Annotated in this window: 57 protein-coding genes (2 of these 57 cut by a window edge); 24 read left to right on the top strand and 33 right to left on the bottom strand. The window is 70.7% G+C overall.

Annotation, left to right across the window (positions count from 1 at the left end):
* A protein-coding gene (locus tag ASG52_RS19930; RefSeq protein WP_056247023.1) for a PQQ-dependent sugar dehydrogenase crosses the window boundary here: on the bottom strand, positions 1–1118 show its 5' portion. It extends 229 nt beyond the left edge of the window; 1118 of the gene's 1347 nt are visible here — the first part of the coding sequence; the start codon lies at positions 1116–1118; its stop codon lies off the left edge, out of view.
* Positions 1119–1126: 8 nt separating this feature from the next.
* The gene (locus ASG52_RS19925; RefSeq protein WP_056247022.1) at positions 1127–1345 is read right to left on the bottom strand and encodes a hypothetical protein; all 219 of its coding nucleotides are present in this window, start codon (positions 1343–1345) and stop codon (positions 1127–1129) included.
* Between the two features lie 215 nt (positions 1346–1560).
* Between ASG52_RS19925 and ASG52_RS19920 the strand changes: the two genes are divergently transcribed.
* The 4 genes from ASG52_RS19920 to putA all read left to right on the top strand — a co-directional run bounded on the left by ASG52_RS19920 (position 1561) and on the right by putA (position 7081).
* Positions 1561–2280, top strand: coding sequence for a cell wall hydrolase (locus ASG52_RS19920; protein WP_056247020.1), 720 nt, complete (start codon positions 1561–1563; stop codon positions 2278–2280).
* A 120-nt stretch (positions 2281–2400) separates the two neighbouring features.
* A complete protein-coding gene (gene lipA, locus ASG52_RS19915) occupies positions 2401–3399 on the top strand; it encodes a lipoyl synthase (protein ID WP_056247019.1) in 999 nt (332 codons plus the stop codon).
* A gap of 6 nt (positions 3400–3405) precedes the next feature.
* Complete coding sequence (locus ASG52_RS19910; RefSeq protein WP_056247017.1) at positions 3406–3864, top strand: type II toxin-antitoxin system RatA family toxin; 459 nt, start codon at positions 3406–3408, stop codon at positions 3862–3864.
* A gap of 139 nt (positions 3865–4003) precedes the next feature.
* Entirely contained in the window at positions 4004–7081 is a 3078-nt protein-coding gene (gene putA / locus ASG52_RS19905; protein WP_056247015.1) for a bifunctional proline dehydrogenase/L-glutamate gamma-semialdehyde dehydrogenase PutA, read from the top strand.
* 133 nt (positions 7082–7214) lie between these two features.
* Here the strand turns inward: putA and ASG52_RS19900 are convergent, their stop codons facing one another.
* Both ASG52_RS19900 and ASG52_RS19895 read right to left on the bottom strand, forming a co-directional pair.
* Positions 7215–7457 (bottom strand): DUF2188 domain-containing protein, encoded by a 243-nt coding sequence (locus ASG52_RS19900; protein WP_056247013.1) that lies wholly within the window; start codon positions 7455–7457, stop codon positions 7215–7217.
* Between the two features lie 100 nt (positions 7458–7557).
* Positions 7558–7785, bottom strand: a complete 228-nt coding sequence (locus ASG52_RS19895) for a hypothetical protein (RefSeq protein ID WP_056247012.1) — start codon at positions 7783–7785, stop codon at positions 7558–7560.
* 100 nt (positions 7786–7885) lie between these two features.
* On the opposite strand from ASG52_RS19895, the gene ASG52_RS28475 reads away from it, so the two are divergent.
* Positions 7886–8011, top strand: a complete 126-nt coding sequence (locus tag ASG52_RS28475; RefSeq protein ID WP_286159114.1) for a hypothetical protein — start codon at positions 7886–7888, stop codon at positions 8009–8011.
* A 93-nt stretch (positions 8012–8104) separates the two neighbouring features.
* Here ASG52_RS28475 and ASG52_RS19885 read toward each other — a convergent pair whose 3' ends face one another.
* Together ASG52_RS19885 and ASG52_RS19880 are read right to left on the bottom strand one after the other, a co-directional pair.
* Positions 8105–8656: a glutathione peroxidase gene (locus tag ASG52_RS19885; protein WP_056247010.1), complete on the bottom strand. Its 552-nt coding sequence runs from the start codon at positions 8654–8656 to the stop codon at positions 8105–8107.
* 106 nt (positions 8657–8762) lie between these two features.
* A complete protein-coding gene (locus ASG52_RS19880) occupies positions 8763–9230 on the bottom strand; it encodes a response regulator (RefSeq protein WP_502691093.1) in 468 nt (155 codons plus the stop codon).
* A gap of 243 nt (positions 9231–9473) precedes the next feature.
* Between ASG52_RS19880 and argJ the strand changes: the two genes are divergently transcribed.
* The 4 genes from argJ to ASG52_RS19860 are packed head-to-tail and all read left to right on the top strand — an operon-like array spanning position 9474 to position 13405.
* The gene (gene argJ, locus ASG52_RS19875; protein ID WP_056247007.1) at positions 9474–10718 is read left to right on the top strand and encodes a bifunctional glutamate N-acetyltransferase/amino-acid acetyltransferase ArgJ; all 1245 of its coding nucleotides are present in this window, start codon (positions 9474–9476) and stop codon (positions 10716–10718) included.
* Complete coding sequence (locus tag ASG52_RS19870; protein WP_056247003.1) at positions 10715–11425, top strand: SIMPL domain-containing protein; 711 nt, start codon at positions 10715–10717, stop codon at positions 11423–11425. The genes argJ and ASG52_RS19870 overlap by 4 nt, the downstream gene beginning before the upstream one ends.
* Positions 11422–11841: a (deoxy)nucleoside triphosphate pyrophosphohydrolase gene (locus tag ASG52_RS19865; protein WP_056247001.1), complete on the top strand. Its 420-nt coding sequence runs from the start codon at positions 11422–11424 to the stop codon at positions 11839–11841. Before ASG52_RS19870 ends, ASG52_RS19865 begins: the two co-directional genes overlap by 4 nt.
* A gap of 22 nt (positions 11842–11863) precedes the next feature.
* Positions 11864–13405 carry a DUF6880 family protein gene (locus ASG52_RS19860; protein ID WP_056246999.1) on the top strand — a complete coding sequence of 514 codons (1542 nt, stop codon included), beginning with the start codon at positions 11864–11866 and terminating at the stop codon, positions 13403–13405.
* A gap of 207 nt (positions 13406–13612) precedes the next feature.
* Here the strand turns inward: ASG52_RS19860 and ASG52_RS19855 are convergent, their stop codons facing one another.
* Positions 13613–13957, bottom strand: a complete 345-nt coding sequence (locus tag ASG52_RS19855; RefSeq protein ID WP_056246997.1) for a DUF427 domain-containing protein — start codon at positions 13955–13957, stop codon at positions 13613–13615.
* Positions 13954–14850: a methyltransferase domain-containing protein gene (locus ASG52_RS19850; RefSeq protein WP_056246995.1), complete on the bottom strand. Its 897-nt coding sequence runs from the start codon at positions 14848–14850 to the stop codon at positions 13954–13956. Before ASG52_RS19850 ends, ASG52_RS19855 begins: the two co-directional genes overlap by 4 nt.
* Positions 14851–14993: 143 nt before the next feature.
* Between ASG52_RS19850 and ASG52_RS27970 the strand changes: the two genes are divergently transcribed.
* Together ASG52_RS27970 and ASG52_RS19840 are read left to right on the top strand one after the other, a co-directional pair.
* Positions 14994–15224 carry a hypothetical protein gene (locus ASG52_RS27970; protein ID WP_056247096.1) on the top strand — a complete coding sequence of 77 codons (231 nt, stop codon included), beginning with the start codon at positions 14994–14996 and terminating at the stop codon, positions 15222–15224.
* A complete protein-coding gene (locus ASG52_RS19840) occupies positions 15221–15991 on the top strand; it encodes a ComF family protein (RefSeq protein WP_056247094.1) in 771 nt (256 codons plus the stop codon). The genes ASG52_RS27970 and ASG52_RS19840 overlap by 4 nt, the downstream gene beginning before the upstream one ends.
* A gap of 55 nt (positions 15992–16046) precedes the next feature.
* Here the strand turns inward: ASG52_RS19840 and ASG52_RS19835 are convergent, their stop codons facing one another.
* The 4 genes from ASG52_RS19835 to ASG52_RS19820 all read right to left on the bottom strand — a co-directional run bounded on the left by ASG52_RS19835 (position 16047) and on the right by ASG52_RS19820 (position 23337).
* Positions 16047–17303 (bottom strand): MFS transporter, encoded by a 1257-nt coding sequence (locus ASG52_RS19835; protein ID WP_056246992.1) that lies wholly within the window; start codon positions 17301–17303, stop codon positions 16047–16049.
* A gap of 439 nt (positions 17304–17742) precedes the next feature.
* Positions 17743–21489 (bottom strand): AAA family ATPase, encoded by a 3747-nt coding sequence (locus tag ASG52_RS19830; protein WP_056246989.1) that lies wholly within the window; start codon positions 21487–21489, stop codon positions 17743–17745.
* A 9-nt stretch (positions 21490–21498) separates the two neighbouring features.
* Complete coding sequence (locus tag ASG52_RS19825) at positions 21499–22743, bottom strand: exonuclease SbcCD subunit D (RefSeq protein WP_056246988.1); 1245 nt, start codon at positions 22741–22743, stop codon at positions 21499–21501.
* Positions 22744–23040: 297 nt separating this feature from the next.
* A complete protein-coding gene (locus ASG52_RS19820) occupies positions 23041–23337 on the bottom strand; it encodes a hypothetical protein (RefSeq protein ID WP_286159113.1) in 297 nt (98 codons plus the stop codon).
* Positions 23338–23648: 311 nt separating this feature from the next.
* On the opposite strand from ASG52_RS19820, the gene ASG52_RS19815 reads away from it, so the two are divergent.
* A complete protein-coding gene (locus ASG52_RS19815; RefSeq protein WP_056246986.1) occupies positions 23649–24611 on the top strand; it encodes a L,D-transpeptidase in 963 nt (320 codons plus the stop codon).
* Between the two features lie 55 nt (positions 24612–24666).
* Positions 24667–26547 (top strand): S9 family peptidase, encoded by a 1881-nt coding sequence (locus tag ASG52_RS19810; RefSeq protein WP_056246983.1) that lies wholly within the window; start codon positions 24667–24669, stop codon positions 26545–26547.
* Here ASG52_RS19810 and moaD read toward each other — a convergent pair.
* From moaD to ASG52_RS19790, 4 genes are all read right to left on the bottom strand, one after another.
* Entirely contained in the window at positions 26544–26795 is a 252-nt protein-coding gene (gene moaD, locus ASG52_RS19805) for a molybdopterin converting factor subunit 1 (protein WP_056246980.1), read from the bottom strand. The genes ASG52_RS19810 and moaD overlap by 4 nt on opposite strands.
* 59 nt (positions 26796–26854) lie before the next feature.
* Positions 26855–27454: a CDP-diacylglycerol--glycerol-3-phosphate 3-phosphatidyltransferase gene (gene pgsA, locus ASG52_RS19800; RefSeq protein WP_082552659.1), complete on the bottom strand. Its 600-nt coding sequence runs from the start codon at positions 27452–27454 to the stop codon at positions 26855–26857.
* A gap of 82 nt (positions 27455–27536) precedes the next feature.
* Positions 27537–29615, bottom strand: a complete 2079-nt coding sequence (gene uvrC, locus ASG52_RS19795; protein ID WP_056247090.1) for an excinuclease ABC subunit UvrC — start codon at positions 29613–29615, stop codon at positions 27537–27539.
* 191 nt (positions 29616–29806) lie between these two features.
* A complete protein-coding gene (locus ASG52_RS19790) occupies positions 29807–30529 on the bottom strand; it encodes a protein phosphatase CheZ (protein WP_056246978.1) in 723 nt (240 codons plus the stop codon).
* A gap of 229 nt (positions 30530–30758) precedes the next feature.
* Between ASG52_RS19790 and ASG52_RS19785 the strand changes: the two genes are divergently transcribed.
* Complete coding sequence (locus ASG52_RS19785) at positions 30759–31490, top strand: L,D-transpeptidase (protein WP_156384052.1); 732 nt, start codon at positions 30759–30761, stop codon at positions 31488–31490.
* Between the two features lie 102 nt (positions 31491–31592).
* Here the strand turns inward: ASG52_RS19785 and ASG52_RS19780 are convergent, their stop codons facing one another.
* The gene (locus ASG52_RS19780) at positions 31593–32333 is read right to left on the bottom strand and encodes a DUF2076 domain-containing protein (RefSeq protein ID WP_056246973.1); all 741 of its coding nucleotides are present in this window, start codon (positions 32331–32333) and stop codon (positions 31593–31595) included.
* A 290-nt stretch (positions 32334–32623) separates the two neighbouring features.
* The gene (locus tag ASG52_RS19775; protein ID WP_056246971.1) at positions 32624–33511 is read right to left on the bottom strand and encodes an outer membrane protein; all 888 of its coding nucleotides are present in this window, start codon (positions 33509–33511) and stop codon (positions 32624–32626) included.
* An 89-nt stretch (positions 33512–33600) separates the two neighbouring features.
* Here ASG52_RS19775 and ASG52_RS27445 point away from each other — a divergent pair, with 89 nt between their 5' ends.
* A complete protein-coding gene (locus ASG52_RS27445; protein ID WP_156384047.1) occupies positions 33601–33780 on the top strand; it encodes a hypothetical protein in 180 nt (59 codons plus the stop codon).
* Positions 33781–33960: 180 nt separating this feature from the next.
* Here ASG52_RS27445 and pgeF read toward each other — a convergent pair whose 3' ends face one another.
* From pgeF to lgt, 3 genes are read right to left on the bottom strand one after another with little or no spacing between them, the layout of a single operon-like run.
* Positions 33961–34719: a peptidoglycan editing factor PgeF gene (gene pgeF, locus ASG52_RS19770; protein ID WP_056246970.1), complete on the bottom strand. Its 759-nt coding sequence runs from the start codon at positions 34717–34719 to the stop codon at positions 33961–33963.
* 14 nt (positions 34720–34733) lie between these two features.
* Positions 34734–35798: a class I SAM-dependent methyltransferase gene (locus ASG52_RS19765; protein ID WP_056246968.1), complete on the bottom strand. Its 1065-nt coding sequence runs from the start codon at positions 35796–35798 to the stop codon at positions 34734–34736.
* A gap of 2 nt (positions 35799–35800) precedes the next feature.
* Positions 35801–36691 (bottom strand): prolipoprotein diacylglyceryl transferase, encoded by an 891-nt coding sequence (gene lgt, locus ASG52_RS19760; protein ID WP_056247088.1) that lies wholly within the window; start codon positions 36689–36691, stop codon positions 35801–35803.
* A gap of 137 nt (positions 36692–36828) precedes the next feature.
* On the opposite strand from lgt, the gene ASG52_RS19755 reads away from it, so the two are divergent.
* Positions 36829–37509 (top strand): MgtC/SapB family protein, encoded by a 681-nt coding sequence (locus tag ASG52_RS19755; RefSeq protein WP_056246963.1) that lies wholly within the window; start codon positions 36829–36831, stop codon positions 37507–37509.
* A gap of 92 nt (positions 37510–37601) precedes the next feature.
* Entirely contained in the window at positions 37602–39233 is a 1632-nt protein-coding gene (locus ASG52_RS19750) for an alpha-D-glucose phosphate-specific phosphoglucomutase (RefSeq protein WP_056246961.1), read from the top strand.
* Between the two features lie 11 nt (positions 39234–39244).
* Here the strand turns inward: ASG52_RS19750 and ASG52_RS19745 are convergent, their stop codons facing one another.
* From ASG52_RS19745 to ASG52_RS19730, 5 genes are all read right to left on the bottom strand, one after another.
* Positions 39245–40150: a cell wall hydrolase gene (locus ASG52_RS19745; RefSeq protein ID WP_056246960.1), complete on the bottom strand. Its 906-nt coding sequence runs from the start codon at positions 40148–40150 to the stop codon at positions 39245–39247.
* Between the two features lie 125 nt (positions 40151–40275).
* Positions 40276–40533 (bottom strand): hypothetical protein, encoded by a 258-nt coding sequence (locus tag ASG52_RS19740; RefSeq protein WP_056246958.1) that lies wholly within the window; start codon positions 40531–40533, stop codon positions 40276–40278.
* A gap of 219 nt (positions 40534–40752) precedes the next feature.
* Entirely contained in the window at positions 40753–43419 is a 2667-nt protein-coding gene (ppdK, locus tag ASG52_RS19735; RefSeq protein WP_056246956.1) for a pyruvate, phosphate dikinase, read from the bottom strand.
* Between the two features lie 240 nt (positions 43420–43659).
* On the bottom strand, positions 43660–43812 hold the full coding sequence (locus tag ASG52_RS26635) for a DUF3096 domain-containing protein (RefSeq protein ID WP_082552658.1): 153 nt from the start codon (positions 43810–43812) through the stop codon (positions 43660–43662).
* A 125-nt stretch (positions 43813–43937) separates the two neighbouring features.
* Positions 43938–44594 (bottom strand): L,D-transpeptidase, encoded by a 657-nt coding sequence (locus ASG52_RS19730; protein WP_056246954.1) that lies wholly within the window; start codon positions 44592–44594, stop codon positions 43938–43940.
* Positions 44595–44773: 179 nt separating this feature from the next.
* On the opposite strand from ASG52_RS19730, the gene ASG52_RS19725 reads away from it, so the two are divergent.
* Positions 44774–45217 carry a VOC family protein gene (locus ASG52_RS19725; RefSeq protein WP_056246952.1) on the top strand — a complete coding sequence of 148 codons (444 nt, stop codon included), beginning with the start codon at positions 44774–44776 and terminating at the stop codon, positions 45215–45217.
* A gap of 22 nt (positions 45218–45239) precedes the next feature.
* On the opposite strand, the gene ASG52_RS19720 is transcribed toward ASG52_RS19725, so the two are convergent.
* Together ASG52_RS19720 and ASG52_RS19715 are read right to left on the bottom strand one after the other, a co-directional pair.
* Positions 45240–45686 carry a Crp/Fnr family transcriptional regulator gene (locus tag ASG52_RS19720; RefSeq protein WP_056246950.1) on the bottom strand — a complete coding sequence of 149 codons (447 nt, stop codon included), beginning with the start codon at positions 45684–45686 and terminating at the stop codon, positions 45240–45242.
* Between the two features lie 82 nt (positions 45687–45768).
* Positions 45769–45978, bottom strand: a complete 210-nt coding sequence (locus ASG52_RS19715; RefSeq protein ID WP_056246948.1) for a hypothetical protein — start codon at positions 45976–45978, stop codon at positions 45769–45771.
* Between the two features lie 235 nt (positions 45979–46213).
* Here ASG52_RS19715 and ASG52_RS19710 point away from each other — a divergent pair, with 235 nt between their 5' ends.
* Positions 46214–46360, top strand: coding sequence for a con-10 family general stress protein (locus ASG52_RS19710; RefSeq protein ID WP_003599456.1), 147 nt, complete (start codon positions 46214–46216; stop codon positions 46358–46360).
* A gap of 67 nt (positions 46361–46427) precedes the next feature.
* Here ASG52_RS19710 and ASG52_RS19705 read toward each other — a convergent pair whose 3' ends face one another.
* The gene (locus tag ASG52_RS19705; RefSeq protein WP_056246943.1) at positions 46428–46940 is read right to left on the bottom strand and encodes a MarR family winged helix-turn-helix transcriptional regulator; all 513 of its coding nucleotides are present in this window, start codon (positions 46938–46940) and stop codon (positions 46428–46430) included.
* A 104-nt stretch (positions 46941–47044) separates the two neighbouring features.
* Here ASG52_RS19705 and ASG52_RS19700 point away from each other — a divergent pair, with 104 nt between their 5' ends.
* The gene (locus ASG52_RS19700) at positions 47045–47824 is read left to right on the top strand and encodes a DUF1499 domain-containing protein (RefSeq protein ID WP_056246941.1); all 780 of its coding nucleotides are present in this window, start codon (positions 47045–47047) and stop codon (positions 47822–47824) included.
* Position 47825: 1 nt separating this feature from the next.
* Here ASG52_RS19700 and ASG52_RS19695 read toward each other — a convergent pair whose 3' ends face one another.
* From ASG52_RS19695 to ASG52_RS27440, 3 genes are all read right to left on the bottom strand, one after another.
* The gene (locus ASG52_RS19695; protein ID WP_056246939.1) at positions 47826–48767 is read right to left on the bottom strand and encodes an MBL fold metallo-hydrolase; all 942 of its coding nucleotides are present in this window, start codon (positions 48765–48767) and stop codon (positions 47826–47828) included.
* Between the two features lie 78 nt (positions 48768–48845).
* Complete coding sequence (locus tag ASG52_RS19690) at positions 48846–49853, bottom strand: DUF2865 domain-containing protein (protein WP_286159112.1); 1008 nt, start codon at positions 49851–49853, stop codon at positions 48846–48848.
* 344 nt (positions 49854–50197) lie between these two features.
* Positions 50198–50410 carry a hypothetical protein gene (locus tag ASG52_RS27440; protein ID WP_156384046.1) on the bottom strand — a complete coding sequence of 71 codons (213 nt, stop codon included), beginning with the start codon at positions 50408–50410 and terminating at the stop codon, positions 50198–50200.
* Between the two features lie 176 nt (positions 50411–50586).
* On the opposite strand from ASG52_RS27440, the gene ASG52_RS26630 reads away from it, so the two are divergent.
* Complete coding sequence (locus tag ASG52_RS26630; protein WP_003599466.1) at positions 50587–50763, top strand: DUF1328 domain-containing protein; 177 nt, start codon at positions 50587–50589, stop codon at positions 50761–50763.
* Between the two features lie 109 nt (positions 50764–50872).
* Here the strand turns inward: ASG52_RS26630 and ASG52_RS19685 are convergent, their stop codons facing one another.
* Positions 50873–51310, bottom strand: a complete 438-nt coding sequence (locus ASG52_RS19685) for a DUF3429 domain-containing protein (protein WP_056246935.1) — start codon at positions 51308–51310, stop codon at positions 50873–50875.
* A 253-nt stretch (positions 51311–51563) separates the two neighbouring features.
* Here ASG52_RS19685 and ASG52_RS19680 point away from each other — a divergent pair, with 253 nt between their 5' ends.
* The 3 genes from ASG52_RS19680 to ASG52_RS19670 form a co-directional block, all read left to right on the top strand.
* On the top strand, positions 51564–52886 hold the full coding sequence (locus ASG52_RS19680) for a chloride channel protein (protein ID WP_056246933.1): 1323 nt from the start codon (positions 51564–51566) through the stop codon (positions 52884–52886).
* Between the two features lie 70 nt (positions 52887–52956).
* Positions 52957–53136 carry a DUF1328 domain-containing protein gene (locus tag ASG52_RS19675; RefSeq protein WP_056246931.1) on the top strand — a complete coding sequence of 60 codons (180 nt, stop codon included), beginning with the start codon at positions 52957–52959 and terminating at the stop codon, positions 53134–53136.
* A 15-nt stretch (positions 53137–53151) separates the two neighbouring features.
* Positions 53152–53704, top strand: the 5' portion of a protein-coding gene (locus tag ASG52_RS19670; protein ID WP_056247086.1) for an SDR family oxidoreductase. 287 nt of this gene lie beyond the right edge of the window; only the first 553 of its 840 coding nucleotides appear in the window; the start codon lies at positions 53152–53154; its stop codon lies off the right edge, out of view.

Genomic DNA, 53704 nt, shown 5'->3' with positions numbered 1-53704 from the left:
CCGTGCTGGGCCACGAACAGGCCGCTCTTCCACGCCTCCGGCAGATTCGAGCCCGCCGAGAAGGCGATGCCGAGCGAGGCCGTGTGGGTGCCGACGGCGTAGTCCGGCGCGATCGCTTTCGCCACCCTATCCGGCCGCGGCGGCTGCACCCGCGCGTCGGGGTGCCGGCCCCAGTAGCTCCAGGGCCAGCCGTAGAAGCCGCCCTCCTGCACGTGGGTGACGTAATCGGGCACGAGGTCGCTGCCGATCTCGTCGCGCTCGTTCACCGCGGTCCACAGCGCGCCGCCCGTCGGCTCGAAGGCGAGGCCGTTGGGGTTGCGCAAGCCCGTCGCGTACTCGCGCATGGCCTTGGTGGCGATGGTGAATTCCCAGATCGCCGCGCGGCCCTTCTCGATGTCGAGGCCGTTCTCGCCGACATTGCTGTTCGAGCCCACCGAGACGAACAGCTTTTGCCCGTCGGGGCTGGCGATGACGTTCTTGGTCCAGTGGTGGTTGATGCCCGAGGGAAGCTCGGCGACTTTCTCCGGGCTCGCGGTGATCTCGGTCTGCCCTTCCGTGTAGGGTACGCGCACGAGCGAATCGGCGTTGGCGACGTAGAGATCGGAGCCCACCAGTGCCATGCCGAAGGGCGACGTCAGCCCCTTAAGGAGGACGTGGCGCTCCTCCGCCAAACCATCGCCGTCCTTGTCGCGAAGCAGCACGATGCGGTTGGGGCTGTCGACGCCGGCGCCGGCAAAACTCTTCACCTTGTCGGCGACCCAGTCGGTGAGGCCGGTGCTCCTGTCGCCGGATTTCGGGGCGTTGCTCTCGGCCACCAGCACGTCGCCGTTCGGCAGCCGGTAGGGCCAGCGCGGATGGTTCAAGCCGGTGGCGAAGGCCGCGACGTTCAGCCCGTGTGCCGCCTTCGGGGTCGCGCCGTCCGCCCAGGGGGCGATGCGGGCGATGTTGACGGTCGGCATCAGCGTCGGGTTCGGCGCCGGCAGGGTCGGGTTGGGGCCGGTGCCGGCGGCGAAGTCGAGCGTTGCGCTCTCTGGATACATGACGAGCCGCGTGAAAGCGGCCCCGCTTGCCAGCGCGAGGACGAGGGCGGCGAGGCCGACCTTGGCGGCTGTACGCATGTCGGGCCTCAGAGGGCGGGCGCGGCGGCGGCCTCGTTCGCGCCGGGATGGCGGCGGGTCGAGTAGTAGAGGCCGATCGCGTTCCAGAAGGCGTCGCGCTGCTCGGCGGTGAAGCGCTGGAGTGCGGTGTCGAGGGCGGCGCGGCCGGCGCTGGCCGCCTCCTCGCGCAAGCGATCGTCGAACGCCTCGGGCGGGGGAGAGGCCGTGGTCGAAGTGGCCGTATCCATGGCTGATCCCTCTGCCAAGCGGAGCACAAGCTTGTTCAACGTCCAAGCGGGCGAAGCGTTCAATGTCCCACGCGCCCGGACCCGTGTGCGAAAAGACACACCGCCCCTGATTCGACGCCGAGGCTTAACCATACCTTTGCACCCGGCGGGCATTGGGTTCAGCTTGAGCGTACGAGCCGTCCTTGCCTGCACTCTGCCCAGCCCGGGGAGCCTGAATGCGAAACGACCGTCACCTTCGCCTCGCCTGCCTCGCGACCCTCGCGGTCGCCGGTTCGAGCCTCGGAGGGTGCGGGTTGTTCCGGCCGCAGCAGGAGCTGACGACCGGCTCGATCGCGGCGAATGCCAAGGTCGTTCAGACCCCGACCGCCGCCGACAAGGAGTGCCTCGCCCGCGCGATGTACTTTGAATCGAACCGCTCCGACGAGGACGGCCTGCTCGCCGTCGGCACCGTGGTGATGAACCGCCTCGACGCGCCGGCCTATCCGGGTCGCATCTGCGAGGTGGTCGGCCAGAAGCGGCAGTTCGCCAACGGCGTGCTGTCCAAGCCCGTGCGCGATCAGGATCGGCCGCGACTCGAGAAGGTCGCCGACCTGCTGCTGTCGGGGCGTCGCCACGACGGCGTCGGCCAGGCGCTGCACTTCCACACCGCCGGCTACAGCTTCCCCTACAACAACATGCACTACGTCGTCGCCGCGGGCGGCAACGTGTTCTACGAGAAGAGCGACCGCGAGGGGTACCTGCCGGCGCTCCGCCCCCGCGCCGTGGTGCAGGTGGCCTCCGGCCGGGTGATGCCGCTCCAGATCGCCGCCGCGCAGTCCGGCATGATCGGCCTGCCGCTCACCGGCCGCGTCCAGCCGACGCTGACCGCCGACTACACCGTGCCCGAGCTGCGCCTCGCCGGCCCGGCCCGCTACGCCTCAGTTCCCGGCCGCTGAGAGGCGGGGTTACGCTCGCGGCAGGTTGTCGCCCCGCCCCTTTGCGGCCGGCCCCCCGAGGGCTTAGATCGAGGCGGCGCCCGGGCCGTCCGCCGGGATCACGAGCGCTCGCCCCCCATCATGGCCGTCGTCCTCGATCTCCTCTCCAACGACACGCGCCCGAAGCAGGACGTGCGTCCGCGCCATCCCGAGAAGGCGCACCGGCCCGACACGGCGATCCAGCGCAAGCCGGACTGGATTCGCGTGAAGGCGCCGGGCTCGAAGCTCTGGGCCGAGACCAAGGACATCGTCCGCGCCAACGGCCTCGTCACGGTCTGCGAGGAGGCAGGCTGCCCCAACATCGGCGAGTGCTGGGAGAAGCGCCACGCCACCTTCATGATCATGGGCGACACCTGCACCCGCGCGTGTTCGTTCTGCAACGTGCGCACGGGCCTGCCGGAGGGGCTCGATGCGGCCGAGCCGCAGAAGGTGGCCGATGCCGTGGCCAAGCTCGGCTTGCACCACGTCGTCGTCACCTCGGTCGATCGAGACGACCTGAAGGACGGCGGCGCCGAGCATTTCGCCCAGACCATTGCGGCGATCCGGCAGGCGAGCCCCGGCACCACCATCGAGATCCTGACGCCGGATTTTCTGAGGAAGCCCGGTGCGTTGGAGGTCGTCGTCGCGGCCCGGCCCGACGTGTTCAACCACAATATGGAAACCGTGCCCGGCAAGTACGTCACCGTGCGGCCCGGCGCTCGCTACTTCCACTCGGTCCGCCTGCTGCAGCGGGTGAAGGAACTCGACCCGACCATTTTCACCAAGTCCGGCATCATGGTGGGACTCGGGGAGGAGCGGAACGAGGTGGTGCAACTGATGGACGACCTGCGCTCGGCCGACGTCGATTTCCTCACCATCGGCCAGTACCTCCAGCCGACGCGCAAGCATCACGAAGTCGTGCGCTTCGTGCCGCCGGACGAGTTCAAGGCCTATGAAACCACGGCCTATGCCAAGGGTTTCCTGCTCGTCTCGGCCACTCCGCTGACGCGCTCCTCCCACCATGCGGGCGAGGACTTCGCCCGTTTGAAGGCAGCCCGCCTCGCCAAGCTCGGGCCGGTCCCGCACACCGCCACCGCCTGAGCCGCCATGCCCTCCTTCCGCATCACGAGGAACGTGCGCCACACGGCGACGCAGATGTACGACCTCGTGGCCGATATCGAGCGTTATCCCGAGTTCCTGCCGCTGTGCGAATCGCTGCGCGTGCTGCGGGACGCGGAGGGGCCGAACGGGACCGTGGTGCGGGTCTCGGAGATGGGGGTCGGCTACAAGGCGATCCGCGAGCGCTTCACCACCCGCGTTACCCTCGATCCGGCGAACCGGAAGATCACCGCCGAGTATATCGACGGCCCGTTCCGCCACCTTGAGAACCGCTGGAATTTCCGCGACGACGGGAAGGGCGGCTGCGAGGTCGACTTCTTCATCACCTACGAGTTCAAGAGCCGCACGCTCGGCCTGCTGATGGGCTCGATGTTCGACCGGGCGTTTCGCAAGTTCACCGACGCCTTCGAGACCCGGGCGCGGGCGATCTACGGCGCCCCGGCCTGATTTTTTCGGACTGATGCACAGCGCTCTCCTCCCCTCTTTCGGGAACGAGACATTCCCTCTCGGCGCGGCGGCGCATCTCCTACCTGTGCGGTTTCGATTGCGATAGGATTCTCCGGTCGCCCGTAACGAGGCTCCGCCCATGGATTCCGCGTCCGCCCCGCGCTTCCAGGCTCCCTACGCCCCGGACGACGCCGCGCTCGCGCAAGTGCTGCTGCGTGAGGCGGTGCTGCCGCCGGAGGCCGAACCGGGCGTGGATGCGCTCGCCGCCGACCTGATCGCGGCGATCCGCAGCGAGGCCGGGCACGGCGCGGTCGAGACGTTGTTGCAGGAATACGCGCTCACCACCCGCGAGGGGCTGGCGCTGATGAGCCTCGCCGAGGCGCTGCTGCGGGTGCCCGACGCGGCCACCGCCGACCGGCTCATCGCCGACAAGCTGCGCGAGGGTGATTTCGCCCATCACGCGGTCCGCAGCGAGGCTGGGCTCGCTCAGGCCGCCGCCTGGGCGCTCGGGCTCGGCGCCCGTCTCGTCTCCGCCGGAGACACGCCGGAGGCGACGCTCGCCGGCCTAGTCGGCCGCCTCGGGCGCCCGGCGGTGCGGGCGGCGGCGCACCGGGCGATGCGGATCATGGGCGGCCAGTTCGTGCTGGCCGAGGATATCGGCGCGGCTTTGCGCCGGGCGAAGGCCGGGCCGGCGGGGCTTCGCTATTCCTACGACATGCTGGGGGAGGGGGCCCGCACGGTAGACGACGCCGAGGCCTACCGCCTGTCCTACGCGCGGGCGATCGAGCGGATCGGCCGTGCGGCCGGGGACGCCGCGCTGCCGGCCCGTCCGGGGATTTCCGTCAAACTCTCGGCGCTCCATCCGCGCTACGCGCCGACGCAGAGCGTGCGGGTGAGGGCCGAACTGGTGCCGGTGGTGCTGGATCTCGCCCGCGCGGCCCGCGCGCACGACCTCAACTTCACCGTGGACGCCGAGGAAGCCGAGCGGCTCGAACTCTCGCTCGACGTGTTCGCCGCCGTGATGGCCGATCCGTCGCTCGCCGGCTGGGACGGGTTCGGGCTGGCGGTGCAGGCCTACTCGAAGCGCTGCCTGCCCGTGATCGACCATGTCGCGGATTTGGCTCGGCATCACGACCGGCGCCTGATGGTGCGCCTCGTCAAAGGCGCCTACTGGGACGGCGAGGTGAAGGCGGCCCAAGTCCAGGGCCTGCCCGACTTCCCCGTCTTCACCCGCAAGGCGATGACGGACCTGAGCTATTGCGCCGCCGCCCGGCGGCTGCTGGCGTACCGACCGCGCCTTTTCCCGCAATTCGCCACCCACAACGCCCTGACCGTGGCGAGCGTGCTGGCGCTCGCGGGTGACGAGGCGGGCTTCGAATTCCAGCGCCTGCACGGCATGGGCGAGGCGCTGTACGCGCGCCTCGCCGAGTCGAGGCCTGGCATCGGCTGCCGCGTCTACGCCCCGGTCGGCGGCCACCGCGCATTGCTGGCCTACCTCGTACGGCGCCTGCTGGAGAACGGCGCCAACGCCTCTTTCGTCGCCCGCGCCGCCGATCCGGCGGTGCCGGTCGCGCGCCTGCTCGTACGGCCGCAGGCGCTGATCGAGACCGCGGCGCTCGCCCGCCATCCTGGGATCGCGCGGCCGCGCGACCTGTTCGGGCCGGAGCGGCGCAACAGCGAGGGCCTCGCCTTCGGCGACCGGGCCGCCGTCGCGGACCTGTGCGTCGGCATCGCCCGGGCGACCGGGCCGTTCACCGCGGCGCCGATCCTCGACGGTCGCGCCTGCGAGGGCCGGACGCGCCCGGTGGCGAGCCCCATCGACGGCGCGTCCCTCGGCACCGTGGTGGAGGCCGACGCCGCCACGGTCGCGCGTGCGATGGACGCCGCCGCTCGCGGTTTTTCGGATTGGGCCGCCACACCCGCCGAGACCCGCGCCGCGTGCCTCGAGCGCGCGGCGGATGCGTTCGTTTCCAACCGCAACACACTCCTGCACCTGCTTCAGACGGAAGCCGGCAAGACCCTCGACGACGCGCTCGCCGAGTGGCGCGAGGCGATCGACTTCCTGCGCTACTATGCGGCGGAAGGCCGAAAGCTGTTCGCCGGGCCGCTCGCCCTGCCGGGGCCGGCCGGCGAGGCGAACACGCTGGCCCTGCACGGACGCGGGGTGTTCGCGGCGATCTCACCGTGGAATTTCCCGCTGGCGATCTTCTGCGGGCAGGTTGCCGCCGCGCTGATGGCCGGCAACGCCGTCGTGGCGAAACCGGCACCGCAGACGCCGCTGGTGGCCGCCCTCGCGGTGCGCCTGATGCATGGGGCGGGCCTTCCGGCGGACGCGCTGCACCTCGTCCCCGGCGGACCCGAGGTCGGGGCGACTCTGATCGGGCATCCGGCTCTGGCCGGCGTGGTCTTCACCGGCTCGACGGCGAGCGCGCGGGCGATCAACCGGGCGCTCGCGGCGCGCGACGGCGCGATCCTGCCGCTGATCGCCGAGACCGGCGGCCTCAACACCATGATCGTCGACGCCACGGCGCTCCCCGAGCAGGTCGCCGACGATGTGGTCGCCTCCGCCTTCCGCTCCGCCGGCCAGCGCTGCTCGGCGCTCCGCCTGCTCCTCGTGCAGGAGGACGTGGCCGACGGCATGATCGCCACCATCGTCGGCGCCGCCCGCGAACTGCGCGTCGGCGACCCACGGGAACTTTCCACCGATCTCGGCCCCGTCATCGATGCCGAGGCCAAGGCCCGGCTCGACGCCCACATCGCCCGGATGAGGAGTGAGGCTCGCACGCATCTCACAGGGACCGCGCCGCCCGGCCTCTCCATGGCGCCGCACGTTTTCGAACTCGACCGTGTCACCGACCTGCGCGAGGAGGTGTTCGGGCCGATCCTTCACGTCGTCCGCTACCCCGCAGACGGGTTGGACCGTGTCATCGAAGACATCCGAGCAGGCGGCTACGGGCTGACGCTCGGCATCCATTCGCGGATCGAGAGCACTTGGACCCGCATCGCGGCGGCGCTGCCGCACGGCAACGTCTACGTGAACCGCAACATGATCGGCGCGGTGGTCGGCAGCCAGCCCTTCGGCGGCACCGGCCTCTCGGGCACCGGTCCGAAGGCCGGCGGTCCGCACTATCTCACCCGCTTCGCCACCGAACGGACGCTCACGGTCAACAATGCGGCGGCGGGTGGAAGCGTCGGATTGATCACGATGGAGGGATAGTCGCCATTTCCGATCCAGAGCGCGCGTCATCCGCAGATGGCGAGGCCGTGCCGACGAAACGGTGACGGGTGCGCCTCTTCTGAACAGTTCGCGGTGGGACGGCACCTTTCGGGGCCTCGCGATGGCGCGCGCCTCAGTCCTCCACCACCTTGGCGACCGGGCGGTCGCTGCCGTCGGCGGTTTCGTCGTGCCATTGGCCGCCGCCGTCCTGGTAGCGGATGCCCTCGGTCGAGCCCGGCACCTGCTGCTCGGCTGCCGCGGCCTGGGCGGCTTCCAGGGCCTCCTGGCGGCTTGGGAAGGTTTCGGAGAAGACGTCGCCGACCTTGTAGGCGAAGCCGCCGTCGTGCTCGACGATGTGATAGGTGACCTCGGTCATCGGAAAAACTCGCTCGATCCGCCAAAAGTGTTCGATCGCGAACCGATGACCGTGCCGGTGGTTCCGCTGCGGCGCGCTCGGGCGCCCGGATGGTGAACGCTCAGTGCCGGGTCGGCGGGCGGTGCGGCAGGCGCTCCACCGCGGCCCGGCAGCCGGCGATGAGCGAGCCGCGCACGTCCTCCGGGTCGAAGCCGGGGCCCTCGGGAAAGGCCACGAGATGGGCCTCGGCCGCCCCTTCCGGACGGATGCGGGCGAGCCAGCCCTCGGGGATACGCTCGAAGCGGACCTCGTAGAGGATTCCGTCGTGCTCGAAGCTATGCGGGTCCATGCGTCGCGCCTTTACGCCGGGCGGATACGCCGGCTGTCGGCATGTAGGAAGCCGCCCTATCCTGGCGCGAGAGCTTGGCCGTCACGAGAAGCGAAATTTCATGCGCCCGACCGTTCTCCTCCTCGTGGTGAGTGCCGGCCTGTCCGCCTCGCCCTGCCACGGCCAGGGCGCACCGCCCAACCCGTTCGCCTCGAACTACCCGTCGGCGCCGCCCACCCTGGAATAGGCGGAGCGCGCCCGCGCGCGGCAGGCGCGGCCCCGCGCGCCGCGCAACGGTGAGCGTGGCCTCATCCCTCCGGGGCGCATTCCGAACCACTGATCAGGCCGAGCCGAGTTCGGCCACGATGGCGCTGACGATGCGCGGGTCGCTCGGATCGACCTGCGTGGCGAAGGCGGCGCGCACGTCGCCGTCGCGGCCGATCAGGTACTTGTGGAAGTTCCATTGCGGGCTCTGCCCCGGCTTCCGCTCCGCTGCCCACCGGTAGAACGGATGGGCCGAGGGGCCACGCACGTGGGTCTTGTCCACCACCGGGAAGGTGACGCCGTGGTTCTTCTTGGCCGCCTCGGCGATGGCGAGACCGTCGAGCGGCTCCTGATTGCCGAAATCCGGCGACGGCACCGCGATCACGGCGAGCCCGCGCCCGCCGAAGCGGGTCCACAGGCCCTCCAGCCCAGAAAATTGCGGGGCGTAGCCGCAGGCGGTGGCGGTGTTGACCACGAGGATCGGCTTGCCGGCATAATCGGCGAGTGGAAGGGTGCCGCCGCCGGGCTTGTCGAAGGAGAAGGTCTCGGCCTTCACCTCTGCGGCTCGGGCGCCGCCGACCGCGGTGACGGCCAGCATCGCGAGACATTCGCGGCGACGAATCAGCATGGGGACCTCCGGAACGGAATTGACCCGGAGGCTGCCATAATTCGGGGCGCTGGCCCTACGGTTCGGATCGTCGCGGGTGCCTCGCCGCGTCGCGCCGCATGGCAGTCTAGCTGATGCGGGTCGCCAGGGCCTCGCGCACGGTGCGGGCGAGCGCAGTCTCGTCGCCGAGCGCCGGGAGGGCGATGACGTCCGGCGGAATCGATTCATAGCGGTCGAACGCCGCCGAATCGCCGACAAAGACGATACCGAGATTGGGCCGAAGGGCCCGCGCCTCGGCGGCGAGCCGCGAGCAACAGAGCGTGCCGCGCAAGTCCGCATCGGTCACGAGAACATCGATGGGCAGGCCGAGCACGAGGACGGTCAGCGCGTCGATCGCCGAATCGACCGTGGTGGCGTTGAAGCCGGCGCGGCGGACCTGCCCGACGACTTCGTCGCGCCACCGCTTGCGCCGTCCGGCGACGAGAACTTGGATACCGTAGCAGCCTCGTTGCACGGCCGCGTGGCCATTCGAGCCCGCGGAACGGGCCGCAGCCCGAAAATTCTCAGTAGCAGCAATGTCCTGATTGCTTCGCATTGTTCCAGACTAACAGATGGTCGCCGCGGTTCAAGCCGGCTTCGTGTGCATTGCAACATTTCTCTGTAGGGCGATTGTTCCCCCATCGTCGCTCGGCGCCCGCGTGTTGACGGGAGGCTCCGGCGGCGCAACAGAACGCGGCGCCCCGTCGGACGCTGTCGGCGTTCACGCTTGTGTCGCGTCCGCATGCGAGGGCGCCGCCCTTCGTGTCCCCGCCGGGGCCAGACCGGAGCCGCTCGAACGATGTCCTCCACGCAAATCTCGCCGCTGGCGCCCGCGACCCAGCCGTCGCTGCCGGAGATCGCGGGCGTGCGCCTCGCCACCGCGCAGGCCGGCATCCGCTACAAGGGCCGCACCGACGTGCTCTACGTGGCGCTCGATGCGGGCACGCAGGTCGCCGGAGTGTTCACCCGCTCGCGCTGCCCCTCCGCGCCGGTCGATTGGTGCCGCGCCGCCCTCGAAGCAAAAGCCGGCGCCCGCGCGCTGGTGGTGAATTCGGGCAACGCCAACGCCTTTACCGGGCTGAAAGGCCGCGAGGCCGTGACGCTGACGGCTGAGATCGCCGGCCGCGCCGCGAATTGCGCCCCGGAGGCAGTGATGATCGCCTCGACCGGGGTCATCGGCGAGCCGCTCGACGCCACCAAGTTCGAGGGCGTGCTGGCCGATTGCGCCGCCCGCGCCGTGCCGGGCGCGGACGCATGGGATGCGGCCGCGAAGGCGATCATGACGACCGACACCTTCCCCAAGCTCGCGACCCGCACGGCGGAGATCGGCGGCCGGACGGTGACGCTCAACGGCATCGCCAAGGGGGCCGGCATGATCGCCCCAGACATGGCGACGATGCTGTCCTTCGTCTTCACCGACGCAGGCCTGCCGCAGACGGTGCTGCAGGACCTCCTCGGCGAGGGGACGAAGACGTCGTTTAACTGTGTGACCGTCGATGGCGACACCTCGACCTCGGACACGTTGCTGCTGTTCGCCACCGGCGCCGTCGGCACCGAGGCGGTCGAGCGCGCCGACGATCCGCGCCTGGACGACTTCCGGGCGACGCTCGACGATCTGCTGATCGAGCTGGCCCAGCTCGTGGCGCGGGATGGCGAGGGCGCGCGCAAGCTCGTTACCGTGCGGGTCGAGGGGGCGGAAAGCGATGCCTCCGCCCACCGCATCGCGATGTCGATCGCCAACTCGCCGCTGGTGAAGACCGCGGTGGCGGGCGAGGATGCCAATTGGGGCCGCGTCGTCATGGCGGTGGGCAAGGCCGGCGAGCCCGCCGACCGCGACCGCCTCGCGATCTGGTTCGGCGACGTGCGCGTCGCGGTCCAGGGCGCCCGCGATCCCGCCTACAGCGAGGAGGCGGCGAGCGCGGTGATGCGGGAGCCCGAGATCACCGTGCGAGTCGATCTCGGCCTCGGCCAGGGCTCGGCGCGGGTCTGGACCTGCGACCTCACCAAGGCCTACGTCGAGATTAACGGAGATTACCGCTCGTGAAGCATGCCCTCGCCGCCGCGCTGCTGCTCGTCCTCGCCGTTCCGGCATCGGCCGACGACGATGGCCGCATCCGCGTGATCGGCCGGGCATCGGCCGAGCGCGCGCCGGATTTCGCCTCGGTCGAGGTCGGGGTCGAGAGCCGGGGCGCGACCCCGGCCGCGGCCCTCGACGCCGCGAGCCGCGCCGCCAAGGGCGTGATGGCGACGGCGCGTGACATGGGCGTGCCGGATGCCGACATCGGCACCACCTCGCTCACGCTCCAGGCCCGGACCAGGACGATCAACCAGCCCGATGGCTCCGTGCGGGAGGTGGCCGACGGCTACACCGCCGGCAACCTCGTGCGGGTGCGGCTGGCCGAGATGGGCAAGCTCGGCGAGTTGCTGCGCCGGGCGCTCGATTCCGGTGCCAACCGGATCGACGGCATCGCCTTCGGCCTGCGCGATCCGGCGGCGGCGGAGGCCGACGTGCAGTCTGCCGCGATGAAGGACGCCCGCGCCCAAGCCGAGCGCCTCGCCGAGGCCGCGGGGGTGCGTCTCGGGCCGGCGCTGTCCATCGCCTCGCCGCCGCGCGGCGAAGGGGCTCGGCCCGCGCCCTACGCCATGGCGGCGAAAGCCGCCGCGCCGCGGGGGCGGACCTCGGTGCCGATCGAGGCCGGCAGCATCGAGACGGCGGCGGAAATCGAAGCCGTGTTCGCGATCGCCCGATGAGCGCCGCCCCGATCCGCCTCGTTCTCGTCGTCGCGGCGGCCCTCGTCGATGCCGACGGGCGCGTGCTGATGGCGCAGCGCCCGGAGGGCAAGGCGCTCGCCGGCCTGTGGGAGTTTCCCGGCGGCAAGGTCGAGGCGGGGGAGCGCCCGGAGGAGACGCTGATCCGCGAACTGGCGGAAGAACTCGGCATCGCGGTGCGCGAGCCCTGCCTCGCGCCGCTCACCTTCGCCAGCCACGCCTACCCGGATTTCCACCTGTTGATGCCGCTCTACATCTGTCGGCGCTGGGAAGGGATTCCGCAGTCGCGCGAGGGCCAAGCCCTGCGCTGGCAGCGTCCGGGCGCGTTGCGTGACCTGCCGATGCCGCCGGCCGACCTGCCGCTGATCCCCTTCCTGATCGATCTGCTCGGCCCCTGACCGGCCGATAGGGGACGGGATCATGGCGAGACGGGCGAAGGCGGCGGCGGAACCCGAACAGAAACCTGTCGCGAAAAAACCCGTGGCGAAGCCGCGCAAATCGCGCAGCACCGTGCCTTCGCCCGAGACCCTTTCGGCCCTGAGCCAGGAGCGGCTGATCGCCCTGATCCTCGAAGAGGTCGGCCAGAGCCCGGCCTTCAAGAAGCGGGTCACGGCGGCGCTCGCCGCGTTGCAGGGCCCCGACACCGTGGCGGCGGTGATCGACCGGCGCCTCGCCGCCCTGGAGAAGGCCCGCGGCTTCATCGACTGGCAGAAGCGCAAGGCGTTTGCCGCCGACCTCGACGCCACGGTCACGACCATGCTGTCCGACCTGAAGCCGCTCGATGCCGGCATGGCGCTCGACCGGCTGATGCGCTTCCTCGCCACCGCCGACACCACGCTGGAGCGCGTCGACGATTCGAGCGGGCAGGTGCATGGCGTCTACGAGACCGCCGCGGAGGCCGCCGTGGGCATCGCCACGGCCCAGCCGCCCGAGACCGTGGCGGCGTTCGCGACGCGCCTCGTCGGCGGGCTCGCCGGGGATGGCTACGGCTTCCTCGGGAGCATCCTCGACGCCCTCGTGCCCCAACTGCCGAAATCCGCCCTCGACCGCTTCGATGCGGTGCTGGACGAGGCTTTGGCCGCCCTGCCCAAGGCCAAGACGAAGACCGGGCGCGATGCCTTCTCGGCCGGCGAGGCCGAGTGGGAGCGCCGCTATCACCGCCTGCGCCTCGGCAAGCTGCGGCAGGCGGTGGCCGATGCCCGTGGCGACGTCGATGCCTTCATCGCCCTGGAGACGAAGAACGCGCCCGACCGGCCCGACGTCGTGGCGGTGGCGGAACGGTTGCTTGAGGCGGGCCGGCACGAGGAGGCGCTCGACTGGGTCCGGCGCGCGCCGAATCCGCGCGCAGCCACCCTGACGGTGGAGACCCTGCTCGAAGGTGCCCTCAGCCTCGGAGAGCCCGGGCAGGATCGCACGGCGCTCGAAGCCCGCATCCTCGACGCGCTCGGTCGCAAGGACGAGGCGCAGAAGCTGCGCTGGGACCGGTTCGCCCGCACCCTCGATCCGCAGATGCTGCGCGACCACCTCGCCAAGCTGCCGGATTTCGAGGACGAGGAGGCGCTGGAGCGCGCCTTCGATCTGGCCGAGACGCGCAAGGACGCGCATTTCGGGCTCTACTTCCTGATCGGCTGGCCGAATCTCGACCGCGCCGCCCGTCTCGTGCTGGCGCGGCGCAGCGAATGGTCGGGCCGCAACTGGGAGGTGCTGGCGCCCGCCGCCGACGCGCTGGCGCCGGACCATCCGCTCGCCGCGAGCCTGCTCTACCGGGCGCTGATCGACGACATCCTGGAGCGCGCCCGCGCCAACGCCTACGGCCACGCCGTCCGCGATCTCGCCAAGCTCGCCATCCTGGCCGAAGAGGTGGAGCCGGGCGGTCTCAAGCCGGATCACGCGGCCTATGTCGCAGGCTTACGCAAGACGCACGGGCGGAAATACGGGTTCTGGCAGTTGGCGGAGAAGTAGGGGGCGCGGACGCTCACGCCGCCGGCTGCTGGCTCACGAGCGCGTTCTTCCCATCCATTCCCCTCATCCTGAGGTGCCCGCACAGCGGGCCTCGAAGGAGGGCTCCACAAGTCGCGCGATCTCTGGAGGCCTCCTTCGAGGGCGCCGCTTCGCGTCGCCACCTCAGAATGAGGGTTGTGGGTAGGAAAGACGCTGCACAACAGACGCTTACGCCTCGATCGCCTCGACCCGATCCGGATAGAACGCCAGGTGACGCCGGATGCGTGCCACGGCCGGGAACGGATTCTCGTAGGACCACGCCGCCGCCCTGGCACCGACAATATCGAAATAACTCGCCTCGCCCTTGTAGGGGCAATGGGTGCGCCGTGGGTTCGCGGCCAGCGCGTCCGCAGCCACGTCCTCGCGGGGGATGTAGAGCACCGGCGGATAGCTCGCCTCGCGCAGTTCCAGCGCCCGCGCGCTCTCCGCCACGATGCGGCTGCCCGCGCGCACACGCACCGTGCCGACATGCGGCGTGATCGTGATCGGATGGGCGGGTCCCGGTTCCTTCATCGCGTCTCTCCGGTGTCGGGCGTGAGTCGATGCTCGGCGGTGCCGAGGGCCTCGGCGAGGCGGGTTTTTGCGGTGCCGGGGCGCAGGGGCTTCTGCTGGCTCTCGTGCGGCACCCAGCCCGAGAACCACAGCACCTCGAAGGTCGCCCGCAGCCGTCCATCCGGGTCCGAAAAGCGCTCGGCGTAGATCGCGGCGGCGCGCATCAGGGTGGCGCGGCGCAAAGGCGTGCGGCGGCGGTCGGTCAGCGCGTTGGTCAGCCCCATCGCGCGCAGGTCGCGCATCAGCGCGAACGGGTCACGGTAACGCACGCGGACGGTGTCGGCATCGACCACCGGTAGGGCGAAGCCCGCCCGCTGCAGCAGACCGCCGAGGTCGCGCAGTTCTGCGAACGGCGCCACCCGCGGGCTCGCGCCGCCCTCGGTCTCGCTCTCGGCCTGGAGGAAGGCTTGGCGCAGCTCGGTCAGCGTCGCGCCGCCGAGCAGGCAGCCGAGAAACAAGCCATCGGGCTTCAGCGCCCGGCGCAGCTGCACCAGCACGCCCGGCAGGTCGTTGACGTGCTGAAGCGCCAGCGCCGACACCGCGAGGTCGAAGCCCGCGTCCGCGCCGAAGGGCAGGGCCTCGGCGTCCCCCACGCAGTCGGCCCCCGCCTCGGGCAGGGGGCTCAGCCGCACCAGGTTGTCGACGCGCCCCCCCGCCCGCAGGCGCTCGGCCAGCGCTGGCACCGGGCTGCCCAGATCGAGGGCGAGGGGAAACGGACGCGTCACCGCCGCGAGCCGGTCCTCGAAATCGTCGAGCACGCGGTCCATCAGAAAGTCGGCATAGCCGCCTGCCCGCGCGCGGGCGAGACGGCGGCGGATCAAGGCGGTGTCGAACAGGGGCGTCGGATGGCTCATTGCAGGAGCAGATGGGGCTTGCATCGTGCACCGGCCAGAACGGGCCCGGAAATGGATAGAAAATGAAGCTGCGGATGCGGCAAAACGGTTTGGAACCCGGATGGCGCGCAATCGTTTTTGCGCCGTCGATCAAGGAGGTTCACATGACACGGATCGTTCTCCGGACAGCGCTGATCCTGGCTGCGGTCGCTCTGGCCGGCGCCGCCGAGGCGAAGGGTTGCCTCAAGGGCGCCGCGGTCGGCGGGCTCGCGGGTCACGCGGTCGGCCACGGCATCGCGGGTGCGGCGGCAGGCTGCGCCATCGGCCGCCACGAGGCCAACAAGCAGGACAAGACGAAGTCGCAGAACGACGCCGGCCAGCCGGCCGCTCGCTGACCTTCGACGCGCCGTTCCCCGCCCTGCGGCAGGCGCTGCGCCGCGCCGCGGCGGCGGGGCTCGGCTTCGTCTACCCGCCGACCTGCCCTGGCTGTGCTGCGGCCACCGCCGAGCTGCACGCTCTCTGCGCCACCTGCTGGAGCGGGTTGCGCCTGATCGAGCGGCCGTTCTGCGAGCGGCTCGGCACGCCCTTCGCCCTCGATCTCGGCACCGGTCCGCTGCTCTCGCCGCGCGCCATCGCCGACCCGCCGGTCTACGCGCGCGCCCGTGCCGTCGCCCTGTACGACGGCACCGCCCGCGACCTCGTCCACCGGCTCAAATACGGCGACCGCCTCGACCTTTCACGCACCATGGCGCGGATGATGGCCTCGTCCGGCCGCGAATTGCTGGACGAGATCGATCTGATCGTGCCGGTGCCGCTGCACCTGTTCCGCCTGTGGCGCCGCCGCTTCAATCAGGCGGCCCTGCTGGCCCGCGCCATCGGACGACTCGCCGACAAACCCTGCGATGTCCGGGCGCTCGCCCGCGTGCGGGCGACGCGGCCCCAGGTCGGGCTCACGCGCAACCAGCGCGCGCTGAACCTGCAGGGCGCCTTTCGTGTGCCGGATGCGGCGCGCCCGCGCATCGCCGGACGGCGCATCCTTCTCGTGGACGATGTCGCCACCACCGGCGCCACCGGTAATGCCGCTGCGCGGGCGCTGTTACGAGGCGGGGCCGAGCGCGTCGATCTGCTGACCTTCGCGACGGTGACGGGCGAGCCGCTGTGACGAACGAAAGCGGGAGCCGCATCGGGCCCCCGCTTTCGTTCGCGTGAAGCCGTCGTCAGACGGCTGCCGGCTCCATCCGCCCGCCCGCTTCATGCGCCTCGCTCGACTTGTCGAGCACCTTGCCGCGCGGGCCGACCCAGGTGCCGACCCACTTGCGCTGCCACAGGAACAGGCAGCCGAGCACGACGGTCGCGAATACCGCGTAGGCGACGAAACCGGGGGCGAAGCCGCCGGTATATTGTTTCGACAGGCCCATCACGTTCGGCAGGATCGCGCCGCCGAGCGCCCCGACCTCGCCGACCATCGAGCCGGCCACCGCCGTGTTGGTCGGCCAGCGCAGGGGCACGAGCTGGAACAGCGCGCCGTTGCCGGCGCCGAGCGCGGCGAAGCAGAGCATGAAGAGGATGGTGGTGGCGACGAGCGACGGCGTCGCGGTGAGCGCCAGGAACGAGCCGATGGCGGCGAGCAGCACGATCGAGAGCACCATGATGCCACCCATGCGATCGGCGAAGTAGCCGCCGAGGATGCGGATGCCGGAGCCCATCAGCGCGGCCAGCATGGTGAGGCGCCCGGCCTCGACCTTGGTGACGGCGAACTGCTCATAGAAGAAGGTCGGCAGGAAGTTCGACAGGCCGATGAAGCCGCCGAAGGTGATGACGTAGATCAGCGAGAACGCCCAGCCGTCCTTGGTGAACAGGCAGGAGACGTGTTCCTTGAAGCTCTGGCCGTGGAGATCCGGCGGCTCCTTGGCAAGCAGGATCATCACCACGATCGGCACGATCATCACCACGCCGGCAAAGCCGTAGACCGCCTGCCAGCCATAGGCCTGGGCCAGCGGCGGGGCGAACAGCACGGCGAGCACGGTACCCGAGTTGCCCGCGCCCGCGATGCCCATGGCGAGCCCCTTGTGCTCCGGCGGGAACCAGCCCGAGCCGAGCGACAGCGCGACGCCGAACGAGGCGCCGGCAATGCCGAGCAGCACGCCCATGGCGAGCACGTCGTTGTAGGAGGAGACGAAGAAGAACCCGTAGGCCATCGCCAGCACGATGACGCCCATCTCGGTCAGCGCCGCGTTCTTGCGGCCGATGTACTGGGCCAGCACGCCGAGGGGAAAGCGCATGATCGCGCCGGCCAGGATCGGCAGCGAGATCATGAAGCCGGTCTGGGCCGGGGTGAGCCCGTAGGTCTCGGTGATGAACGGGCCCATGGCGCCGTTGAGCACCCAGATCGCGAAGCAGAAATCGAAGTAGAGGAACGCGGCGAACAGGGTCGGGGGGTGGCCCGATTTCATCACGGTCTTGAAGGAAGCCATCGGCGTGCTCGGTGTCAGGCGAAGCCGCCGGACCATCGGGCCGGGGGCGATCGCACAAGCGGGGGAGGTTGCCGGACCAGCGCCGTCCGGACCGCGAGGCGCCGTTGCCCCGCCGCTGCCAGGGGCAGCCTGACGAGGCTATGCAGCCGGCGTGCCAAGCTGGGATGAGGCTGCCACCGACCCCGAAACCATCGCCCGCCGTCATTCCGGGGCGCCGAAGGCGAACCCGGACCCGAAGGGGCGCGCCAGCGGCGTGCAATCCACGACTGGCCATAACGGTTCGATTGCGACCGGGAACGGCGCATCGCGGGTGGATTCCGGGTTCCGCTGCGCGGCCCCGGAACGACGGCGGTGGGGAAGAAAGGCTACTCGGTAGCTTTGTCCCTGGCGTCCCACGCGCCATCCCCTGCCCAGGATTCGAGCAGCCGGGGCGATTGCCTCACGGAACGGCAGCGCCGCGATCCACCACCCGGACGACGCTGCGCCCGCTGCCGCGCTTCTCCACGCGGATCTGCACGGCGATGCGCTCCATCATCCCGGCCACGTGGGTGATGACGCCGACCTTTCGCCCGCGGCCTTGCAGCGTCTCCAGGGCGTCCACGGCGAGATCGAGGGTCTCGGCGTCGAGCGACCCGAACCCCTCGTCGATGAACAGGGTGTCGACGAAGGATTGCCGCCCCTCCAGGCCCGAGAGCGCCAGCGCGAGCGCGAGCGAGACGAGGAAGCGCTCGCCGCCGGATAGGCTGCGGGTGGCGCGGCGTTCCTCGCCCATGTCGCGGTCGATCACGTGGAGACCGAGATCGGCGGCCGGGCTGCGGGCGAGGCGGTAGCGCGGGCTGAGCGCCCGCAGCTGTTCGTTGGCAAGATGGACGAGGTGATCGAGGGTGATGCCTTGGGCGAAGCGCCGGAACCGGTCGCCGCCGGCCGAGCCGATCGCCTCCTCGACCTGCGCCCAGATTGCGAACTCGGCTTTGGCCGCTGCGGCTTCCGCCTCCAGGCCCTCGGCGCGTGCCCGAGCGTCGTCGTCGCGGGCCAGCTCGGCGTCGAGGGCGCCGAGGCGCTGCTGCGCCTGCGCTTCCGTTTCGGCGAGCGTCGCGGCTTCCGACTGTACGACGGCGGCGTCGATCTCCGCGGCGTCGGCGAGCCCGTCGAGATCGGCCCGTCGGGTGGCGCGGGCGGTCGCGGCGTCCGCCGCCGCGCGGATGAGCCCTTCGAGGGTCGCGCGCAACGCCTCCCGCTCAGGAGGCGGCACCGCTAGGAGCCCGGCCACGGCAGCGCGGTCGCGCGCGCCGCATCCTTGCGTGAACGCGGCCTCGGCCGCTGCGCGGCGGGCCAGCGCCCGCTCCTGCTCGGCCGCCGTGCCCCCGGCCTCCGAGAGGCGCACCGCCAGCCCGCGGGCGGCTTCCGCGGCTCGCTCCTGCACCCGCTTCAGCGCATCGTGGGCGGCGCGGCGCTCAGCGTTGATGCGGGTGCGGTGCGGGCCCGTCGCCTCGCCGCCGAGCAGGGTCTTTCGGGTTTCCCGCTCCTGAGCGAGTTTTTCCGCACGGTTTGCGGCCTCGACCTTGGCGCGGCGCGCGGCCTCGTCCCGATCCGTGAGCGCGGTGACGGCCGCCGCCCGCTCCGGGGCGAGGGCGGCGCGCTCGGCCTCGCGGGCGGCGTGGCGTGCGCTCAAGGTAGCGTAGGCTTGGCCCAACGCCTCGATCCGCCGCGCGGCAGCCTCGGCGTCGCGGTCGAGATCGGCTTCTCCGAGGTCGCCCGCGCTCAGGGCTGGCCCGAGATCGGCGGTCAGCGCGGCGATGCGCTCGGCAAGCGCCGCGCCGTCCGCCTCGGCGCGGCCGGCGGCGAGCGCCGCCTCCTGCCGCTGCCGTCCCAGAAGCTCGTGTGCCCGACTCTCGCTGGCGGCCTGACCCTCCGCCTTGTCGCGGGCGCGGACCAGCCCGTCGATCTCGCTGCGCAGGGCGCGGGCGGCGTCGAGGGTTTCGACGATCCGCTCGCGCTCGGCCCGTGCCGCGAGGCCGGCTGCGGCCAAGGACTCGGCTTGCGGCTCCTGCGGCAGCGCGGCGGCGAGGCCCGCCGCGGCGAGGGCTTCGAGGAGCCGAGGCAGGAGATCGCGATAGAGATCGAGCGTTTCGCGCGATGCGGATTCAGCCCCATCCGCCCGACGCTCGGCCTCGCCGCGGCGCCCCTCTGCCGCCGCGGTCTCGCTGCGGGCGCGGTCGCGGGCGGTGTTCTCGGCGGCGATCTCGGCGTCGAGGGCGGTGCGGCGGGTCCGCAACTCGTCCGCGAGCCGGCCCAATGCGTCGTTCGAGGCGTGGGCGTGCGGGTGCTCGCAGCCGCCGCAGACCGGGCAAGGCTCGCCCGGCACGAGCAGGCTGCGCAGCCGCGCCGCCTCGCGCGAGACGCTCTCTTCCGCGAGTTCGGCGAGCGGCAGCAGCTCGGCGCGGCGTCCCTGCGCCTCCCGCAAGCCGGCCTCCGCCGCGATCCAGCGGGCGGTCGCCGCCGCGTGGTCGGCCTCCGCACCTGCGCCGTCCTGCCGGGCCGCAGCCGCATCCGCGAGGGCGGCGGCGTGGCGTCCGGCGAGCGCGTAGGCTTCGCGCAGGGCGTCGAGCAAGGCTTCGAGATGGCCCGCGCGCGCCAGCGCCGCCGGCTCGTCGAGGGCGGCGAGCGCCGCCTCGCGCTCGGCCCGGCGCACCGCCAGCGCGGCCCGGCGGGCGCGAATTTCCGCGAGCCGCCCGGTGCCGGCTTCCGCGGCCGCGTCGCAGCGGGCGATTTCAGCCCGGTGCTTCTTCTCGGATTCTGCCGCCGATACGGCCTCACGCCGCAGCCGGCCGCGCTCGCGGATGCGCCGGGCGATGTCTTCGCCGCGCTCGGCCAGGAGCGCGTGCGAGGCCTCCGCTTCCAGCCGCCGGGCATCGGTCGCGCTCGCCTCGGCCAGGACGGCCAAGCGTCGATCCAGCCCGGCGAGCGTCGTCCGCGCCGCCTCAATAGCCTTCGTCGCCGCCTCGGAATGCGCGGCGGCGGCCTGCGCCTCTCGGTCGGCGTGGACGATGGCGGCGTCGAGTTCGGCCGCCTGGTCCCAAAGCGGCCCGAAACTCTTGAACAGGACCTCCATGGTCTCGTCGGCGGCTGCGGCCTCGGTGCGCTCGGCCTCCGCCGCCTGGGTCTCGGCTTGCGCCGCCGCGACCCGCTCGGCGCTCGCGAGCGCCTGCGCTTCCGCTGCGGCGAGATCGCGGAAGCTCGCGTCGATCGCCTCCGCGCGCCCGCGTAGGGGCTCGACCGCGTCGAGTTCGGCGAGCCGGAGCCGGTCGGACTCCGCATTCGCCAGGGCGGCGCCGGTCGCCGCCACCTGCGCTTCGGCCGCGGCGAGGCTTTGGCGCGCGGCGTCGAGACGGCGGGTCGTCTCCAAGCTGTGGCGAAGCGCGGCCTGCCGGACATGGCGCGGGCCGGCCTCCGCCCGGATCGCCGCCGCCTCGTCGGTGCGGGCCGTGCGCGCTTGGGCATCGAGCAGGCCGATCTCGGCGCGGCGGGCCTCGAAGGTTTCGACGGCGCGCCGATGCGTCTCGAAGCCGGCATGGACCCGTTTCGAGATTTCCGAATAGATTTCCGTGCCGGTGATCTTTTCCAGAAGTTCGGCCCGCTCGCCCTCGGCGGCCAGCAGGAAGGCGTCGAACTCGCCCTGCGCCAGCAGAACCGTGCGGCGGAACTGGTCGAAGGTGAGGTCGGTGAGCCGCTCGACCGCGGCGAGCACGCCGGTCTTGCCGGAGGCGACCGCGCTGCCGTCGTCGAGCCGGTGCAGCCGCCGCCGCTCGCCCTGAAGCCGCCCGTCCACCCTGTTGCGGGCGCGAAACACCTCCCAGCCGACGCGGTAGCCCACCCCGTCCTGCCCGACGAAATCGACCTCGGCGAAGCCCGCGCCCGCGCCGCGGCGCAGGATCGCCCGGCCGTCGCCCGCGCTCAGAGCCTCGCCGCTCGGGTCCGGCACGTCCTCGCGGCGGCTCACGGCGACGCGGGGATAGCGGCCGTAGAGGGCGAGGCAGAGCGCGTCGAGGATGGTGGACTTGCCGGCCCCGGTCTCGCCGGTGATGGCGAACAGGCCGGTGGCACTGACGGGACCAGCGGCGAGATCGATCTCGAACCGCGCGGCAAGGCTGGCGAGGTTCTCGCCGCGGATCGCGAGGATACGCATGCGGCCGGCTCAGGCCTCGGCGCGGGCGCGGTGGAACACGTCGAGATGGGGCAGGCCCGGCTCCTCGTCCCAGCGGGCGCGGTAGGCGAGGCGGAAGAGTTCTTCCGGGTCGCGCTCGGACAGGCGCGGCGGCGGCGCCTCGGTTTCCCCAATTTCGATTGCCGCCCGCGCGGGCACGGCGACGCGCACGTCCACGATCCGCACCGGGAAGCTCTCCGCAATCCGATCGACCTCGGCGCGGTAGCCCGGCAACAGGCCCTCGCGGGCGAGCCGCACCTGGACGAAGGGCCGGGCCTCCAGCGGCAGGTCGGGGTCGAGGGCGAGCGCCGTGAGATGGTCGCCGAGATCGTCCAGCGTCATGTCACTGGCGGCCGGCAGGCGCAGGAACGGGACCGGGCGCTCGATCGCGATCTGCTCGACCTTGGCCGGGCCGGAGCCTAGGGTCACCAGCGTGACGCCGTGGCGATAGGGCTGCTCGGCGGCCGAGAGCGGGATCAGCGAGCCGCAATAGCGCACGTGCCCGCGCCCCAACCCTTGCGCCTTGTGGAGATGGCCGAGCGCGACGTATCGCGCCTCGTCGGGAAACACGTCGGTCGGGACGGCGTGCTCGCCGCCCACGAGGATGCGCCGCTCGGCGCCCTCCGATTCGAGGCCGCCCGCGACATGGAGATGGCCGGTAACGAGGAGCGGCAGGCCGGCGAGCCGGGGCCGGGCCGCCTCGAACAGCTGGCCGTAGAGGTCGCGCACGCCGCGCACGATCGGCGAGGCTTCGCTGACTTCCGCATTCCGGATCGAGGAGAGCGGCGGCAGGCAGGCGGCGGTGGGGTAGGAGACGGCGAGCACCTGCGCGGCGACCTCGCCGGAGGCGTCGTGGATCGGCACGAGGTGATGGCTCGGGTCGATCATACCGTCGCGGCGGCGGACATTGCCGATCACCCGCACGCCGATGGCCTCCAAGAGCGGGCGCGGGGCCTCCAGCCGCCCGGCGGCGTCGTGGTTGCCCGCGGTGATCACGATGGTCATGCCGGGCCGCGCCCGATGCAGCCGCGCCATCAGGGCGTAGAAACGGGCTTGCGATTCGCCCGACGGGTTCTGGCAATCGAACACGTCGCCCGCGACCACGAGGGCGTCGATCTCGCGCTCGGTCACGATGGCTTCCAGCCGCGCGAACACGGCCGCGTGCTCGGCCTCGCGCGAGAAGCCGCGCAGGGTCTGCCCGATATGCCAGTCGCCCGTGTGGAGGACGCGTATCACCGGAAAGGTCCGCCGAGCCGTCGCCGCAGGATCATGCGCGGCGGTGGGGGTTGTAGCGGGTTGGGCAGCCGGCTTCGAGTCGTCCCGCGTCGCGGGCTGCGATCTCCTGTGACGAACCGGTTCGCTAGCGCCAGGAACGTGCGGCAACTCCGTGTAACCGGACGCGAAGAGCGCGCCGCGCAGCGGGCCTCGGTGATAGCCGAGACCGTCTAACGGAGCGAAAGGCTAAGCCCGCGGAGGCGAGCGCCGGCGCTTAAGGCCAGCCACAACAGATAGCACAGCGCTGAAAGCGACGGCCTATCGACAAACCGTGATCGTCTTGACGATCCAGCCTTCGCCTTCCTGCCACAGCTTGCGCCGGGCGCGGGTGCAGTTGTCGGGCTCGGCGGCGGTCCAGGCGGTTCCGGGTTTGTCCGCCGAAACGGCGGGGGCCGCGGCCCGGACGGGGGGCTTGGCCTCGGGCCTGGCCTTGGCGGCGGCCAGGGCCTCGGGGGATACGCTCAAGGCAAAGCAGAGCGATCCGAGCAGGATGCGGAAGGACGGGGCGCGCACGATGTGGGGGTCCGTGGTCAGGGCCGAACGGTCACGCTTCATCTAGTCGGTGCCCATGCGGATGCAATCGTCGTCCACCACGATTCCGCCTTCATCGGCACAATTTTTTCGAAATCGTTAATGTCGGCTCGCCGGCCCGTCCCCGGTTCGGACGTCGCCGGTCGGTGTAACCTTTCGGACACAATGTTCGCACAGTCGTCGTGTTAGCCCACCGTTGCCTGGGGCGGGCGGCGTGACGTGCGGCCGGCTCCTTGTTACATCCGAGCGGGGCAGTTCAGCCGGCCCGGACGATCGTGACCGTTATCCGCTTTCGGAAGCTGGTCCCGGTCCGGCGCATTTCTTTCGAGCGATCCATGTCCATGCAGAACCGCCGTACCCTTCTCCTCGGGGCCGCGACGAGCCTCGCGCTCATGAGCCTGCCGGGCCTTGCCGCTGCGCAAGGGCTCGGTGGCTTCGACGACGACCGGCTCTATCAGGATGCCGCGGGCCAGCTCTACCGCAAGCGCGGCGGCCAGTACGTGCCGTATAGCGGCCGGGTCGTGCACGGCCGTCCGGTGCCGGACACCGATGTCGATCTCGACGCCGAGGCCTACGCTCGCCGCCGGGCCGAGCGCTTCGGCGAGCCGCCGCCCGAGGCGCCCGCCGGTCAGGCCCTCAACCAGAGCCCGGCCAACGGCCCGATCCAGACGCCGCGCCCGGCCGCGCCCGGTCAGTCCGGCTGGCAGATGCCGCCGCAGCAGCCGGACAACGGCCCGATCGACTACGCCCGCGCCTACGGGCCGGCGTCGGGCGAGCCGTTCCCGGTGGCGCCGATCAACTACAAGAAGTTCAACCAGACCTACCTGCGTCAGGAGGTCGATTTCCGCACCCCCGAGCCGCCGGGCACCATCGTCATCGATCCGCGCGCCCGCTTCCTCTACCTCGTTCTGCCGGGCGGGCGGGCCCGGCGTTACGGCGTCGGCGTCGGCAAGCAGGGTTTCGCGTGGTCGGGCACCGCGACGATCAACTCGAAGCAGGCCTGGCCGGATTGGTATCCGCCGAAAGAGATGATCGCCCGCCGGCCCGACCTCGCCGGTCAGGTCGACAAGCTCCAGAGCGGCCTCGGCGTGCCCGGCGGCTCGCGCAACCCGCTCGGGGCCCGCGCCATGTATCTGTGGCAGAACAACAAGGACACGTTGTTCCGCATCCACGGCACGCTGGAGCCGCACTCCATCGGCCAGAGCGTGTCCTCGGGCTGCATCCGCATGATCAACCAGGACGCCATCGACCTGTTCAACCGGGTCGAAGTCGGCACCAAGGTGGTGGTGCTGGGCTGAAGCGGCCTTACCTTTGCTCGCGGGGTTCGCGAAAAAAACCCCGCGAGGAGACATCATGGTCGATCTGATCCCGCGCGAGCACCTGTTCGGCAACCCGACGCGGTACGGCCATCAGATCAGCCCGGACGGTCGGCGCCTCGCCTGGGTCGCCCCGTTCGAGGGCGTGCTCAACATCTGGTCGGCACCCCTCGACGCTCTCGACGCGGCGACCCCCGTGACGCGGGACCGGCGCCGGGCGGTGGACAGCTTCGCCTTCACCTATGACGGACGCCACCTGCTCTATGTGCAGGACGCCGATGGTGACGAAAATTACCACGTGTTCGCCGCCGACCTCGATTCCGGCGAGCACCGCGATCTCACCCCCTATCCCGGCATCGCCGCCGGCATCGTCGGCCTGAGCCGGCTCGTGCGCGACCGGGTGCTGCTGGCCCTCAACGACCGCGACGCCCGCTTCCACGACCTGCACAGCGTCGATCTCGCCACCGGCGAGCGGACATTGGTCGCCGAGAATCCGGGCTTCGCCGGCTTCCTGATCGACGACCACTACGCCGTGCGCTTCGCCGCGCGGAACCGCCGAGACGGATCGAGCGAACTGCTGATCCGCGACGGCGAGACGTGGAAGCCGTGGCTCACCTTCCGGCCCGAGGATGCCCGCGCCTCGGGTGCCGAGAATCTCGACGCGACCGGCGATATCCTGTTCTGCCGCGACAGCCGCAGCCGCGACACCGCCGCGCTCACCCGGATCGACATCGCCAGCGGCGACACCCGCACGCTCGCGGCGCATGACGAGGCCGACATCGGCACGGTGCTGCACGACATCGAGACCCGCGCGCCGATCGCCTATTCGGTCACCCATGCCCGCCGCCGCTGGCACGTGCTGGACGCGCGCTTCGCCGACGACTTCGCCTTCCTCGACGGGCAGGGGCTCGGTGACTGGTATCCGGCGAGCCGCAGCGAGGACGACACGCTGTGGATCGTCGTCGCCCGCTCGGACACGCGGGTGAGCGAGGCGGCGCTGTACGACCGGCGCACCAAGACGCTGCGCCCGCTCGGCAGCGCGCGCCCGGAACTCGACGGTGCGCCGCTCGCACCCATGCATCCGGCGGTGATCCGCTCCCGCGACGGGCTCGACCTCGTGTCCTATCTCAGCCGCCCCCTCGGCGCGGACGGGCCAGGGCCGCTGGTGCTCCTCGTCCACGGCGGCCCGTGGGCGCGCGACAGCTTCGGCTTCGATCCGATGCACCAGTGGCTGGCCAACCGCGGCTACGCGGCTTTGAGCGTCAACTTCCGCTCCTCGACCGGCTTCGGAAAAGCCTTCCTCAATGCGGGCGACGGCGCCTGGGGCCGGGCCATGGACGACGACCTGCTCGACGCCGTCGCCTGGGCGGTCGCCGAGGGCGTGGCCGATCCGGCCCGCGTCGCGATCATGGGCGGCAGCTACGGCGGCTACGCCGCGCTGATGGCTTTGTGCCGCAACCCGGAGACCTACGCCTGCGGCATCGACCTCGTCGGCCCGGCCAACCTCGAGACGCTGGTGCGCACCATCCCGCCCTACTGGGAGGCGATGCGGGCGCAGCTCCACCGCGCCATCGGCGATCCCGACACGGAGGAGGGCATGGCGCTGATCCGCGAGCGCTCGCCGGTCTACTTCGCCGATCGCATCCGGGCGCCGCTGATGATCGTCCAGGGCGCCAACGACCCGCGGGTGAAACAAGCCGAATCCGACCAGATGGTCGCGGCGCTCGACGCCAGCGGCGTGCCGGTCACCTACCTGCTCTACCCGGACGAGGGCCACGGCCTCGTGCGCCCGGACAACCGGCTGGCCTTCTTCGCCCGCGCCGAAGCTTTTTTGGCACGCCATCTCGGCGGGCGCTGCGAGCCCATCCGCGAGGGGGAGGCGGAAGGGAGTTCGGTGCAGGTGGTGCGGGAGGGTTAGCCCCCCGTCATCGGCGGGAAGAACGCGATCTCCTGGGCGCCCGCGATCGAACTCGCGGGCTTGGCGTGCACCCGGTCGATGGCGGTGCGGACCACGCCGTCGGTCTCGAAGGCGTAGGCGTATTCCTCACCGCGTGTCCTGAGCCAGCCGATCAGGTCGGCGACCGTGGCGACCTCGGGGGGCGGGGTCACGGTCTCTTCCGGCTTGCCGACGCGCTCGCGCACCCAGGCGAAGTAGACGAGTTTCATGGATCACGTCCCCGGACCCGCGCCGATGCCACACGGGCGGTCCCAAAGTCCAAAAAGAATCAGCGCGGATCGTCGATCGCGTGGCGGATGCCGGCCCTCATATAGTCCCAGCCGGTGTAGATCGTCAGGACGGCGGCGAGCCACAGCAGGACGATGCCGAGGGTCATGCTGCCGGGAATCACCCGCTCGGCCGCCGGGCCGGCCACGAGCACGCCGAGCGCCAGGAGCTGTACGGTCGTCTTCCACTTGGCGATGCGGCTGACCGGCAGGCCGACCTTCAGCTCGGCGAGGTACTCGCGAAGCCCCGAAACCAGCACCTCGCGGCATAGGATCACGATGGCGGCGCCGATCGATGCTCCTTCGATGGTGCCGTCGGCGGCCAGCATGAACAGGCAGGCGGCGACCAGGAGTTTGTCGGCGATGGGATCGAGCATGCGCCCGAGCGCCGAACTCTGGGCGTAGGCGCGCGCGACGTAGCCGTCGAGGTAGTCGGTGATCGCGGCGGCGACGAACACGCCGAAGGCGGCCCAGCGCGCGGCGAACTCGTCCGGCCAGAACAGCAGGGCGACGACGACCGGGACCGCGACGAGGCGGCCGTAGGTCAGGCAGTTCGCGAGCGTCCAGGCCTGCGACCGGCGTCGGGGAAGGACGGCGTTCATCGGGGCGGTGAAATCACGGGCGGGGGAGGGCGTCAACCGCGACGAATGCGGCCCGGCCTCGCGGATCGGGTCGGGAACCGGCTCAGGCATTGGCATGGAAGAAGTCGTAGACGGCCCGCGCGGTGGCCGCGTTCACGCCGGGCGCCTTGGCGAGGTCTTCGAGCGCGGCCCGCTCGATCGCCTTCACGGTGCCGAAGTGGAGCAGGAGCGCGCGCTTGCGGGTGGGGCCGATGCCGGCGATCTCGTCGAGGGGGTTTTTCGTCATCTCGCGCTTGCGCTTGGCCCGGTGGGTGCCGATGGCGAAGCGGTGGGCCTCGTCGCGCAGGCGCTGGACGAAATAGAGCACCGGATCGCGCGGCGGCAGCTTGAACGGCGGACGGCCGGGCAGGAAGAAGGTCTCGCGGCCCGCGTCCCGGTCGCGGCCCTTGGCGATGCCGACCAGCGGCACGTCGGTGACGCCGATCTCGGCCAGCACCCCGCGCACCGCCTCGAGTTGCCCGGCGCCGCCGTCGATCAGGACGAGATCGGGCCAAGCCGGGAAGTTTTCCGCGTTCTCCAGAGCCGTTTCCAATTCCGTGGCGGCTGAGGCCGCCTGCTCTTCGGCCACAACCTGCGGCAGGCCGGCCTCGGCTTTGCTCGGCGTGCGCGGCGCCTCCTTGGCCAGCCGCTTGAAGCGGCGGGTCAGCACCTCGCGCATCATCCCGAAATCGTCGCCCGGCGTCAGCTCCTCCGACTTGATGTTGAAGGTGCGGTAATGCGTTTTCATGAAACCAGTCGGCCCGGCCACGACCATCCCGCCCACCGCATTCGTGCCGGAGATGTGCGAGTTGTCGTAGACCTCGACCCGGCGCGGGGGTTTTGCAAGGTTGAGCGTTTGGCCGAGCGCGGCCAGGAGCTTGCCCTGCGAGGCGGTGTCGGCGAGCCGCCGGCCGAGTGCCTCCTTGGCGTTGCGCTTGGCGTAATCGACGAGGTTCTTGCGCTCGCCCCGCTGCGGCAAGTGCAACTCGACCCGGTGCTCGACCCGGCTCGACAGTGCGGCGGCCACCAGCTCCGCGTCCTCGACCGCGTGGCTGACCAGCACGACACGCGGCGCGGGCTTGTCGTCGTAGAACTGCGAGATGAACGAGGCCAACACCTCCTCGGCGCTCATGGACCGGTCGGCCTTGGGGAAATAGGCGCGGTTGCCCCAGTTCTGGAAGTTGCGGAAGAAGAACACCTCGATGCAGAACTGGCCCGCTTGCTCGTCGAGGGCGAACACGTCGGCCTCCTCGACGCCCTGCGTGTTGACGCCTTGCGTCCCCTGGATCGCCGAGAGCGCGGCGATGCGGTCGCGGAAGCGGGCGGCGCGCTCGAATTCGAGGTTTTCCGAGGCCGCCTGCATCTCCTCGCGCATCCGGTCCTTCACGGCGTTCGACTTGCCCGAGAGGAAGGCGCGGGCGTTGTCGGCCAGCGCGACGTAATCCGCCTCGGCGATCTCGCCGGTGCAGGGGCCGGAGCAGCGCTTGATCTGGAACAGCAGGCAGGGCCGGGTGCGGTTCTCGTAATAGCTGTCCGAGCAGGTGCGCAGCAGGAAGGCGCGCTGCAGCGCATTGACCGTGCGGTTCACCGCCCAGACATTGGCGAAGGGGCCGTAATAATTGCCCTTGCGGCGGCGCGCGCCGCGGTGCTTGACGACCTGCGGGGCCGGGCCGTCGCTGGTGAGCAGGATGTAGGGGAACGACTTGTCGTCCCGCATCAGCACGTTGAAGCGGGGCTTCAACTGCTTGATGAGGTTGGCCTCCAGCAGCAGCGCCTCGGTCTCGGTCGCGGTGGTGACGAACTCCATCGCCGCCGTCTGCGCGATCATGCGGGCGATGCGGTTCGAGTGGGCCTGCCCCCGCGCGTAGGAGCCGACCCGGGCCTTCAGGTTCTTGGCCTTGCCGACGTAGAGGACGTCGCCCTTGTGGTCGAACATCCGGTAGACGCCGGGCGAGGACGGCAGGGTCGACCAGAACCGGCGGATGATCTCGGTCCCGACCTTCACCGCCCCGTGGTCGATGTCGAAGTCGATCTCCGGCGCGTCGTCGAGGGCGGCGACCTCGTCGGCCTGCGGCTCGCGCTCGTCCTCGTCGAAGGTCTCGGGTGGGACGTCCTCGAAACTGGATCGGGTCGCGCGGCTCATGCGGCCCATGTAGGCCGGGTGGATTCCGGTTGGAAGGGTCGGTGCTCGACCGGAAGCAGCGACGGAGCAGGAGGCACGGCCGTATGGCCGGGCGCGAAGAGCGCCCCGCGCAGCGGCCTCGGCCCTGCTGAGGCGTCTAGCGGAGCGAGAAGCCTAAGGCCGCGGACGCGGCCGCCGGCGCTTGAGGCCAATCAATCAAAAAGTGCGTCGATGTCCGACTGATCGACATGGCCCGGATCGTCGTGCAGCTTCGGCCCGTTGAGGAGCGAACTTTCGTCGTCGGCGTCCGGTGCGCCGGCCTCGACGCCCATGAGGTCGCTGAAGCTGTCGAGGCTGCTCCAGGCATCGATGACGCGGTCGAGATGCTCCTCGACGAATTTCAGCACGCCGACGATCTTGCTGATGCGCTGGCCGGTCAGGTCCTGGAAGTTGCAGGCCTCGTAGGCGCCGACTACGCTGTCGAGGATGCCGTCGAGATTGTCCTGGGCGGCCTTGGGCAGGCGCGTGCCGCGCATCATGTTGGCGTTGGTCTCGATCCGCTCGATCGCGCTGAGGATCGTCGATGTCGCCTGTTCGGTCGATTCGACCACGGCGTCGAGCTCGCCCGCGACGCGGCGCATGCCCTTGCCGGAATTCTCCGAGCGGTAGAGGCTTCCGATCTCGGTCTTGGTCCGAGCAATCGCCTCCTTCATCACCTCCAGCTCGCGGCGCATGGCGAAGGCCTCGCCGAGTTCCCGGCGGCAGGCCTCGATGGTCTCGCCCGCGCTGGCCTGGGTGATGCGGCGCAGATCGTTGATCGCGGTGAGGATCTCGTCGAGGCGCGGACTCGGCGCCGCCTCCGCCTGCGGGGCGGGCGCGACCGGGGCGGCAGCCAAGCCGAGGCTTTCCTCGATGCGATAGCGCTTGGTCATCATCGGTCGTGTCGGCCCTGCGAAGCGTGTCGTGCGGTCACAATCCCGCGCAGTGGTTTATTTTTGCTAAAGGTTTCCCGTCGGAAGCTCCGTTTACGGCCCGTTGACAACGCTTCGTCTTTCGCGTGCGGGCCGCTTCGATTCACCATCTTCGTTCATCGGCCGCCAGCCGCCGTGGCGGACCCTCTCGCCACACGCGGGCAAGCCGGGGAGCGGGACGATGCGGTTCGGAATGGGCGGGGTGGCTCTAGGCCTCACGTTGCTGGGAGCGGGGTCGGCCCAGGCGCAGGCGCAGGCGCATGTGCCGCCGGGCCAGTACGGCGGCGGCTTCATCGAGTTCCTGATGACGGGCAGCGCCCAAGGGACCGCTTACGGTCAAACGCGGCATCCGGCCGTGGACGGTTATGGTGGGCTCGCGCCGCGCCAGACCCGGCAGGCCGCAGGTCCCGAGCCGCGCACCCGCCTGGCGGCGCTGCCGTCGCAGCCGCCGGCGGAGGAAGTGGGAATCGCCCGCGCGGTCGATCCGCGCTTCGCCCGTCAGGTCGTGACCTACGATGGCCCGGGCAAGCCCGGCAGCATCGTCATCGACACGAACGCCAAGCACCTTTTCCTGATCCAGCCCGGCGGGCAGGCGATCCGCTACGGCATCGGCGTCGGGCGGCCGGGATTCGTCTGGACCGGCGTGAAGGCGATCACCAACAAGCGCGAATGGCCGAACTGGACCCCCCCCGCCGAGATGCTGGCGCGGCGCCCCGACCTGCCGCGGCACATGGAGGGCGGCCCCGGCAACCCGCTCGGCGCGCGGGCGCTCTATCTCGGCACCTCGCTCTACCGCATCCACGGCACCAACGAGCCGCACACGATCGGCCAGAACGTCTCGTCCGGCTGCATCCGCATGATGAACGAGGACGTGATCGACCTCTATGAGCGCACCCCGGTCGGAACGCGGGTCGAGGTGATCTGAGCGCCGTGTGATCTGAGCGCCGTCTCCGGGCAGAAAAGAAGCCCGGCGCCTCGCGGCGCCGGGCTCTTTCATGTCAGGCCGGAAGAAGACGCCGGAAGAAGATCAGGCCCAGTCGTCGTCCCCACCGTCGCCGAGGTCGCCTCCGAAATCGCCGCCGGTGTCGCCGCCGCCGAAGCTGGCGCTCTGGAAGCCGCCGTCACCGCCGCCGAGCGCTGAACCGAGATCCTGATCGCCGCCGCTGGCGCCGGAGATATCGCCGCCGCTCAGGCCGGCCGCCGAGGCGCTGCCGAGGCTCGAATGGCCGCCCGCGAAGGCGTTGGAGAGCGCGCTGCCGAGCAGCATGCCGCCCGCCGCGCCCGCCGCCATCGGCAGCGCGGTCGCGAGGAAGCCGCCGCCGCGTGCCGGCTGCTGCTGCTGACCGTAGCCCGGCTGGCCGCCCCAAGGACCACCCTGCGGGCCGCCCTGGGGAGGATAGCCGCCCTGCTGGCCGTAGCCCGGCTGCTGCTGCCCGTAGCCCGGAGGCTGCTGGCCCCAGCCCTGATTGGCGGAGCGCTGCGGCTCCTGGCGGCTGCCGCCGCCGCCGAAGATGCTCGACAGGAAGCCGCCGCCGCCCGACGATTGCGGCTGCGCCTGCTGCTGGCGGGCCTGTTCGAGCTGCTGATTGAGGCTCTTGATCGCCTCTTCCTGCACGTAGACCAGCTGCGCCATGGCGTAGGGCGCGTAGGGCTGAGCCCGCAGCTTCTCGGCGATGAAGCGCTCGGCATCGGCATCGCGGGGCTGGCCGGATGCCTGTTCGAGCCGCTGGAAGATGCCGTTGATGATGTCGCGTTCTTCGCTGTTCATGGAGTTGTCCTCCTGGGCGCCGGCGCTGTCGTCCACCGTGCGGTGCCGATGAGATGGGGAGCGGCCGAGCTAATGTAAGAGCCGGACGAGAAGCCGCATTGCCATCGCGCCACGTCCGCCAGCGGGACGCGCGCGGGGGATGCCGCCTCCGTGCCATGAACGAACGAAAGCGGGATTCCGACCCGCTCAAACCCGCGCGAGCACGAAAAAAGCCCGGTGCTGGGGGCACCGGGCTTCTTCGAGGATCAGGCTGGAGCGGCCCTCGGGTGAGGGCCGCCGCCGGGTTCGGCTTAGTACGAGCCGAACTTGTAGTTGATGCCGGCGCGGACGACGGCGAACTCGGTGTCGCGGCGGGCGATCGAGCCGGCCAGCACGGTGCCGTTGGCCGGGACCGAGTAGGTGTTGGCGGCGTCGAACGCGTAGGCACCGTTGAGGCGGCGACCCTGGTCGAGGTTCACGTACAGACCTTCGACCTTGAACGTCACGGCCGAGGACTTGAAGAAGTTCAGGAACGAGTCGGTGGGCAGAGCGTACTCGACGCCGCCGCCGACGGCGTAGCCGGTCTTGAACTCGTCCGAGGAGGCGCCCGGCAGGCCGAACTCGCGACCGCCGCCCGAGCCGTAGGCGAAGCCGCCGGTGGCGTAGACGAGGGTGCGGTCGAAGGCGTAGCCGAGACGACCGCGGACGGTGCCGAAGTAGTCGAGGCTCGACACGCCGTTCGGGTTGACGAAGGTCACGCCCGGAGCGGCGGTGAGGGCGCCGCCGGCGGCGTCGAACAGGCCGACCGCGTTACGGCGGCGGCCGAAGTCGACGTACTGGGCGTCGGCCTCGATACCGACGACGACACCGGAGCCCGGGGTCAGCTGGTAGTTGTAGCCGATCTGGCCACCGCCGACGAAGCCGTCGTTGCTGTCACGGTTGCTGAACCCGGCAGCAGCGACGCCGCCGCCCTGGCTGGTCAGCGCGCCCGGGATGGCGATGACGGTGGCGCCGCGGCTCTCGTTGGTGCCGAAGCCGTAACCGGCGTTGAAACCGGCGTAGAAGCCCGTCCACGTGAAGACCGGAACCGGCGTGAAGATCGGCGGCGGCGCGGCGCGGCGCGGAAGGTCGGCGGCGAGCGCCGAACCGGCGACGACGATGCCGGCGAGAGCCGTACCGGCGCGAAGAAGTGCTTGCATCACTCTGGTCCTTTTTGACTGTGCCGAGGCTTGCGAGAAGCTCAGCGGCACGGTGCCCCGTATCTATTCCAGCATCTCGGAAGATACTGTTGCGGCTCGATCACGCCGACCGTCCCGAAGGCGGCCCCTTTGTGGCGAAGATCGTTTTTGTGCCTTTCCGTTCGATCATCAAACGTCACCGAATGGCCAAGGTTCACTTGCGGCCTAGCTTTTTTTCGGTATCGCCTGATGACAGATTGTCGCAGCCCACTGGCCGCGGCGATCCGTGACCCGCCGGACTTACGACGCCGCCGACGAACGGCACGTGCGGCACCGCACAAAAGCCTGGCCGCGGCGCCCCCCTCGGAGGGGGTGTGGTTTTTGAGCATCGGTCCGAGCGGTGGGGAGCGGCCTTTCCGGGAGGGGCCGTGAAGCCGGCTTTCAGGAAAAATCCCATGCGTCACAAGATGCTAGGTCAGGGTGATCGCGGAGATCAGGCGGCCGTAATCCGGCTCGCTCCGGTGGGTGGTGCGGCGGAAGCTGTAGAAGCGGTCCGCGTCGGCATAGGTGCAGAGCCCGAGCGCCGTCGCCTTGCCGATCCCGGCCTCGGCGAGGCGGGCCAGAATGAAGGCCGGCAGATCGAACTGCGCATGGCCCTCGCGACCCTCTGAGAAAAATCTCTCGGAGCCCGGCACCTCCGTACGGAAGCGAGCGACGAAGTCGGCGCCCACCTCGTAATTGGCCTGCGAGATCGTCGGCCCGAGCACCGCCACGATCTTCGAGCGGACGGCGCCGAGGCGCTCCATCGCCGCCACCGTCGCCTCGGCGACGCCGCCGAGCGCGCCCTTCCAGCCGGCATGGGCCGCGCCGACGACGCGGTTCTCGGGGTCCGCGAACAGGATCGGCCCGCAATCGGCCGTGGCGATGCCGAGCGCGAGCCCCGGCACCCGCGTCACCATCGCGTCGGCCTTCGGGCGCTCACTGAGCGGCGCCTCCACCGTCACCACGTCGGCGGAATGGACCTGATACAGGCTGACGAGGTTCTGAGGCGGCAGATCGAGATGCCGGGTCATCCTGGCCCGGTTCTCGGCGACGCGCTCGGGCGCATCGCTGGAGCCGCGGCCGCCGTTGAGCGAGGCGTAGAGCCCCTCCGACACGCCGCCCTCGCGGGTGAAGAAGGCGTGGCGCAGGCCGGGCAGGACGCCGAGTTCGGGGGCTTCGATGACCATGGGGGCTCGCGATCTCAGACGGAGGGGAGGGCGGGCAGCGCGGTGAATGCCGGGTGGCTGACGCCGAGCACCTTGAACAGGGCGCCCATGCCGCGCGGGCTCGGATCGGTCAGGCGGGCCACGGCCGCGTCGATCGCCGCCGCCTGGGAGGCGTCCGCGCGGGCTTTGAGCCGGGTGGCGCGGGCCTCCAGCCCGAGGGCGAGGAGGAAGTCGCGCTGCAACACCGGACCGTGGATCGCCGCGCCCTCCGCTTCGGCGGCGCGTGCGAGGGCGGAAAAGTCGACATGGACGGTGAGGTCGGCCTCGCCCGGCCGTGTCAGCGGGTCGGCGAAGGCGTGGCCCTCCACCGCCTGCAGCGTGTCGCCGAAGCCCGCAACCGCGTGGCCGTAATCGATGGCGAGCAACGCGCCGCCGTCGCGCACGAGGCGGCGGGCGAGGTCGCGCATCGCCGACAAGGCCGCGCTCGGCACGGTGAGCACGGCGCCCTCCGGCGCCTCCGCGGTGATCTGCGGATCGGGCTCTGGAACGAGGCCGAAGGCGAGGGCGCCGTGCTCGCCGAGGCCCACCCGGCGCTCGCACCAACCGCGCGAGGTCCGCACGAACTGGCGGGCGGGCAGCGCGTCGAAGAACTCGTTGGCGATGACGAGGAGCGGCGCTTCGGGCAGGCTCGCCACGCTGTCGTGGAAGGTCGGGCGCGCGTCGGCGAGGCGTTCGGCCTGGAGCGCCCGCAGCACCGGGCTGGTCTCGACGAGGTGGAGATCGAAATCCGCGCCCGCGGCCCGCAATGCCCGCAGCGCGTCGCTCATCAGCGTGCCGCGTCCCGGTCCCAGTTCCAGCAGGCAGGGTTTTTGGGGGCCGGAAAAGCCCGCGAGCAGCGCGGCCGCCCAGGCGCCGACCAGCTCGCCGAACATCTGGCTGATCTCCGGCGCGGTGACGAAGTCGCCCTTCGTGCCCAGCGGATCGCGAGTGGCGTAGTAGCCGTGAACCGGATGGCCGAGACACAGAGCCATGTAGCGGTCGAGGCCGATCGGCCCGTCGGTGCGGATCGTGCGCGCGAGGATCGCGTGGAGCGGCGTCACGCTCAGATCTGCCCGGCCTCGGCCTGGATCTCCGGCCCCTCGCGCCGGGGCCGCGTCACCCCGCGGGCGGCAAGCACGATCGCCGCGATCCCGACCAGCGCCATCGGGACGCAGAGCAACATCCCCATGGTGATGCCGCCGCCCAGCGCGTTCACGTCCTGCCCGAACAGGAAGCCGAGTTGCCGGTCGGGCTCGCGGAAGAACTCGCAGAAGGTCCGGGTGATCGCGTAGCCGAGGACGAAGAGGCCGCCGAGCAGCCCCGGCCGGCGGAAGCCGAAGCGGCGCACCGCGAAGGCCATGACGATAAAGAGTAGCAGCCCTTCGGTCGCGGCCTCGAACAGCTGACTCGGATAGCGCGGCACATCGCCTCCGGTGGGGAAGACCACGGCGTAGGGGAAATCGGGCGCGGGCCGGCCCCACAGCTCGCCGTTCACGAAGTTGGCGATGCGGCCGAAGAACAGGCCGATCGGCACCACCACGGCGGCAATGTCCAGCAGCGTCAGGCCGCCGAGGCCGCGGGCGCGGGCGAACACCAGCATCGCCAGCACCGCACCGAGGAAGCCGCCGTGGAACGACATGCCGCCGTTGCGGATCGCCAGGATCTCCATCGGCTGATCGAGATAGAGCGGCAGGTTGTAGAACAGCACGTAGCCGATGCGCCCGCCGAGCACGACGCCCAGCGCCACCCAGACGACGAGGTCGTCGATATCGGTCAGGCTCGGGCGCTTGGTGACGCCCCAGAGCGAATCCGCCAGCACCAGCCGGCGCGCGTAGAACCAGCCGCCGATCAGCCCGGCGATGTAGGACAGCGCGTACCACTTGATCTCGACCGGCCCGAGCGAGACCGCGACCGGATCGATGGCCGGAAAGGGCAGGGCGAGGAGCGGCGGCATCGGCAGCCCTTGGGCGACGTTTTCCGAAAAGTCGCGCCGCATTGGACCCGCGCGGCTTCGGGCGTCAAGCGGAGCGGGTTGCACGCTGCCGGGCGTCGGGCGCAGGGTTCCACTCGAATCCGAGACGAGGAGACGCCATGCTCGGCAACACGGAGATGGTGGCGCGGCTGCTGCTGGCCGGGGCCATGGGCAGCGTGATCGGGTTCGAGCGCGAGCGGCTGCTCTGGGCCGCGGGCCTGCGCACGCACATGCTGGTCTGCGTCGGCGCCTGCCTGTTCATGCTGGTCTCGGCCTTCGGCTTCTCCGACGTGCTCGGGCGCCAGGACGTGGTGCTCGATCCCTCGCGCGTCGCCGCGCAGGTCGTCTCCGGCATCGGCTTCCTGGGTGCCGGCACGATCCTGCTGCGGGGCGAGGTCGTGAAGGGGCTCACCACCGCGGCGAGCCTGTGGGCGGTGGCGGCGATCGGGCTCGCCGTCGGCGGCGGGCTCTACGTGCCGGCGATTGCCGCGACCGCACTCGTCGTCGGCATCCTGGCCGGCGTGAAGCCGATCGAGGAGCGCTGGCGTGACCGGAATCAGGCCTGCGAACTCCAGCTCACGGTGAAGGCCGGGAGCCTTGCCATCGACGCGCTGCCCGAGGTGACCGGCGAGCGGGCCTCGCGCATCCGGCAATTCGTGGTGCGGCCGGGCGAGGAGCCGGGGCTGGAGGAGGTGACGATCACCTTCGCCCGCCTGCCGCGCGGTAACGTCGAAGCGGTGGCCCGGCGCCTGCGCGAGAACCCGGCGGTGATCCGCGTCCGCTCCGGGGCGCAAGAATGACGCGATCCGGGCGGGGAAATCGGTGCCACCGGTCTCGTTGCGGCGCAAAACTGCGCTAGACCATCCGCAGCGAATCTGAGGACCAAGTCAGCATGGCTGCCAAGCAGGTCACCACGACCCCCTTCCCGGACCAGAAGCCCGGCACCTCGGGCCTGCGCAAGAAGGTGCCGGTGTTCCGGCAGCCGCATTACGTCGAGAACTTCGTCCAGGCGATCCTCGACTGCATCCCGGAGCGCGACGGCGCGACCCTGGTGATCGGCGGCGACGGACGCTTCTTCAACCGCGAGGTGGTGCAGATCGCCATCAAGATGGCGGCGGCCAACGGGATCGGCCGGGTGCTGGTGGGCCGCGACGGCCTGCTCTCCACGCCCGCCGCCTCCTGCGTCATCCGCAAGCACGGCGCCATCGGCGGCATCGTGCTCTCGGCGAGCCACAATCCCGGCGGGCCGGAGGGCGATTTCGGCATCAAGTACAACGGCGCCAACGGCGGCCCGGCGCCCGAGAGCGTCACCGGCGCGATCTTCGAGCGCACAAAGACCCTCACCGAGTACCGCATCGCGGATGCGCCCGACCTCGATCTCGGCACCACCGGCACCCACGACATCGACGGCATGAGCGTCGAGATCATCGATCCGGTCGCCGATTACGCCGAGCTGATGCGCTCGCTGTTCGACTTCGAGGCGCTGGAGAAACTGTTCGCCTCGGGCTTCCGCATGCGCTTCGACGCGCTCTCGGCGATCACCGGGCCCTACGCCAAGGCGATCCTGGAGGGCACGCTGGGCGCTGCGCCCGGCACCGTAGTCAACGGCGAGCCCAAGCCCGATTTCGGCGGGCACCACCCGGACCCGAACCCCGTCCACGCCCACGAGCTGTTCGACCTCATGCACGGGCCCGATGCGCCCGATTTCGGCGCGGCCTCGGACGGCGACGGCGACCGCAACATGATCGTGGCGCCGGGCCTGTTCGTGACGCCGAGCGACAGCCTCGCGATCCTCGCCGCCCACGCCCGCCGGGCGCCGGGCTATGCGGGCGGGCTTTCGGGCGTCGCCCGCTCCATGCCGACCAGCCGAGCGGCGGATCGGGTGGCGAAAAAGCTCGGGATCGAGGCGTTCGAGACCCCGACCGGCTGGAAGTTCTTCGGCAACCTCCTGGATGCCGGCCGCATCACGCTGTGCGGCGAGGAGAGCGCCGGCACCGGCTCGAACCACGTGCGCGAGAAGGACGGGCTGTGGGCGGTGCTGCTCTGGCTCAACATCCTGGCCGCGACGGGCAAGCCGGCGCAGGACCTCGTGCGGGCGCACTGGGCCGAGTTCGGCCGCGACTACTACACCCGCCACGACTACGAGGAGATCGATTCGGACCCCGCCAAGCGGCTGATGGACGGCTTGCGCGCCAAGGTCGCGAGCCTGCCGGGCACGACGATCGGCGGGATGACGGTGAGCGAGGCCGACGACTTTCGCTACGTCGATCCCGTCGATGGCTCGGTCACCGAGGCGCAGGGCGTCCGGATCACCTTCGCGGAGGACGCTCGCATCGTGTACCGCCTGTCCGGCACCGGCACCACGGGGGCGACGCTGCGGGTCTATATCGAGCGCTACGAGAGCGACCCCGCCCGGCTGGAGCAGCCGGTGGCGGAGGTTCTGGCCCCGGTCGTCGCGGTGGCGCGGGAACTGGCGGATATCGCGGCGATCACCGGCCGGGCCGAGCCGAGCGTGGTGACGTAGGGCGCGGCGGGTCAGGTCTGGTTCGGCTTCAACTGATAGAAAATGTGCCGGCCGATGATGTCCTTGCGCTTCAGCCGGCGCGACCAGCCCGGCTTCACGTAGTCGGCATGGTAGTGGGTCGCGCCGCCGACCTCGCTGAGATAGGTACGGCCCTCGATCACCGCGCTGGCGATGCGGGTGGCGGTCTGCCACGAGCCGGCGTCGGTGATGCGCAGCGACTTGCCCTCGCAGGCGAAGGAGAACTGGCAGCCCATGAAGCGGTGCCGGTTCTGGTAGACGACGCCGCAGACCGACGACGGATAGAGCCCGCTCTTGGCGCGGTTGAGCACCACTTGAGCCACCGCCGCCTGACCTTCTTCCGGTTCACTGCGGGCCTCGAAATAGACGGCCTCGGCGAGGCAGCGCTGCTCCTTGTCCATCGCCTCGGGGACGATCAGGTCGGCGTAGCGGTGCTTGGCTTCCGGCGAGGCGGTGTCGGCGTCCGGCTCGCTCGGGCGCGGCGCGCGGTCGAGGCGTGGGGAGAAGCCCGGCAGGACGAGGCTCGCGGCGGCGACTTCGATCGGCGTCGCATCGGCTGGCGCGGGCGTCACCGAGGAGAGGGCGACCGCGCGCGGCACCGCCGGGGTCGAGCCGTCGGATTCGGCGAGCGCGGGCAGGCTGCCGTCGTCGGGCTCGTCGTGGCTGGAATCCGGTGTGGCGACGATGCCGGCGGCGATCATGTCGGCGTTCCAGCCCGACGCGATTGCGCCGGTGGTGGCGACCTCGCGCTCGAACAATCGCTCCGCCGACAGGGTCGCGTCGGTGCCCGCGGTGGCAGTGAAGGAGATCAGCAGGCCGCTCGCCAGCATCCACGGCACCACGGCCGAGACGATGAAGCGGGGGCCGAGGCCCAGTCCTCGAACGCGACTCGCACGCAACGCCGACATCCCACGCTGAACGATGGCCCGGGGACCGCAGCGTAGCGCAGGCGGCGGCTCCCGTTCCTCATAGGCGCGAGTTTAAGTGCGAACGTGGTTGCCGGACGGTTAAAGCCCGACTCGCCTCAGCGAGGCGGGCGGCCGTGGTGAACGGCGAGCCCGTTGAGGACGACGGCGAAGTAGCCGACACCGCCCTGCGAGGCGATGATCATCCGGCCCGCCTCGCGCTCGCTGTGCTGGGACAGTGCGTAGGCCAACCCCAGCAGCCCGACCGCCGTGGTCAGGCTCGCGAGGATCCAGAGATAGGCGTGCTGCATGGCCCGCGGCCCCGGCGCGACGGCGCCGGCATCAAGAAGGGCGATGGAGGTGTCGGGATTGGGCATGTGGCACGTCCCGCGAGGACCCGGACCATACGACAGGCCGGCGCTCCCGCGCTCAGACTCCCGCTAGCATTGAACGCGCCAGCACGACACGGGTTCACGCCGTCATCCGCAAAATTATTGCGTAGCTTGGGGAGGCCTGAGGAGAACGAAAAAAGGCGGCCGCACGAAGCGGCCGCCCTTTCGCATCACGACGGTCGAAGCCCTACGGCGCCAATCCGATCACTCGGTCTTGCCGAGCGCCGACTGCGCGGCGGCAAGACGGGCGATCGGCACGCGGAAAGGCGAGCACGAGACGTAGTCGAGGCCGACCTCCTGGCAGAAGCCAATGGAGGACGGGTCGCCGCCGTGCTCGCCGCAGATGCCGAGCTTGATGTTCGGGCGCTGCGCCCGGCCGCGCTCGGTCGCGATCTTGACGAGTTCGCCGACGCCCTCGCGGTCGATCGACACGAACGGATCGACGGCAAGAATTCCCTTCTGGGTGTAGGGCCCGAGGAAGGTCGCGGCGTCGTCCCGCGAAATGCCGAGAGCGGTTTGCGTCAGATCGTTGGTGCCGAAGGAGAAGAACTCCGCCGTCTCGGCGATCTCGCCGGCCTTGAGCGCCGCGCGCGGCAGCTCGATCATCGTGCCGACCTGATACTCGAAGCTGGCGCCGGTCTCCTCTGTGACGGCCTTCGCCATGCAGTCGATGCGCGCCTTGACGATGTCGAACTCCATCCGGGTGAAGACGAGCGGCACCATCACCTCCGGGGTCACCGGGGCGCCGGTGTCCTTGGCGGCCTGCACCGCGGCCTCGAAGATCGCGCGCGCCTGCATCTCCGCGATCTCGGGGAAGGCGATGGCGAGGCGGCAGCCGCGGAAGCCGAGCATCGGGTTGTGCTCGGACAGTTCGCGGGTGCGGTGGCGGATCTTGTCCTCGCTGACGCCGGTCGCGGCCACGACCTCCTGCACCTCCTCGTCGGTGTGGGGCAGGAACTCGTGCAGCGGCGGGTCGAGCAAGCGGATCGTGACGGGCAGGCCCGACATGATCGTGAACAGCTCGACGAAGTCCTGTCGCTGGTAGGGCAGGAGCTTGGCCAGCGCCGCGCGGCGCCCTTCCGCGTCGTCGGCCAGGATCATCTCTCGCACTGCGACGATGCGGTCGCCCTCGAAGAACATGTGCTCGGTGCGGCATAGGCCGATGCCTTCCGCGCCGAACTTGCGGGCGGCGCGGGCGTCGGCGGGGGTGTCGGCGTTGGTGCGGACCTTCATGGTACGCACCGCGTCGGCCCATTCCATCAGCGCGGCGAAGTCGCCCGACAGCTCCGGCTGGAGCATCTTAACCTCGCCCTGAATCACCTGACCGGTCGAGCCGTCGACGGTGATGACCTCGCCCGCCTTGAGCGTCACGCCGCCGACCGTGAGCGTCTGCGCCTTGTAGTCGATACGGATCGAGCCGACGCCGGAGACGCAGGGCTTGCCCATGCCGCGGGCGACCACCGCCGCGTGGCTGGTCATGCCGCCGCGCGTGGTGAGGATGCCCTCGGCGGCGTGCATGCCGTGGATGTCCTCAGGCGAGGTCTCGATGCGCACGAGGATGCACTTGCGCTCGGCCTTGCGGGCGGCTTCCGCGGCCTCCGAGTTGAACACGATCTCGCCGACCGCCGCGCCCGGCGAGGCGGGCAGGCCCGTGGCGATCACCTTGCGCTCGGCGTCCGGATCGATGGTCGGGTGCAGGAGCTGGTCGAGCGCGCCCGGCTCGATGCGCAGGATCGCCTCGTCCTTTGAGATCAAACCCTCGCCCGCGAGTTCGACGGCGATGCGCAGAGCGGCCTTGGCCGTGCGCTTGCCGTTGCGGGTCTGGAGCATCCAGAGCTTACCCCGCTCGATGGTGAACTCCATGTCCTGCATGTCGCGGTAGTGTTTTTCGAGGACGCCGTAGATGCGGGTCAATTCCGAGAAGCTCTCGGGCATCGCCAGTTCCATCGACGGCTTGTCCGACTTCGCCTCGATCCGGGCCTTCTCGGTGATGTCCTGCGGGGTGCGGATGCCCGCCACCACGTCCTCGCCCTGGGCGTTGATCAGGAACTCGCCGTAGAGCGCGCTCTCGCCGGTGGAGGGGTTGCGGGTGAACGCGACGCCGGTGGCCGAGGTGTCGCCCATGTTGCCGAACACCATGGCCTGGACGTTGACCGCCGTGCCCCAGCTCTCGGGGATCTGGTTCAGCTCGCGGTACTTCTTGGCTCGCGGGATCATCCACGAATCGAACACCGCGCCGATGGCGCCCCAGAGCTGGTCCTCGGGCTTCTGCGGGAAGTCCGAGCCGTGCTCATCGCGGACGATCTTCTTGTAGACGCCGATCAGGTGCTTCCAGTCGTCGGCCTTCAGATCGGTGTCGAGGCTGAAGCCCTTGCCGTCCTTGTAATGCTCCAGCGCCTCCTCGAAGGCGTGGTGCTCCACGCCGAGCACGACGTTCGAGTACATCGTGATGAAGCGGCGGTAGGAATCGTAGGCGAAGCGCTCGTCGTCGGCATCCTTCGCCATCGCCTCGACGGTCTCGTCGTTGAGGCCGAGGTTCAGCACCGTGTCCATCATGCCCGGCATCGAGGCCCGTGCGCCCGAGCGGACCGAGACGAGGAGCGGCTTGTCGGCGTCGCCGAAGCGGCGGCCGGTGAGCCCACCGACCTGCTCCAGCGCAGCCTTCACCTCGTCGGCGAGCTCCGCCGGGTAGGTCTCGCCGTGCTGGTAGTAGTAGGTGCAGACTTCCGTCGTGATGGTGAAGCCGGGGGGCACCGGCAGGCCGAGGTTCGACATCTCGGCGAGGTTGGCGCCCTTGCCGCCGAGGAGGTTGCGCATCGACGCCTGGCCCTCGGCCTTGCCGTCACCGAAGGAATAGACCCATTTCGTCATCAGGCTCTCCGCTCGACGGATGGCACGAATGTCTCTCGTTCGACCGTCCCGCTGCGCCGTTTGCGCAGGCGAGACCTTGGGCCCTCGACGGGCCGGCCGGGAGGCATCCTAACGCATCGTTTCCGCGGGCGTGGCGCATCTCTTCTTGCAGCGCAAGGAGAAGCTTTGCACTGCGCACATGCGGCAGTGACGATGCGATCGGTCTGTCAGAAGGTTGGTGAGGAGATCAGGTGCAAGGGATCAAGTGAAGGGGCGCAGCACGCCGAGCCCGATCAGGCCGACGGCGATCAGATAGATCGCCACGATGTAATTCAGCAGCCGCGGCGCGATCAGGATCAGCACGCCGGCGGCGATGGCGATGATCGGTTGCAGATGTGAGATCGTGATGGTCATGCGCATCCTCTCTCGATCGCGGCCGGAGCGATCTCCGGCCCGGCCGCATCAAGCCAATGTCTCCATGAAGCGGATAGGGCGCAGCTTCTTTCGACGAAGCGACATCCGCTTCGCCGGAACACGCGTCAGACGCGGTACTTGCCGCCGCGCTTCACCAGCACCCGCGTGCCCACCGGCACCCGCTCGTAGAGATCGACGATGTCCTCGTTGAGCATGCGCACGCAGCCCGACGACATCTGCTCGCCGATGCTCCACGGCTCGTTGGTGCCGTGGATGCGGAACAGCGTGTCGCGGCTGCCCTGGTAGAGGTAGAGCGCACGCGCCCCGAGCGGGTTGTCGACGCCGCCCTTGCGCGAGCGGTCGATGTCGGGATGGAGCGAGACCATCGTCGTGGTCGGCGTCCAGTCGGGCCACACGCCTTTGCGGGCGATGCGGGCGTCGCCCTTCCACGAGAAGCCGAGCTTGCCCACGCCGACGCCGTACTGGATCGCCCGGCCGCCCTCCTGCACCAGGGCGAGCTGGCGCTTGTCGATATCGACCACGATGGTGCCCGCCGCCTCGGGGCCGGCATAGGCGACCTCCTGGCGGCGGTACTTCGGATCGAGCCGGGAGGTGTCGACCAGCGGTACGTCGTACGGCTTGTCCGGCTTGGTGCCGATGTACCACGCCGATTCGTCGTCGAGCGCGGCCATCTGGCCGGGGCCGGAGGATTTGCAGGCCGCGAGCGGCACGAGGCATAGCGCGACGAGAAGGGTCCGGATGGCGGTCGAGCGGGCGATCATGGCCACTCCGTTGCGGGCGTCGCGGGACGGGGGTCGATGGAACGTCATGCCCCCATGACTAGCCGCAGCGGAGCCGTTCGGGTGTGGCCGGAGGGCCGCATCGGGCCAGGAACGACGCCTCGCCGGGGCGCGTCCTCGCGTTATCTTGAAGCGACAGCGTCGCCCGAGGCCGGAGAGCCATGCCCGAGACCGAGACACTGACCGTCGAAGCGAACCCCCTCGACACCGTGGCGCTCGCGCCCGCGATCCATCTCGACCATTGCGTGATCCACGTCTCCGACTGGGAGCGGGCCACCGCCTTCTACCGCGACGTGCTCGGCGCCGAGGTGATTCCGGCGGGCCAGGGCGTGGCCTTCCGCTTCGGCGGGGTGCAGCTCAACGTCCACGGCCCCGGCCAGATCGGCGAGCCCCGGGCGGCGAAACCGGTGATGCCCGGCGGCAGCGACCTATGCTTCCGCTGGTCGGGCTCGATCGAGGAGGCGATGGCGCACCTCGCCGCGCATGGGGTAGCGGTCGAACGCGGGCCGGTGGAGCGCAACGGGGCGGCTGGGGCGGGGATCAGCGTCTATTTTCGCGATCCGGATGGGTCGCTGATGGAGTTCATCACCTACCCCACCGAATGACCCCGCACCGTCCCGGAATCGACTACGCCCCGCCGCGCTCGGCCAACCGCTGGTTGGTCTGCTCCAGCCGGAGCGCCAGATCGCGCATCACCGCGATGCCGATCTGCGGGAACTGCGCCAAGAGTTCGAGGAACACGTCGCGGTCGATCCGAAGCGCCGTGGTCGCGCCCACGGCGGTGACGGTGGCCGAGCGGGGTTGGTCGGCCAGGATGCCCATCTCGCCGACCAGCGCGTTGGCCCCGAGCAGGGCGAGGCGCACGGGGCCGTGCGGGCCGTCGATGGAGACCGCGGCGGCGCCCTCCAGGATCAGGTAGGCGGCGTCCGCCGCCTCGCCGCGGGCGAAGAGGAGCTGGCCTTCCTCGAAATGCACCCGCTCGCTGGTGAAGGCCAAGAGCTTGAGGCGCGCCGGTTCGACCTCGCGAAACAGCGGCACCTGCCGCAGGGACGTCACCTCGTTGTCGAGGGTCATGACCGACTCCGATCCGCCGCCTTCATCGGCGGCGCGGGAAAGGGCCGCGCCTAGCCCCGGAGGCCGAACCTGTCAAAGACGCTCACGGATCGCGACCGGCCGCCAGCCCGATCTCGCCCGGTTTGGGCGCCTCGCGCTTGGCGCTGGCGTTCGGCTGGGGCGAGTCGATCGGCTCCTCTTGGGTCGTCGGCGTGCGACTGTCCTCTGGGGCCGGCATCGGCGGCGGCTGGGTCCGGTTCGCGGCCGAGGGCTTGGCCGCGGCGTCAGGCTTTACCATATGGCGATTGGTCATTTCCGGTATCCTCCGGAGTGGCGGGGCCTGTGCAAGACCTGTTCACAAGTCCGCGCAAATCCCTGTCTCGGCTCTCGTAACGTCTGGACTGGACTGGGGTTTCGCACTCGACCGTGATCGATACGGCCAAGGAACCATCGATTGCGCTGAAGGTTGAGGAAACGTGTGAAAAATCGAGCCTGAGGAGGCGTCAATGGCTACTGGAAACTCGACCTCGAAGCGAGGTTTCGCGTCCATGAACATCGAGCGTCAGCGCGAGATCGCCAGCAAGGGCGGCCGTTCGGTCCCGGCGGACAAGCGCTCGTTCTCGCAGGATCGCGAACTGGCCTCGTCGGCCGGCCGCAAGGGCGGTCAGTCCACGGGCCGCACCGGCGAAGCATGAGTCCGGTCGAGGGCGCACCGCGCGACACGCGCGTCGTGCCGCCCTGACCGATCAAGAAATAGAGACCTCAAACTTTCTCGACAGGCGCCCCCGGCGTCTGTTTTTGTTTGTCCGGCGCCTCGGCATCCGCCCGCGCGAGCGCCCGCCATTTCAGCACCAGAGCCTCGAAGGCTTCGAGTTCGCCGGCCTCCAACTGGCCCAGCGTGCGGGCGACGTAGGCCGCCTGCGCGCCGATGCCGCGGGCGGCGAGTTCCGCACCTGCCGGGGTGAGATGGAGCGCGTGCGAGCGCCGGTCGCCCGGGATCGGGCGCCGCTCGACGAGGCCGGCTTCCACGAGGCGGTCGATCAGCCCCGAGACGTTGCCCTTGGTCACATAGAGCCGCCCGGCCAGTTCCTGCTGGGTCAGGCCTTCACGCTCGGACAGGGTCGAGAGCACGTCGAATTGCGGGATCGACAAGCCGGTGCCGCGCAGCTCCGCCGCCACCGCGGCGGTGACGCGTCGGCTGAGCCGAATGAAGCGGAACCAGACGCGCAGTGGATCGGGCTCGGCGTTCGTCTCGGGATGGTGGGGCTGCGACATGCTGCTCAGGCATATAGCAGAGCTGTGAACCGCGGGCAGCCGAGTGGCGCCGCCTTCCCCCAGGCGATACAGTCTCGCTCCGATTTCGACATCCCGCCAGGGCGATGCGCCGTCAAATCCTCGACGAACCGGTGACGCGCGCGGGCCGCTACGCCCGTACGCTCGCGATCTTTTCCGTCCTCGTCACCGGGATGGCGGTGCTGCTCGTGCGCAGCCCCTCGACGGAGGCGATGCCGGCGATGGCCGTGCTCGGCAGCGGCGTCGCCCTGTCGCTGGTGGCGGTTCTTTTCGCGCTCTTCGCCTTCGTGCGGGTGTGGCGCGAGGGCGCGGGCGGGCTCGGCGCCGCGGTCGGCGGGCTGTTTCTGGCAAGCCTCGTGCTGGCTTATCCGGCCTATGCGGCGCTCAAAGGCGTACGGCTGCCCGCCATCACCGACGTCTCGACCGACACCGAGCGCCCGCCCGCCTTCTCCCGCTCGCGCCTCGCCTTCGCGGCGCGCGAGGGCCGCTATCCGCCCGATCCCGGCGCGAAGGCGCGGGAGTTGCAACGAGCGGCCTATCCGCAGATCGCGCCGTTGACCCTCGACGTCGAGGCCGATCAGGCGTTCGAACTCGCCCGCAAGGCGGCGGTGAACCGTAAATGGCAGATCGTCGAGGCGATCCGCCCAGGCGGACGCATGGGCAACGGCCGGATCGAGGCGGTCGCCCGCTCGCGCCTGCTCAACCTGCCCGCCGACATCACCGTGCGGGTGCATCCCCGCGCCGATGGCGCCCGCATCGACGTGCGTTCGGCCTCGCGGATCGGCACCCGCGACCTGGGCGACAACGCGGATCGGATCCGGTCGTATCTCGATGAGGTGGCGAACCTCGCGATCGCGCTGAAATAGCTCACGCCGGCCGGAAGCGCCCGTCCAGCAACGGCGGCCCGTCGGTGACGACGAGGCCGCGCTCCACCAAATCCTCGAGATGGGCGAAGACCGACAGCGCCGCCGCCCCCAGAAGCTTCGGGCTCAGGCCCTGATAGACCGCGCCGACGATGGCGCGGATGTCCTCGTCGCCGACTGCGAGCCGCGCCCGGATCGCCGCCTCGCGCTGGCGGCGGTGGGCGGCGAGCCCCCGCACGAAACGGCGCGGATCGCGCACCGGGCCGCCATGGCCGGGCCAGTAGAGCGTTTCCTCGCGCTCGCGCAGGCGGTCGAGCGAGGCCATGTAGGCGCGCATCGAGCCGTCGGGCGGAGCCACGATGGAGGTGGACCACGCCATGACGTGATCGCCCGAAAACAGGGTGTTCTCCTGCGGCAGGGCGAAGGCGAGGTGGTTCATGGTGTGGCCCGGCGTCGCCACCGCCGTGAGCGTCCAGCCCTCGCCCTCAAGGCTCTCGCCGTCGGTCAATTCGCGGTCGGGCCGGTGCTCACGGTCGGCGCTGGCGTCCAGCACCGGCAACTCGTTCTCGGCGAGGTCGCGGGCGGCGCGATGCGGGCCGCAGCCGACGATGGGCGCGCCGGTGAGCGCCTGGAGCAGCCGCGCGCCGGGCGAGTGGTCGCGGTGGGTGTGGGTGACGACGATGGCCTCGACCCGCCCGGAGCCGAGATCGGCCAGCAGCGCCTCGACATGGCCGGCATCCGCCGGGCCGGGATCGATCACGGCGACACGGCCCTGCCCGACCACGTAGCTGCAGGTGCCGCTCGCGGTGAACGGGCCGCCGTTGGGGCAGATGCGGCGGCGCACCAGCGGGCTCAGCCGATCCATCCGTCCGGCGGGCGGAAGCGCGGCGTCCTGGCCGGCTTGGGGGGCGGACGCCTCCGGCGCCTCTTCGTGGGGTCGGCTCATGCGCGGGGCTTAAACGTCGGCGAGGATGGCGAGAGGGTTCGCCTACGACAGCCGGAGCGGTTCGCCAAATCGGGCCGATCAGCGCTCGAACGGTGAGGGCACGACGACCCGCACCGGGGCGAAGCCGGCGCCGGCTGCCTGGACCGGCGCGAAGCCGGTGCCGCCCACCGCGTCGTCCATGCGCAGGCGTGCGACCTGGACCTCGGCGGTGCGGATGCGCTGCGAGCGATTCTCGGCGAGCCGCAGCACGCGCCGGAAGGCCGCCGCGTCCGCGTCCCGCCGGATCGCGCCGACGCGGGCCTCGATGAAGCGGCGGCTTCCCTCGCCGATCCGCGCCTCGCGGTAATCGGTGAGGACCGGACCGTCGCGGGTGATGGCGGTGACGACGTCGGCGCTGTCCTCGGTGGCGAAGATGTCGCCCGCCCGCACGGTGCGGTCGTCGGCGGCGCTCGGCAGCGGGCCGGTCGCACCCGGCGGGCGGCAGGCGCATTGGGCGACGCGGGTGCGCTTGTAGAGGTTGGCCCAAGAGGCCGAGAGATAGGGCTGGCCGGTCAGACTCACGGCCTTCTCATACTCGCTCTCGCCGGAGGCCAGAGTGAAGAGGTCGGTGCGGGTGCCGGGGCAGGCGGCCGCGCAGGCCGCCTGATGCACCGGCAGGTCGACCGCATTCCTCAGCCGCCCGACCGGGAAGGTGAAGCCGTCGCACAGGCGTACGCAGACGGTCTGGGTGCCCTTGAGCGGGCCGGGGCCAGCGCTCACCTCGGTCACGGCGGGCCGGACGGGGCGGGCGCGCAGGCGCGGCGTCTGCTGCGTCAGGCGGCGCGCCGGCTCGATCTTCCGGGAATCGGGCAGCGCCGAGTAGCGCCGCGGCGTCTTGCGCGGCATCTCGACCGGCGCCGCCGCCGTCTCGGCGGGCTTCGGCGGGCCGAACAGAGCGTCGAACATGTCGGCGAAGAGGCCGCGCTCGGACGCGCTCACCACGGTGGCCCCGGTGGTGCCGGCGAAGCCGAGCACGATCCCGACGAGCGCCGTCGTCCAGACGCGGCGCCGCCGGGTTTGCGGGCGCGGCGGGATGGGGGCCCGCATCCACGCTCCGGGCGCACGCTTGCCGAAGGCCATCCTGATCCGTCTCCGTCAGCGCGGTGCCGGCTCGTTCCGGTTGCGCGCTTCGAGGCAGCTAGGACGGGGTGGGGGAGGGGGGCAATTGCGGCAAACCACCGAATTCTACGACGCCGGACACGATGAGGCGTCCAAAAAGACCCGTTCGCGCGCAAGGCCTTGGCGACACGCCGGAAACGGATTCGCTGTTCGATTCGCCCCCGGTAACGCTAACGCGGCAGGGATGTGGACGGCACAGCCGGAACGCGAAAGCGCCGCCCGAGGGGGCGGCGCTTTCAGAACGGGGGCCTATCGTCGTCGGGTCGGCGCGCTCAGCGGCGCCGGCCGGATTTCACGCGGACGGGGATCGGCTGAAGCATGGGCTGGGGCACGAGGGCGGAGAGCCGCTCGATGGCGGCGTGCACGGCTTTCGCGACAGCGGTCTTGAGAGATCCCGGCTTGGTCTGTGCAGGCACGCCGAACGCCTCCTTTGAGAATTCCCCTAGCCCCGGAAACTCCAGGGCTGCTCCGACATACTTGGTCACGAACGGTCGGTTGCGCCACCCGGTTCCACCCGGCATTCCGCCGCAGGTGTCTGAAGAATTCGTGTGGAAGACGGCGGAACCGTGGCGCCCGGGAGGAACCGAACGCGAAACCTTGACGTTATTCGGTTCAAGAGACTGCGGCACAGGCCGCGTCAGTTGTCGAAAGGAACGCCAAGATGCTCGGTTGGGCTGTTACATTCCTCGTGGTCGCCCTGGTCGCCGCTCTGCTGGGCTTCGGTGGCATCGCCGGCACGGCCATGGAAGCCGCGAAGCTCGTGTTCTTCGTCGCGATCGTCCTGTTCGCCATCTCGGCTGTCATCGGCCTGATGCGCGGTCGTTCGCCGACCTTGTGACGACGCTGCAGTGACCGCCGCCGCGCTCGAACGAGCGCGGCGCGACTGAAAACCAATGCCTTCGGCGGCCTCGATCGGGCTCTGCCGGAGGTTTTTTGTTTGAGAAAGACTACGCCGCCACCAGCAGCGACAGACCGGCGACGGCCGAGAGCGCCAACCGCAGGCGGCTCATCCAGTTCGGCACGAGGCCGCGCCGTGCGAGGTCCTGATCGACGAGGCCCCAAAGCAGCACCAGCGCGCCCAGCATCCGCAGGTCCCACGGCGCGGGGGCGGCGAGCGCGGCCCAGGCCAGCAGCGAGGGGACGATGGCGAGCCCATAATCCGGCCAGCCCGCGCCGCGCGCCGCGGCGACGCCCCAGCGGATGCCGCCGAGGAACGAGGCGATCACCGCGCCGTAGGCCGAGAGGATCGTGCGCGGCGACAGGCCGATGGTGCCGAGACCGCCATCCGAACCACTCACGGCGAGCGCGGAAAAACCGACGAACGGAATCAGGCCGGCGATGCCGAGCAGGACCGCGCTCGTCGGAACCGTCGTCAGCCGCGCCATGCCGTCTCCCGGTTGCTGCCCCTTCGCGACGTCGCCGTCCGGAAGGCCGGCCCCCGTCGGAAGCACTGGGGCCTACACGCGCAGATCCGGGAGCTTCCCGCAACCGGGACCATTTGCTGCACCGCAAGCGATCGGTGACCGTGTCCCGGCGATGCCGCTCCCGCGCATCCCCTGTGGACAATGGCGGTGCGGGCGCGGGTCCGGCAGGATACCTGCACGCCACGGCATCACATCCGCCCTTAGACCGGATTCCATGCCGCTGCGTCCCCCCGTCCTGCGATCCGCGCTTCGCCGGTTGCGCCGCCCCTCCCTCGACGCCTGGACGGTCTGGCGCAGGCGCGCCCTGTTCCTGGCCGGCGGCGTCTGCGTGGGCTTGGCCGCGGTGCTGATGGCCTGGGTCGCCGACGCCGCGCAGGCGGGGTTCCGCGGCGTCCTCGGCTTCTCGCCCTGGCTCGCGCTTTTGCTCTGCCCGGCCGGTTTCGCGCTGGCCGCGTGGCTCGCCCGAACGGTGTTTCCGAATTCGCAGGGCTCAGGGATTCCGCAGGTGATCGCCGCCCGCGCCATCGACGATCCGGCGGCGCGCCACGCGCTGGTGTCGCTGCGGGTGGCAAGCGGCAAGGTCGTTGTGATGGTGCTGGGTCTGCTCTGCGGCGCCTCGATCGGCCGAGAGGGGCCGACGGTGCAGGTCGGCGCCGCGATCATGGCTGCCTTCGGCCGTCTCAGCCCCGAACATGTCCGCGGTCTGCTGCTCGCAGGCGGCGCGGCGGGCGTCGCGGCGGCGTTCAACACGCCGCTCGCCGGCATCGTCTTCGCCATCGAGGAGCTGGGCCGGGCCTACGACAGCCGCGGCACCGGGCTCGTGGTTGCCACCATCGTCGCGGCGGGCCTGACCTCGCTCGCGATCCTGGGCGACTACACCTATTTCGGCACCACCGACGCCAAGCTCTCGCTCGCCGCGGGCTGGCTCGCGGTGCCCCTCGTCGGCGTGGCCGGCGGCCTGCTCGGCGGGCTGTTCAGCCGCGCCGTCATTGCGGTCGCCCGCGGCCTGCCGGGCCGGGCGGGCGCGGGAATCGCCCGTTACCCCATCGCCTTCGCGACGCTGTGCGGGCTCGGGCTGGCTTTGTGCGGGCTCGCCTCGGGCGGGGCGGTCTACGGCACCGGCTACGAGGAGGCGCGGGCGATCCTGCACGGCGAGAGCGTGGCCCGCATCGACTTCGCCCCACTCAAGTTCCTGGCGACGCTGCTCTCCTCGATCAGCGGCATCCCCGGCGGCCTGTTCGCGCCCTCGCTCGCCGTCGGCGCAGGGCTCGGCGCCGAGGCGGGCCTGCTGCTGCCGCAGGTGCCGATCGGCGCCCTCGTGCTGATCGGCATGGTCGCCTACCTCACCGGCGTGCTCCAGGCGCCGATCACCGCCTTCGTCATCGTCACCGAGATGACCCAGGACCACGCCATGATGATCCCGCTGATGCTCGCCGCCCTCATCGCCGACGCGGTGTCGAAGCTCGTCTGCCGCGGCGGACTCTACCATGCGCTGGCCGAGCTGCTGGTGCTGCGGGCGGCCGAACCGGGACGATAATCGCGACCGGACGGAACGCCGCAGCCCCGAGTGCGATTGTCGCGAAGCTTACGCTTCGGAGTCTCGCGTCATGACCCTTCTGAAATGGGCCGCCATCGCCTTCGTGATCTCGCTGGTCGCGGGTGCGCTCGGCTTCACCGGCATCGCCTCCGGCGCCAGCTCCATCGCCCGCATCCTGTTCGGCCTGTTCCTCGTCCTGGCGATCGTCATCGTGGTCATCGCCCTGGCGGTCGGCAAGATGGTGTTCTGACCGGTGAGCGCCGACCTGCGCGGGCGCACCGCGCTCGTGACCGGCGCCACCTCCGGGATCGGCGCCGAGACGGCCCTCGGTCTCGCCCGCCTCGGCGCGCGGGTCGGGATCGTGGGGCGCGATCCCGCTCGCGTCGCGGCGACGGTCGCGCGTCTTCGCAGCGAGACCGGCGCGGAGGCGGACGCCTTCGTCGCCGACCTCTCGGAGCAGGCGGGGGTGCGCCGGCTCGCGGCGGAGGCCTCATCCCGTTATACGGCCCTCGACATCCTCCTCAACAACGCCGGCGCCATCTTCTCCGAGCGCCACGTCACTGCGGACGGATTCGAGCGCACCTGGGCGCTCGACCATCTCGCCTACGTGCTCCTGACCCACGAGCTGATGCCGCGGCTCGCCGCAGCGCCGTCCGCCCGCATCGTCAACGTGGCGTCCGCCGCCCACACCCGCGGACGCATCGATTTCGACGACCTCGACGGCGCCCGGCGCTTCTCCGCCATGGGGTCGTATTCGCAGGCCAAGCTCGGCAACGTGCTGTTCACCTACGCCCTCGCGCGGCAGCTCGCCGGCACGC

It is taken from the genome of Methylobacterium sp. Leaf456 (genome assembly GCF_001425465.1).
In the GTDB taxonomy this organism is placed as follows: domain Bacteria; phylum Pseudomonadota; class Alphaproteobacteria; order Rhizobiales; family Beijerinckiaceae; genus Methylobacterium.
Note: the sequence above shows the minus strand (reverse complement) of the source record. Positions and strands in the feature narration are given on the sequence as shown.

Excerpts from the sequence above, each read along its gene's own strand:
- pgeF (WP_056246970.1), bottom strand. The coding sequence starts at position 34,719 with ATGGTCATCGAAGCCCCCGAACTCGGCGTCCTGCCCGGCCTGCGCCAC.
- ASG52_RS19925 (WP_056247022.1), bottom strand. The coding sequence starts at position 1,345 with ATGGATACGGCCACTTCGACCACGGCCTCTCCCCCGCCCGAGGCGTTC.
- lipA (WP_056247019.1), top strand. The coding sequence starts at position 2,401 with ATGGCCGTCGTCCTCGATCTCCTCTCCAACGACACGCGCCCGAAGCAG.
- ASG52_RS19895 (WP_056247012.1), bottom strand. The coding sequence starts at position 7,785 with ATGGACCCGCATAGCTTCGAGCACGACGGAATCCTCTACGAGGTCCGC.
- ASG52_RS19880 (WP_502691093.1), bottom strand. The coding sequence starts at position 9,230 with ATGCGAAGCAATCAGGACATTGCTGCTACTGAGAATTTTCGGGCTGCG.
- ppdK (WP_056246956.1), bottom strand. The coding sequence starts at position 43,419 with ATGACGAAATGGGTCTATTCCTTCGGTGACGGCAAGGCCGAGGGCCAG.
- ASG52_RS19865 (WP_056247001.1), top strand. The coding sequence starts at position 11,422 with ATGAGCGCCGCCCCGATCCGCCTCGTTCTCGTCGTCGCGGCGGCCCTC.
- ASG52_RS19680 (WP_056246933.1), top strand. The coding sequence starts at position 51,564 with ATGCCGCTGCGTCCCCCCGTCCTGCGATCCGCGCTTCGCCGGTTGCGC.
- ASG52_RS19710 (WP_003599456.1), top strand. The coding sequence starts at position 46,214 with ATGAACATCGAGCGTCAGCGCGAGATCGCCAGCAAGGGCGGCCGTTCG.
- ASG52_RS19695 (WP_056246939.1), bottom strand. The coding sequence starts at position 48,767 with ATGAGCCGACCCCACGAAGAGGCGCCGGAGGCGTCCGCCCCCCAAGCC.
- ASG52_RS19755 (WP_056246963.1), top strand. The coding sequence starts at position 36,829 with ATGCTCGGCAACACGGAGATGGTGGCGCGGCTGCTGCTGGCCGGGGCC.
- ASG52_RS19810 (WP_056246983.1), top strand. The coding sequence starts at position 24,667 with ATGGTCGATCTGATCCCGCGCGAGCACCTGTTCGGCAACCCGACGCGG.
- ASG52_RS19720 (WP_056246950.1), bottom strand. The coding sequence starts at position 45,686 with ATGACCCTCGACAACGAGGTGACGTCCCTGCGGCAGGTGCCGCTGTTT.
- ASG52_RS19705 (WP_056246943.1), bottom strand. The coding sequence starts at position 46,940 with ATGTCGCAGCCCCACCATCCCGAGACGAACGCCGAGCCCGATCCACTG.
- uvrC (WP_056247090.1), bottom strand. The coding sequence starts at position 29,615 with ATGAGCCGCGCGACCCGATCCAGTTTCGAGGACGTCCCACCCGAGACC.
- ASG52_RS19860 (WP_056246999.1), top strand. The coding sequence starts at position 11,864 with ATGGCGAGACGGGCGAAGGCGGCGGCGGAACCCGAACAGAAACCTGTC.
- moaD (WP_056246980.1), bottom strand. The coding sequence starts at position 26,795 with ATGAAACTCGTCTACTTCGCCTGGGTGCGCGAGCGCGTCGGCAAGCCG.
- pgsA (WP_082552659.1), bottom strand. The coding sequence starts at position 27,454 with ATGAACGCCGTCCTTCCCCGACGCCGGTCGCAGGCCTGGACGCTCGCG.
- argJ (WP_056247007.1), top strand. The coding sequence starts at position 9,474 with ATGTCCTCCACGCAAATCTCGCCGCTGGCGCCCGCGACCCAGCCGTCG.
- ASG52_RS27970 (WP_056247096.1), top strand. The coding sequence starts at position 14,994 with ATGACACGGATCGTTCTCCGGACAGCGCTGATCCTGGCTGCGGTCGCT.
- ASG52_RS28475 (WP_286159114.1), top strand. The coding sequence starts at position 7,886 with ATGCGCCCGACCGTTCTCCTCCTCGTGGTGAGTGCCGGCCTGTCCGCC.
- ASG52_RS19675 (WP_056246931.1), top strand. The coding sequence starts at position 52,957 with ATGACCCTTCTGAAATGGGCCGCCATCGCCTTCGTGATCTCGCTGGTC.
- ASG52_RS19740 (WP_056246958.1), bottom strand. The coding sequence starts at position 40,533 with ATGCCCAATCCCGACACCTCCATCGCCCTTCTTGATGCCGGCGCCGTC.
- ASG52_RS19835 (WP_056246992.1), bottom strand. The coding sequence starts at position 17,303 with ATGGCTTCCTTCAAGACCGTGATGAAATCGGGCCACCCCCCGACCCTG.
- ASG52_RS19780 (WP_056246973.1), bottom strand. The coding sequence starts at position 32,333 with ATGAACAGCGAAGAACGCGACATCATCAACGGCATCTTCCAGCGGCTC.
- ASG52_RS19700 (WP_056246941.1), top strand. The coding sequence starts at position 47,045 with ATGCGCCGTCAAATCCTCGACGAACCGGTGACGCGCGCGGGCCGCTAC.
- ASG52_RS19785 (WP_156384052.1), top strand. The coding sequence starts at position 30,759 with ATGGGCGGGGTGGCTCTAGGCCTCACGTTGCTGGGAGCGGGGTCGGCC.
- ASG52_RS19685 (WP_056246935.1), bottom strand. The coding sequence starts at position 51,310 with ATGGCGCGGCTGACGACGGTTCCGACGAGCGCGGTCCTGCTCGGCATC.
- ASG52_RS19920 (WP_056247020.1), top strand. The coding sequence starts at position 1,561 with ATGCGAAACGACCGTCACCTTCGCCTCGCCTGCCTCGCGACCCTCGCG.
- ASG52_RS19730 (WP_056246954.1), bottom strand. The coding sequence starts at position 44,594 with ATGATCGCCCGCTCGACCGCCATCCGGACCCTTCTCGTCGCGCTATGC.
- ASG52_RS19885 (WP_056247010.1), bottom strand. The coding sequence starts at position 8,656 with ATGCTGATTCGTCGCCGCGAATGTCTCGCGATGCTGGCCGTCACCGCG.
- ASG52_RS19850 (WP_056246995.1), bottom strand. The coding sequence starts at position 14,850 with ATGAGCCATCCGACGCCCCTGTTCGACACCGCCTTGATCCGCCGCCGT.
- ASG52_RS19790 (WP_056246978.1), bottom strand. The coding sequence starts at position 30,529 with ATGATGACCAAGCGCTATCGCATCGAGGAAAGCCTCGGCTTGGCTGCC.
- ASG52_RS26635 (WP_082552658.1), bottom strand. The coding sequence starts at position 43,812 with ATGACCATCACGATCTCACATCTGCAACCGATCATCGCCATCGCCGCC.
- ASG52_RS19690 (WP_286159112.1), bottom strand. The coding sequence starts at position 49,853 with ATGCGGGCCCCCATCCCGCCGCGCCCGCAAACCCGGCGGCGCCGCGTC.
- ASG52_RS19855 (WP_056246997.1), bottom strand. The coding sequence starts at position 13,957 with ATGAAGGAACCGGGACCCGCCCATCCGATCACGATCACGCCGCATGTC.
- ASG52_RS19775 (WP_056246971.1), bottom strand. The coding sequence starts at position 33,511 with ATGCAAGCACTTCTTCGCGCCGGTACGGCTCTCGCCGGCATCGTCGTC.
- ASG52_RS19830 (WP_056246989.1), bottom strand. The coding sequence starts at position 21,489 with ATGCGTATCCTCGCGATCCGCGGCGAGAACCTCGCCAGCCTTGCCGCG.
- ASG52_RS19750 (WP_056246961.1), top strand. The coding sequence starts at position 37,602 with ATGGCTGCCAAGCAGGTCACCACGACCCCCTTCCCGGACCAGAAGCCC.
- putA (WP_056247015.1), top strand. The coding sequence starts at position 4,004 with ATGGATTCCGCGTCCGCCCCGCGCTTCCAGGCTCCCTACGCCCCGGAC.
- ASG52_RS19820 (WP_286159113.1), bottom strand. The coding sequence starts at position 23,337 with ATGAAGCGTGACCGTTCGGCCCTGACCACGGACCCCCACATCGTGCGC.
- ASG52_RS19815 (WP_056246986.1), top strand. The coding sequence starts at position 23,649 with ATGTCCATGCAGAACCGCCGTACCCTTCTCCTCGGGGCCGCGACGAGC.
- ASG52_RS19725 (WP_056246952.1), top strand. The coding sequence starts at position 44,774 with ATGCCCGAGACCGAGACACTGACCGTCGAAGCGAACCCCCTCGACACC.
- ASG52_RS26630 (WP_003599466.1), top strand. The coding sequence starts at position 50,587 with ATGCTCGGTTGGGCTGTTACATTCCTCGTGGTCGCCCTGGTCGCCGCT.
- ASG52_RS19910 (WP_056247017.1), top strand. The coding sequence starts at position 3,406 with ATGCCCTCCTTCCGCATCACGAGGAACGTGCGCCACACGGCGACGCAG.
- lgt (WP_056247088.1), bottom strand. The coding sequence starts at position 36,691 with ATGCCGCCGCTCCTCGCCCTGCCCTTTCCGGCCATCGATCCGGTCGCG.
- ASG52_RS19900 (WP_056247013.1), bottom strand. The coding sequence starts at position 7,457 with ATGACCGAGGTCACCTATCACATCGTCGAGCACGACGGCGGCTTCGCC.
- ASG52_RS19715 (WP_056246948.1), bottom strand. The coding sequence starts at position 45,978 with ATGACCAATCGCCATATGGTAAAGCCTGACGCCGCGGCCAAGCCCTCG.